The sequence below is a fragment of the Georgenia wangjunii genome (genome assembly GCF_036421975.1).
GTDB lineage: Bacteria > Actinomycetota > Actinomycetes > Actinomycetales > Actinomycetaceae > Georgenia_A > Georgenia_A wangjunii.
In genome coordinates this window covers 54857-111845 of the sequence record NZ_JAZGON010000007.1, presented here as the reverse complement: position 1 = coordinate 111845, position 56989 = coordinate 54857, and the positions used below count along the sequence as shown (strand labels likewise).

The 56989-nt window shown below is 75.0% G+C and carries 49 protein-coding genes and 1 tRNA gene (2 of these 50 cut by a window edge); 14 read left to right on the top strand and 36 right to left on the bottom strand.

From position 1 onward, the window contains the following. From gltB to hisI, 10 genes are all read right to left on the bottom strand, one after another. On the bottom strand, positions 1-2477 hold the 5' portion of the coding sequence (gene gltB / locus V2J63_RS11650; protein ID WP_331231209.1) for a glutamate synthase large subunit. It extends 2098 nt beyond the left edge of the window; only the first 2477 of its 4575 coding nucleotides appear in the window; its start codon is at positions 2475-2477; its stop codon lies off the left edge, out of view. A gap of 339 nt (positions 2478-2816) precedes the next feature. Further along, complete coding sequence (gene lgt, locus V2J63_RS11645) at positions 2817-3851, bottom strand: prolipoprotein diacylglyceryl transferase (protein ID WP_331231208.1); 1035 nt, start codon at positions 3849-3851, stop codon at positions 2817-2819. Positions 3852-3932: 81 nt separating this feature from the next. Then, a complete protein-coding gene (gene trpA, locus V2J63_RS11640) occupies positions 3933-4778 on the bottom strand; it encodes a tryptophan synthase subunit alpha (RefSeq protein WP_331231207.1) in 846 nt (281 codons plus the stop codon). 5 nt (positions 4779-4783) lie between these two features. Then, positions 4784-6106 carry a tryptophan synthase subunit beta gene (trpB, locus tag V2J63_RS11635; RefSeq protein ID WP_331231206.1) on the bottom strand — a complete coding sequence of 441 codons (1323 nt, stop codon included), beginning with the start codon at positions 6104-6106 and terminating at the stop codon, positions 4784-4786. Continuing rightward, the gene (gene trpC, locus V2J63_RS11630) at positions 6103-6918 is read right to left on the bottom strand and encodes an indole-3-glycerol phosphate synthase TrpC (protein WP_331231205.1); all 816 of its coding nucleotides are present in this window, start codon (positions 6916-6918) and stop codon (positions 6103-6105) included. The genes trpB and trpC overlap by 4 nt, the downstream gene beginning before the upstream one ends. A 140-nt stretch (positions 6919-7058) precedes the next feature. Next, positions 7059-7472 carry a hypothetical protein gene (locus V2J63_RS11625; RefSeq protein ID WP_331231204.1) on the bottom strand — a complete coding sequence of 138 codons (414 nt, stop codon included), beginning with the start codon at positions 7470-7472 and terminating at the stop codon, positions 7059-7061. Between the two features lie 43 nt (positions 7473-7515). After that, entirely contained in the window at positions 7516-7797 is a 282-nt protein-coding gene (locus V2J63_RS11620) for an HGxxPAAW family protein (protein ID WP_331231203.1), read from the bottom strand. A gap of 42 nt (positions 7798-7839) precedes the next feature. After that, on the bottom strand, positions 7840-8685 hold the full coding sequence (locus V2J63_RS11615) for a Trp biosynthesis-associated membrane protein (protein WP_331231202.1): 846 nt from the start codon (positions 8683-8685) through the stop codon (positions 7840-7842). Next, positions 8682-10289, bottom strand: coding sequence for an anthranilate synthase component I (locus V2J63_RS11610; RefSeq protein ID WP_331231265.1), 1608 nt, complete (start codon positions 10287-10289; stop codon positions 8682-8684). Before V2J63_RS11610 ends, V2J63_RS11615 begins: the two co-directional genes overlap by 4 nt. 14 nt (positions 10290-10303) lie before the next feature. Next, the gene (gene hisI / locus V2J63_RS11605; protein ID WP_331231201.1) at positions 10304-10699 is read right to left on the bottom strand and encodes a phosphoribosyl-AMP cyclohydrolase; all 396 of its coding nucleotides are present in this window, start codon (positions 10697-10699) and stop codon (positions 10304-10306) included. A gap of 89 nt (positions 10700-10788) precedes the next feature. Here hisI and V2J63_RS11600 point away from each other — a divergent pair, with 89 nt between their 5' ends. Continuing rightward, positions 10789-11088: a hypothetical protein gene (locus V2J63_RS11600; RefSeq protein ID WP_331231200.1), complete on the top strand. Its 300-nt coding sequence runs from the start codon at positions 10789-10791 to the stop codon at positions 11086-11088. 187 nt (positions 11089-11275) lie between these two features. Next, the gene (locus V2J63_RS11595; protein ID WP_331231199.1) at positions 11276-11506 is read left to right on the top strand and encodes a hypothetical protein; all 231 of its coding nucleotides are present in this window, start codon (positions 11276-11278) and stop codon (positions 11504-11506) included. Positions 11507-11558: 52 nt separating this feature from the next. Here V2J63_RS11595 and V2J63_RS11590 read toward each other — a convergent pair whose 3' ends face one another. From V2J63_RS11590 to hisF, 5 genes are all read right to left on the bottom strand, one after another. Further along, complete coding sequence (locus V2J63_RS11590) at positions 11559-13499, bottom strand: ABC transporter ATP-binding protein (protein WP_331231198.1); 1941 nt, start codon at positions 13497-13499, stop codon at positions 11559-11561. Continuing rightward, the gene (locus V2J63_RS11585) at positions 13496-15433 is read right to left on the bottom strand and encodes an ABC transporter ATP-binding protein (protein WP_331231197.1); all 1938 of its coding nucleotides are present in this window, start codon (positions 15431-15433) and stop codon (positions 13496-13498) included. Before V2J63_RS11585 ends, V2J63_RS11590 begins: the two co-directional genes overlap by 4 nt. Positions 15434-15572: 139 nt before the next feature. After that, a complete protein-coding gene (locus V2J63_RS11580; RefSeq protein WP_331231196.1) occupies positions 15573-16193 on the bottom strand; it encodes a DedA family protein in 621 nt (206 codons plus the stop codon). A gap of 86 nt (positions 16194-16279) precedes the next feature. Further along, entirely contained in the window at positions 16280-16930 is a 651-nt protein-coding gene (locus tag V2J63_RS11575) for a TIGR03085 family metal-binding protein (protein ID WP_331231195.1), read from the bottom strand. A gap of 84 nt (positions 16931-17014) precedes the next feature. After that, a complete protein-coding gene (hisF, locus tag V2J63_RS11570; protein WP_331231194.1) occupies positions 17015-17785 on the bottom strand; it encodes an imidazole glycerol phosphate synthase subunit HisF in 771 nt (256 codons plus the stop codon). Positions 17786-18170: 385 nt separating this feature from the next. On the opposite strand from hisF, the gene V2J63_RS11565 reads away from it, so the two are divergent. Then, positions 18171-18710 (top strand): nucleoside/nucleotide kinase family protein, encoded by a 540-nt coding sequence (locus V2J63_RS11565; protein WP_331231193.1) that lies wholly within the window; start codon positions 18171-18173, stop codon positions 18708-18710. Positions 18711-19029: 319 nt separating this feature from the next. On the opposite strand, the gene V2J63_RS11560 is transcribed toward V2J63_RS11565, so the two are convergent. The 7 genes from V2J63_RS11560 to V2J63_RS11530 all read right to left on the bottom strand — a co-directional run bounded on the left by V2J63_RS11560 (position 19030) and on the right by V2J63_RS11530 (position 27309). Further along, entirely contained in the window at positions 19030-19929 is a 900-nt protein-coding gene (locus V2J63_RS11560; protein ID WP_331231192.1) for an FKBP-type peptidyl-prolyl cis-trans isomerase, read from the bottom strand. Positions 19930-19953: 24 nt separating this feature from the next. Continuing rightward, entirely contained in the window at positions 19954-21327 is a 1374-nt protein-coding gene (pafA, locus tag V2J63_RS11555) for a Pup--protein ligase (protein WP_331231191.1), read from the bottom strand. Beyond that, positions 21324-21518 carry a ubiquitin-like protein Pup gene (locus V2J63_RS11550; protein ID WP_331231190.1) on the bottom strand — a complete coding sequence of 65 codons (195 nt, stop codon included), beginning with the start codon at positions 21516-21518 and terminating at the stop codon, positions 21324-21326. The genes pafA and V2J63_RS11550 overlap by 4 nt, the downstream gene beginning before the upstream one ends. 28 nt (positions 21519-21546) lie before the next feature. Next, positions 21547-23142: a depupylase/deamidase Dop gene (dop, locus tag V2J63_RS11545; RefSeq protein ID WP_331231189.1), complete on the bottom strand. Its 1596-nt coding sequence runs from the start codon at positions 23140-23142 to the stop codon at positions 21547-21549. Between the two features lie 34 nt (positions 23143-23176). Further along, positions 23177-24808, bottom strand: coding sequence for a proteasome ATPase (arc, locus tag V2J63_RS11540; protein WP_331231264.1), 1632 nt, complete (start codon positions 24806-24808; stop codon positions 23177-23179). Between the two features lie 102 nt (positions 24809-24910). Continuing rightward, positions 24911-26128 carry a tRNA (adenine-N1)-methyltransferase gene (locus tag V2J63_RS11535; protein WP_434056319.1) on the bottom strand — a complete coding sequence of 406 codons (1218 nt, stop codon included), beginning with the start codon at positions 26126-26128 and terminating at the stop codon, positions 24911-24913. Between the two features lie 11 nt (positions 26129-26139). Continuing rightward, positions 26140-27309, bottom strand: coding sequence for a site-2 protease family protein (locus V2J63_RS11530; protein WP_331231188.1), 1170 nt, complete (start codon positions 27307-27309; stop codon positions 26140-26142). 183 nt (positions 27310-27492) lie between these two features. On the opposite strand from V2J63_RS11530, the gene V2J63_RS11525 reads away from it, so the two are divergent. Together V2J63_RS11525 and V2J63_RS11520 are read left to right on the top strand one after the other, a co-directional pair. Next, on the top strand, positions 27493-28359 hold the full coding sequence (locus V2J63_RS11525; RefSeq protein ID WP_331231187.1) for a RecB family exonuclease: 867 nt from the start codon (positions 27493-27495) through the stop codon (positions 28357-28359). A 28-nt stretch (positions 28360-28387) separates the two neighbouring features. Then, positions 28388-29284 (top strand): hypothetical protein, encoded by an 897-nt coding sequence (locus V2J63_RS11520; RefSeq protein WP_331231186.1) that lies wholly within the window; start codon positions 28388-28390, stop codon positions 29282-29284. A 4-nt stretch (positions 29285-29288) separates the two neighbouring features. Here the strand turns inward: V2J63_RS11520 and V2J63_RS11515 are convergent, their stop codons facing one another. Beyond that, positions 29289-30008, bottom strand: coding sequence for an HAD family hydrolase (locus tag V2J63_RS11515; protein WP_331231185.1), 720 nt, complete (start codon positions 30006-30008; stop codon positions 29289-29291). A gap of 58 nt (positions 30009-30066) precedes the next feature. Here V2J63_RS11515 and V2J63_RS11510 point away from each other — a divergent pair, with 58 nt between their 5' ends. After that, positions 30067-30978, top strand: coding sequence for a PAC2 family protein (locus V2J63_RS11510; protein ID WP_331231184.1), 912 nt, complete (start codon positions 30067-30069; stop codon positions 30976-30978). A gap of 137 nt (positions 30979-31115) precedes the next feature. On the opposite strand, the gene mshC is transcribed toward V2J63_RS11510, so the two are convergent. The 4 genes from mshC to V2J63_RS11490 all read right to left on the bottom strand — a co-directional run bounded on the left by mshC (position 31116) and on the right by V2J63_RS11490 (position 34807). Then, the gene (gene mshC, locus V2J63_RS11505; protein ID WP_331231183.1) at positions 31116-32384 is read right to left on the bottom strand and encodes a cysteine--1-D-myo-inosityl 2-amino-2-deoxy-alpha-D-glucopyranoside ligase; all 1269 of its coding nucleotides are present in this window, start codon (positions 32382-32384) and stop codon (positions 31116-31118) included. Between the two features lie 77 nt (positions 32385-32461). Beyond that, positions 32462-33295 carry a VOC family protein gene (locus tag V2J63_RS11500; RefSeq protein WP_331231262.1) on the bottom strand — a complete coding sequence of 278 codons (834 nt, stop codon included), beginning with the start codon at positions 33293-33295 and terminating at the stop codon, positions 32462-32464. Positions 33296-33563: 268 nt separating this feature from the next. Continuing rightward, positions 33564-33752, bottom strand: coding sequence for a DUF5302 domain-containing protein (locus V2J63_RS11495; RefSeq protein WP_331231182.1), 189 nt, complete (start codon positions 33750-33752; stop codon positions 33564-33566). Positions 33753-33949: 197 nt separating this feature from the next. Then, the gene (locus V2J63_RS11490) at positions 33950-34807 is read right to left on the bottom strand and encodes an undecaprenyl-diphosphate phosphatase (protein ID WP_331231181.1); all 858 of its coding nucleotides are present in this window, start codon (positions 34805-34807) and stop codon (positions 33950-33952) included. Between the two features lie 91 nt (positions 34808-34898). Here V2J63_RS11490 and V2J63_RS11485 point away from each other — a divergent pair, with 91 nt between their 5' ends. After that, entirely contained in the window at positions 34899-35864 is a 966-nt protein-coding gene (locus V2J63_RS11485) for an aldo/keto reductase (protein WP_331231180.1), read from the top strand. 46 nt (positions 35865-35910) lie between these two features. Here V2J63_RS11485 and V2J63_RS11480 read toward each other — a convergent pair whose 3' ends face one another. Continuing rightward, a complete protein-coding gene (locus tag V2J63_RS11480; protein ID WP_331231179.1) occupies positions 35911-36207 on the bottom strand; it encodes a DNA primase in 297 nt (98 codons plus the stop codon). Positions 36208-36290: 83 nt separating this feature from the next. Here V2J63_RS11480 and V2J63_RS11475 point away from each other — a divergent pair, with 83 nt between their 5' ends. Then, entirely contained in the window at positions 36291-36512 is a 222-nt protein-coding gene (locus V2J63_RS11475; protein ID WP_331231178.1) for a DUF5703 family protein, read from the top strand. A 52-nt stretch (positions 36513-36564) separates the two neighbouring features. Here V2J63_RS11475 and V2J63_RS11470 read toward each other — a convergent pair whose 3' ends face one another. The 3 genes from V2J63_RS11470 to V2J63_RS11460 are packed head-to-tail and all read right to left on the bottom strand — an operon-like array spanning position 36565 to position 41114. Beyond that, positions 36565-37893 (bottom strand): M20/M25/M40 family metallo-hydrolase, encoded by a 1329-nt coding sequence (locus V2J63_RS11470; protein WP_331231177.1) that lies wholly within the window; start codon positions 37891-37893, stop codon positions 36565-36567. Between the two features lie 40 nt (positions 37894-37933). Further along, positions 37934-40033 (bottom strand): M3 family metallopeptidase, encoded by a 2100-nt coding sequence (locus V2J63_RS11465; protein WP_331231176.1) that lies wholly within the window; start codon positions 40031-40033, stop codon positions 37934-37936. Then, positions 40023-41114 (bottom strand): bifunctional GNAT family N-acetyltransferase/nucleoside triphosphate pyrophosphohydrolase family protein, encoded by a 1092-nt coding sequence (locus tag V2J63_RS11460; protein ID WP_331231175.1) that lies wholly within the window; start codon positions 41112-41114, stop codon positions 40023-40025. Before V2J63_RS11460 ends, V2J63_RS11465 begins: the two co-directional genes overlap by 11 nt. A gap of 59 nt (positions 41115-41173) precedes the next feature. Here V2J63_RS11460 and V2J63_RS11455 point away from each other — a divergent pair, with 59 nt between their 5' ends. From V2J63_RS11455 to V2J63_RS11445, 3 genes are read left to right on the top strand one after another with little or no spacing between them, the layout of a single operon-like run. Then, positions 41174-42034, top strand: a complete 861-nt coding sequence (locus tag V2J63_RS11455; protein ID WP_331231174.1) for an SDR family oxidoreductase — start codon at positions 41174-41176, stop codon at positions 42032-42034. 2 nt (positions 42035-42036) lie between these two features. Further along, positions 42037-43209, top strand: coding sequence for a PQQ-dependent sugar dehydrogenase (locus tag V2J63_RS11450; RefSeq protein WP_331231173.1), 1173 nt, complete (start codon positions 42037-42039; stop codon positions 43207-43209). A 48-nt stretch (positions 43210-43257) separates the two neighbouring features. After that, positions 43258-44835 carry a cation:proton antiporter gene (locus tag V2J63_RS11445; RefSeq protein ID WP_331231172.1) on the top strand — a complete coding sequence of 526 codons (1578 nt, stop codon included), beginning with the start codon at positions 43258-43260 and terminating at the stop codon, positions 44833-44835. A gap of 196 nt (positions 44836-45031) precedes the next feature. Here the strand turns inward: V2J63_RS11445 and V2J63_RS11440 are convergent. Together V2J63_RS11440 and V2J63_RS11435 are read right to left on the bottom strand one after the other, a co-directional pair. Continuing rightward, positions 45032-45116, bottom strand: a tRNA-Leu gene (locus V2J63_RS11440). Between the two features lie 108 nt (positions 45117-45224). Then, positions 45225-46127, bottom strand: coding sequence for a D-hexose-6-phosphate mutarotase (locus tag V2J63_RS11435; protein WP_331231171.1), 903 nt, complete (start codon positions 46125-46127; stop codon positions 45225-45227). 67 nt (positions 46128-46194) lie between these two features. Here V2J63_RS11435 and V2J63_RS11430 point away from each other — a divergent pair, with 67 nt between their 5' ends. Together V2J63_RS11430 and V2J63_RS11425 are read left to right on the top strand one after the other, a co-directional pair. Continuing rightward, positions 46195-47172: an aminoglycoside phosphotransferase family protein gene (locus tag V2J63_RS11430; protein ID WP_331231170.1), complete on the top strand. Its 978-nt coding sequence runs from the start codon at positions 46195-46197 to the stop codon at positions 47170-47172. A gap of 130 nt (positions 47173-47302) precedes the next feature. Next, positions 47303-48649: an AI-2E family transporter gene (locus V2J63_RS11425; protein WP_331231169.1), complete on the top strand. Its 1347-nt coding sequence runs from the start codon at positions 47303-47305 to the stop codon at positions 48647-48649. 186 nt (positions 48650-48835) lie between these two features. Here V2J63_RS11425 and V2J63_RS11420 read toward each other — a convergent pair whose 3' ends face one another. Next, entirely contained in the window at positions 48836-52180 is a 3345-nt protein-coding gene (locus V2J63_RS11420) for an error-prone DNA polymerase (RefSeq protein ID WP_331231168.1), read from the bottom strand. A gap of 253 nt (positions 52181-52433) precedes the next feature. Here V2J63_RS11420 and V2J63_RS11415 point away from each other — a divergent pair, with 253 nt between their 5' ends. Next, positions 52434-54662 (top strand): LTA synthase family protein, encoded by a 2229-nt coding sequence (locus tag V2J63_RS11415; RefSeq protein WP_331231167.1) that lies wholly within the window; start codon positions 52434-52436, stop codon positions 54660-54662. Between the two features lie 112 nt (positions 54663-54774). On the opposite strand, the gene V2J63_RS11410 is transcribed toward V2J63_RS11415, so the two are convergent. Continuing rightward, on the bottom strand, positions 54775-56361 hold the full coding sequence (locus V2J63_RS11410) for a Y-family DNA polymerase (protein ID WP_331231166.1): 1587 nt from the start codon (positions 56359-56361) through the stop codon (positions 54775-54777). A 1-nt stretch (position 56362) separates the two neighbouring features. Beyond that, positions 56363-56989 carry the 3' portion of a DnaE2-dependent mutagenesis accessory factor ImuA' gene (imuA', locus tag V2J63_RS11405; RefSeq protein ID WP_331231165.1) on the bottom strand. Its footprint extends 477 nt past the window's final position, so the window shows 627 of its 1104 coding nt (coding positions 478-1104); the start codon falls outside the window, past its right edge; it ends in the stop codon at positions 56363-56365.

Sequence of the window (56989 nt, the reverse complement as noted above, 5' to 3'; positions counted from 1 at the left end):
AGCCGGAAGATCGTGTCCGGGTCGAACAGGTGCGGCTCGCCCTCGCGGCGCCACTGGTACTCCCCGCCGATGCGCAGGGTCCGGTGGGCCGGGGAGATGCCCGACGGCGGGTAGGCCGTCGCGTGGCGCGCGGCCACCTCGGCCGCGATGACGTCGAGGCCGACGCCGCCGAGCGGCGAGGCCGTGCCGGTGAAGTACTGGTTGATGAGCGGCTCGGACAGGCCGAGCGCCTGGAACACCTGCGCGCCGCGGTAGGAAGCGACGGTCGAGATGCCCATCTTGCTCATGACCTTGAGGACGCCCTTGCCGAGCGCCTTGATGACGTTGGCGACGGCCTGCTCGGGCGTGAGGCCCTCGATGATCCCGGCGTCGACGAGCTCCTCGGCGCTCTCCATGGCGAGGTAGGGGTTGACCGCTGCCGCGCCGTAGCCGATGAGGAGGGCGACGTGATGGACCTCGCGCACGTCCCCGGCCTCGACGAGGAGGCTGACCTTCGTGCGGGTGCGGCGGCGCAGCGTGTGGTGGTGCACCGCGGAGGTGAGCAGGAGCGAGGGGATGGGTCCGAGCTCCGCCGTCGCGTCCCGGTCGGACAGGACGATGAAGCTCACCCCGCGCTCGATGGCCTCGTCCACCTCGGTGAAGATCTCCTCGAGGCGAGCCTCGAGCGCCTCTCCCCCGCCGGAGACGCGGTAGAGGCCGGAGATGACGACGGACGAGAAGCCGTTGCCGGTGCGACGCGCGCGGCCGATGTTGACGATCTTGGCGAGCTGGTCGTTGTCGATCGTCGGGAACGGCACGTGGAGCTTGTGGGTGTGCTCCGGCCCGTCGTGGAGGAGGTTGGGCTCGGGGCCGATCGCGCCGGCGAGCGAGGTGACGAGCTCCTCGCGGATCGCGTCGAGGGGCGGGTTCGTCACCTGGGCGAAGAGCTGGATGAAGTAGTCGAAGAGCAGCCGCGGCCGCTCGGACAGGACGGCCACCGGGGTGTCCGTGCCCATCGAGCCGAGCGCCTCGGCGCCGGAGCGCGCCATCGGCGCGAGGATGATGTTGAGCTCCTCGTCGGTGTAGCCGAACATCTGCTGCCGGCGGGCGACGGAGGCGCGGGAGTGCGCGACGTGCTCGCGCTCGGGCAGGTCCTCGAGCCGGACGGTGTGCTCGTCGAGCCACTCCCGGTACGGGTGCAGCGCGGCGAGCTCGGCCTTGACCTCCTCGTCGCTGACGACGCGGCCCTGGGCCGTGTCGACGAGGAACATCTTGCCGGGCTCGAGGCGGCCCTTGCTCGCCACGCGGGCGGGGTCGATGTCGAGGACACCGGTCTCGGAGGCGAGGACGACGAGGCCGTCGTCGGTCACCCAGTAGCGCCCGGGGCGCAGCCCGTTGCGGTCGAGGACCGCGCCGATGACGGTGCCGTCGGTGAACGTCATGGCCGCCGGGCCGTCCCACGGCTCGACGAGGGTGGAGGTGTACTCGTAGAAGGCGCGGCGGTCCGCGTCCATCTCGGTGTGGTTCTGCCACGCCTCGGGGATCATCATGAGGACGGCGTGGGGCAGGGAGCGGCCGCCGAGGTGGAGGAGCTCGAGGACCTCGTCGAACGTGGCCGAGTCGCTCGCGCCGGGGGTGCACACGGGCAGGAGCGCGTCGAGGTCACCGAGGAGCTCGGAGGACAGGTTGCCCTCGCGCGCGCTCATCCAGTTCCGGTTGCCGCGCACGGTGTTGATCTCACCGTTGTGGGCGACCATCCGGAACGGCTGGGCGAGCGGCCACGACGGGAACGTGTTCGTCGAGAAGCGGGAGTGGACGAGCGCGATCTCGCTCGCCATCCGCTCGTCGGACAGGTCCGGGAAGAACGGCTGGAGCTGCGTCGTCGTGAGCATGCCCTTGTAGACGAGCGTGCGCGCGGAGAGCGAGGCCATGTACACGCCGTACTCGTGCTCGACGCGCTTGCGCAGGCGGTAGGCGAGGCGGTCGAGCTCGATCCCGCTGCGCGTGCCCGCGGCGTCGGCGACGAAGAGCTGGCGGAACGTCGGCATCGAGGCGCGGGCCATCGGCCCGACGAGTCCCGCGTCGACGGCGACGTCGCGCCACAGGAGGACGTCGAGCTCCTCCTCGCGGGCGATCCGCTCGATCCCGTCGACGGCGCGCGCGAGCTCGCCGTCCGCGGTGCCGGCGCCGGGCAGGAAGACGAGCCCGACGGCGTAGGAGCCGGCGGGGGGCAGGTCGACGCCGGCCTCGGCGCGCAGGAACGCGTCCGGGACCTGGAGGAGGATGCCCGCGCCGTCGCCCGTGTTCTCCTCGGCGCCGACGGCGCCGCGGTGGTCGAGGTTCGCCAGGGCCGTGAGCCCGGCGTCCACGATGTCCCGCCCGGGCGTGCCGCGGAGCGTCGCGACGAAGGCGACGCCGCAGGCGTCGTGCTCGTTGGCCGGGTCGTACAGACCCGTCCGCTCCGGTCCGGTCTGGGGTGCCGGGTGGTGCGCGTTCATCGGCGTACCCGTCCTCACTGCGGACGCCCTGGAGCGCCCAGCATCGTTATCAGTGCTTCGATGGGACGTCGTTGGCCCGGTGCGCGGAAACTTTACGCCCTCTGTACCCGCTGGTTGCTCGACTGCCCCCGAGTGGTGACCCTGTCTTACTTTCTGGACATCGCCGCCACAGAGAGTGGACGCCGGTATGGCGGGACGTCGCCGCCCACGTCGCTGCGACACCGAAGGCCGGCGTGACCCAGATCTCAAGCGTCGTGCCCCGCCCGGTGCGCCGTCAACGCCTTGGGTGGGGGGATCGCGGAGCGGCACACCGCGGCCCTGCGCCGGCCGCCGTGAGACCTAGCGGTCGCCGCCGGCTGCGGTCTCGCCGCGGTCGCTCGACGAGCCGACCGGCTCGTCGGCGGGGGCGCTGGGGTCCTCATCGGCGGTCGCCGTCGTGGTTGTGTCGCCGTCCGCTGTCGACGCCACGACGTCGTCGGCCGACGTCGTGCCGTCGACGCCGGCGGTTGTGCCCTCGCCGTCGGCGCCCGCCTCGGGCTCGCGGCCCGGGAGCCACACGGTCTCCGGGACGTCGCGGGTGCTGCGGCCGATGCGGACGAAGATCGACAGGGCGAGGAGGAAGACGATGATCGACGTCCACACGTTGAGGCGCAGCCCGAGCACGAGCTCGGCCTCGTCGATGCGGAGGTACTCGATCCACACGCGGCCGGTCGTGTAGAGCATGACGTAGAGCCAGAAGACGCGGCCGTGCCGGAGGTTGAACCGGCGGGCGGCCCAGATGAGGACGGCCGCCGCGGCGAAGTTCCACAGGAGCTCGTAGAGGAACGTCGGGTGGAACAGGGTTCCGGACTCGTAGCCCGGGCGCAGGTACCGGTCGTCGATCTCGAGGCCCCACGGCAGCGTCGTCGGCGCACCGTAGAGCTCCTGGTTGAAGTAGTTGCCGATGCGCCCGATCCCCTGGGCGACGAGCAGGCCCGGGGCGAGGGCGTCGGCGAAGGGAGCGAGGCGCAGGCCGCGGCGACGCAGCGCGATCCACGCACCGAGGCCGCCGAGCGGGATCGCGCCCCAGATCCCGAGGCCGCCGTTCCACACCTCGATGACGCGGCTCGGGTCCCCGTTCGGGCCGAAGTACGCGTCCGGGGAGGAGAGGACGTGGTAGATCCGCCCGCCGATGATGCCGAACGGCACCATCCAGATCGCGACGTCGAGCGCCGTCTCCTCCGGTCCGCCCTTCGCGCGGTAGCGGCGGTCGAGGATCCACCACGCCGCCAGGATGCCGATACCGATGGCGATCGCGTACGCGCGGATCGGCAGGGGGCCCAGGTACCACACCGACTCGGCGGGGCTGGGGATGGAGAAGGCGACGCTCAGCATGCTCCGAAGCGTAACGGCCGGCGCGGTGCGCCCGGCGGCCAGTCCGACGCGGCGCCGCCGTCAGGCGCGGTGCCCGTGCCGTCAGGCGCCGTGCGTCCCGGCGGCCAGCTCGGCGGCGAGAGAGCCGAGGTCGCGCAGCGCGGCCGTCGTGTCGCCGTCGGCGCGCTGGAGCGTGCGGACGAGCGCGGAGCCGACGATGACCCCGTCGGAGTACTCGGCGATCTCGGCGGCCTGCTCGCGCGTCGAGACACCGAGCCCGACGCACACGCGCTCCGCCCCGGCCTCCCGCGTACGGGCGACAAGGTCGCGCGCGTGGTCGTCGACGCTCGCGCGCACGCCGGTCACGCCCATCGTCGAGGCGGCGTAGACGAAGCCGCGGGTCTGCGCGGCGGTCATGGCGAGCCGCTCCGGCGTCGAGCTGGGGGCGACGAGGAAGATCCGCTCGAGGCCGTGGGCCTCGGAGGCGGCGATCCACTCCCCCGCCTCGTCCGGGATGAGGTCGGGGGTGATGAGCCCGGCGCCGCCCGCCGACGCGAGGTCGCGCGCGAAGCGGTCGACCCCGTAGCGGTGCACGGGGTTCCAGTAGGTCATGATGACGACGGCGGCGCCGGTCTCGGCGACCCGCTCGACGGCGCGGAGCACGTCGGTCGTGCGCGTGCCCCCGTCGAGGGCGGCCTGGGCCGCGGCCTGGATGACCGGGCCGTCCATGCCCGGGTCGGAGTAGGGCAGCCCGAGCTCGACGATGTCGACGCCCGCCTCGACGATCGTGCGCGCCGCCTGGACCGAGGTCTCGAGGCCGGGGAACCCGACGGGGAGGTACCCGACGAGGGCGGCGCCTCCGCGGGCGCGCGCGTCGTCGATCGCCGCGGCCGTCGTTCGCGTGCCCGCGGTGGGCCCGGCGGCGGGCGTCCCGCTGTTCGTCGTCATGCTGCTCACTTCTCCACGCTTCCCGTGGCGCTGTAGTCGGCGCCGTCGACGGAGCCGGTCTTCGCGTCGTCCTCCGGGCTCGGGGAGGCCTCGGGGACGTCGACGTCGTGCTCGTCGGCGTCGAGGAGCTCGAACCAGGCCGCCGCGGTCTCGACGTCCTTGTCCCCGCGCCCCGAGAGGTTGACGAGGATCGTCGGCGCGGGCTCGCCCGCCTCCTTGGCCTCGCGGCCGAGGCGCAGGGCGCCGGCGAGGGCGTGCGCGCTCTCGATGGCGGGGATGATGCCCTCGGTCCGGCACAGGAGACGGAACGCGTCCATGGCCTCGGCGTCGGTGACCGACCAGTACTCGGCGCGTCCGATGCTCGCGAGCCACGAGTGCTCCGGACCGACGCCCGGGTAGTCGAGCCCGGCGGAGATCGAGTGCGACTCGCGGGTCTGGCCGTCCTCGTCCTGGAGGAGGAAGGAACGCGCGCCGTGGAGGACGCCGGGCTCCCCGCCCGTGATGGAGGAGGCGTGCCGGCCCGTGTCGACTCCGTCGCCGCCGGCCTCGAGGCCGATGAGCCGGACGCCCTCGTCGTCGAGGAAGGCGTTGAAGATGCCGATGGCGTTGGAGCCGCCGCCCACGCAGGCGCAGACGACGTCGGGCAGTGCCCCCGTGAGGTCGAGCACCTGGGCGCGCGCCTCCTCGCCGATGATCTTCTGCAGGTCGCGGACGAGCGCCGGGAACGGGTGCGGGCCGGCGGCGGTGCCGAAGAGGTAGTTCGTCGTCTCGACGTTGGCGACCCAGTCGCGGAACGCCTCGTTGATGGCGTCCTTGAGCGTGCGCGACCCGGTCTCGACCGGGATGACCTCGGCTCCGAGGAGGCGCATCCGCGCGACGTTGAGGGCCTGGCGGCGCACGTCCTCCGCGCCCATGTAGACGGTGCACTCGAGCCCGAGGAGCGCGGCCGCCGTCGCCGTCGCGACGCCGTGCTGGCCCGCGCCGGTCTCGGCGATGACGCGCTTCTTGCCGACGGCGCGGGTGAGGAGCACCTGGCCGAGCACGTTGTTGATCTTGTGGGACCCGGTGTGGTTGAGGTCCTCCCGCTTGAGGATGACGCGCGCTCCCCCGGCGTGCGCGGCGAAGCGCGGCACCTCCGTGATGATGCTCGGGCGCCCCGTGTACGTGCGGTGGAGCTCGTCGAGCTCAGCCTGGAACGCCGGGTCTGCCTTGAGGGTCTCCCACGCCGCGGTGAGGTCGTCGAGCGCGGCGACGAGCGCCTCGGGCACGAACCGCCCGCCGAACTCCCCGAAGTAGGGTCCCTCCGCCCCGGCGAGCGCCCCGCTCACGGGCGGACCGCGCGCAGCGCCGGGTGCGACCCCGCCGCGGCCATGTCGGCGACGGCCCGGCGCGGGTTCCCCTGCGTGACGAGGGCCTCGCCGACGAGGACGACGTCGGCGCCGGCCCGGGCGTAGTCGAGGACGTCGTGCGGGCCGCGCACGCCGGACTCGGCGACCTTGAGGACGCCGGACGGGATGACGCCGACGACGTCGGCGAAGACGTTCCGGTCGACGGCGAGGGTGTGGAGGTTGCGGGCGTTGACGCCGATGATGCGGGCGCCGGCGTCGACGGCGCGCTTGGCCTCCTCACGGTCGTGCACCTCGACGAGGGCGGTCATGCCCAGGGAGTGCACACGCTCGACGAGCGAGGTGAGGACCGTCTGCTCGAGCGCCGCGACGATGAGCAGGACGAGGTCCGCGCCGTGCGCCCGGGCCTCCCACACCTGGTAGGGCGTGACGATGAAGTCCTTGCGCAGGACCGGGACGTCGACGGCGGCGCGCACCGCCGTGAGGTCCTCGAGGCTGCCGCCGAAGCGCCGGCGCTCGGTGAGGACGCTGATGGCGCTCGCGCCACCGGCCTCGTAGTCGCTCGCCAGACCGGCGGGGTCGGCGATGTCGGCCAGGGCGCCCTTGCTCGGGCTCGAGCGCTTGACCTCGGCGATGATGGTCACGGCGTCGGCCCCGCCACGGAGCGCGGAGACGGCGTCCTTGGCCTGGGTCCCGCGGGCCACCCGCTCCTTGAGCTCGGCCAGCGGCACGTGCTCCTCGCGAACGGCCAGGTCCTCACGGACACCGGCGATGATCTCTTCAAGGACCGTCACACCATGCTCCCCTCGCTGCCTGACACGGTCATCGTACGGGCGTGAGGCAGAGCACCGGACCGCCGTCCGGCTGGCGGGCCGACCCAGGTCCGGCAGCGTCGCCGAACGGACCGGTGGCCGCCCGTCCGGGCGGCGTGGCCTCAGCCGAGCTCGGTCAGGTCGATCGCGCCCGTCTGGACGAGGACGGCGCCCCAGATGGCGGCGACGTAGAGGACGAGTGCGACCCCGCCGAGGAGGAGCCCGCAGAACGCCTGCGCCCGGGTGGTGGAGAGCCCCGCGCTCGCCGCCCGTACGCCCTTGATCCCGAGGACGATGCTCGCGATGCACACCATGGTGCCGAGGGTGAGCGCGATGATCGGCGGGAACACGAGCAGGACGATCGAGGCGATGCCGAGGATGAGGGCCCACGTGCCGAGCTTGTTCTTCTCGGTCGAGCGGTCCACCTGCTCGTCGTCGTAGCGGGCGACCATCCCGGCCTCACGCCCCGCGCGCGCCTGCTCGGCGCCGTAGGAGGGCGCGGAGGTGGGGGCGTCGCCGTCGGTGCTCTTCGGCATGGTCACTCCAGACTCGCGCCGGTCACCCGGCGCACGTGGTGGTTCAGGCGTACCAGTCGTCAGAGCCGCTGCGGCGTCCGCCGGACTGGGTGGGCTGGCCCATCCCCATCCCCCGCATGACGAGGCTCGCGACGAGGGCGATGACGACGACGGCGGAGCCGGCAGCGACGACCCACATCTCCCACATCATGAGGCCGAGGCCGACGACGACGAGGCCGAGGCAGACGCCCCACACGAGCGCCCAGGAGGCGGTCGTCTTCCCGTGGTTGCCGGCGGGAGAGCCCGTGGGGAGCTCGTACGTGCGGTTCGTGCCCTGCTCAGCCATGTCCGTCTCTTTCGCCGACGCCTCGTGGATGCTGGGGGCAGCCTATCGGGCGTCAGAGGCGGAAGGGTCCTCGCCGCGTCCGAGCGCGTCCCAGTCGTCCATGGCGCGCAGCCGCGCGCTCCCCGGTGCGTCCGGCGTCTCGCCGGTGGCCGCCGATCCGGGCGCCGGCGCGGCGGCGGGTGCCGCGCCGGGACCGACGGGGCGAGCGCCGTCGGCGGACCTGCCGAAGCCGGCGTCGTCGTCGGACCCGCCCGTGCCGGCGCCCTCGTCGGGCACGCCCGGACGTGCACCGGCGGCCGGTGCACCCCGGTCGGCGCCGGCCCCGGGCACGAGCGGGCGATCGCCGTCGTCGCCGGGGGGCGTGGCGCGCGAGCCGGCCGCGGGAGCCGTGACCCCGGCCGGCGCCCCGGCGCGCTCGAAGCGACGGCCGCCCGCGCGCCACGAGCGCGCGGCGACGGCGACGACGATGCCCGCGGCCGCGACGAGCGCGCCGACGACGGCCGCCGCGTACGGCGCGAGGGTCACCGTCACCTCGCCGGTGACCTGCCGCACGCCGCTCACCTCGGCCGCCGTGCTCAGCGCGACCGGGTCCGGGTCGGCGATGAAGCCGACCGCGGAGACGACGACGAGCGCGCCGATGCCGACGAGGGCGAGGCCGCCGAGGGTGGCGGCCGCGCGCCCCCCGATGGCGACGGCGAGGGCGGCCGCGAGGACGGCGAGCGACGCGGCGCTGACGGCCGGGACCGCGTCCGTGCCGGGGACGGTGATGTCGACGAGCTCGAGGACCGTCGGGACGGTGGCCCGCAGCCACGTCGTCGCGGACAGGGCGAAGCCGGCGCCCCCGAGGACGAGCACCGCCAGGACGAGCCGCCCGCGAGGCACGTTCACGCCGGGTCTCCCCCGGCCTGGCCCCTCGCTGCCTCGGCCGCGGCGTCGACCGCCACGGCCCCGCCCTCGTCTCCCCCGGCGGGCCGGAGGTTCGCGGCGCGCTGGACCGCCCGGACGGCGGCGGCGGCCTTGTTCCGCGACTCCTCGTACTCGAGCGTCGGCACGGAGTCGGCGACGATGCCGCCGCCCGCCTGGACGCTCGCGACGCCGTCGCGGATGAACGCCGTGCGGATGGCGATGGCCATGTCCGCGTTCCCGGCGAAGTCGAAGTACCCGACCGTCCCGCCGTAGATCCCCCGGCGCGCCGGCTCGAGGTCGTCGATGAGCTCGATCGCGCGGGGCTTGGGAGCCCCGGACAGCGTGCCGGCCGGGAAGGTCGCGACGAGGCAGTCGAGGGCGCTGGCGCCCTCGCGCAGCCGGCCGGTCACCGTCGAGGAGATGTGCATGATGTGGCTGAAGCGCTTGATCTCCATGAGCTCGATGACCTCGACGGTCTCGGGGTCGCAGACCTTGACGAGGTCGTTGCGCGCGAGGTCGACGAGCATGATGTGCTCCGAGCGCTCCTTGGGGTCCGCGAGCAGCTCCTCGGCGAGGGTGCGGTCCTCCTCCGGGGTGGCACCCCGCGGGCGGGACCCGGCGATGGGGAACGTCACGACCGTGCCGGCGTCGGCCTTGACGAGGGTCTCCGGGCTCGAGCCGACGACGGCGAACGTCCCGCGGTCGCCGTCGGTGTCCGCGTCGGGCAGCTGGAGGTAGTACATGTACGGGCTCGGGTTGATCGTCCGCAGGACGCGGTAGACGTCGAGCGGCTCCGCGGGGCAGTCGATGTCGAGGCGCTGGGACAGGACGAGCTGGAACACCTCGCCGTCGCGGATGGCCGCCTTCGCGGCGCGGACGCCGTTCTCGAAGTCCTCCTGCGAGGTCCGGAAGCGCAGCTCGGCCTCGGCAGCGCCGGCCACCTGGACGGCGGCGTGCGAGCGGGACGGCGCGAGGAGCGTGGCCTCCATCGCGTCGAGGCGGGCCACGGCGTCGGCGTAGGCGTCGTCGACGCGCTCGTCGGTGTCGTCGAAGTTGATGGCGTTGGCGATGAGCCACACGGAGCCGTCGGCGTGGTCGACGGCGGCGAGGTCGCTCGCGAGGCACAGGGCGACCTCCGGGGCGTCGAGCTCGGCGGGGGCGTTGGCCCGCAGGCGCGGCTCCCACTGGCGCAGGACGTCCCACCCGAGAGCACCGACGAGGCCGCCGGTGAGCGGCGGGAGCCCGGGCAGCGCCGGGGTGTGGAGGGCGGCGAGGGTCCGCTCGAGGACGTCGAGCACCGCGCCCTCGCGCGGGATCCCCACGGGGACGTCGCCGGTCCAGCGCGCACGCCCGCCGCGGGAGACGAGCGTCGCGCGCGAGTGGACGCCGACGAAGGACCACCGCGCCCACGCGCCGTGCTCGGCGGACTCGAGGATGAACGTGCCCGGGCGGCCCCCCGCGAGCTGGCGGTACAGGCCGACGGGCGTGACGTCGTCGGCGAGGAGCCGGCGCACGACGGGGACGACCCGTCGGTCGGCCGCGGAGGCGCGGAACTCGGGCAGGCTCGGCCACGTCTCGCCCCACATGGGCGGCTGCGGGCTCACAGGACCTCCTCCGGCTTGTCCCCGACGACGGCGCCGAGGTCCCCGCCGGCCTCGAAGCACGTGCGCGTGCCGGTGTGGCACGCGGCGCCGACCTGGTGCACCCGCACGAGGACGGCGTCGCCGTCGCAGTCGAGCTCGACCGAGCGGACGTGCTGGGTGTGCCCGGACGTGTCGCCCTTGCGCCAGTACTCCTGGCGCGAGCGGGACCAGAACGTCACGCGCCCGGTCGTCAGGGTGCGGGAGAGAGCCTCGTCGTCCATCCAACCGACCATGAGGACGTCCTTGGTCCGGTCCTCCTGGACGACGGCGCACACGAGCCCGTGCGCGTCGCGCCGGAGCCGTGCGGCGATCGCCGGGTCGAGGGAGCTGCTCGGAACGGTTGCGTCGGCCACGCGCCGATCTTGCCAGACCCGGCCCGGCGCGCGGTCGGCGGTAGTCCCTTCGGCCCTCTCGCGGCACCGGCGGGACGACTCGTCCCGCGGTGTGGGACGCCGGTGGGGGGCGGTCTCGGTCGCCGTCCGGACGTGGCGGGCGCTGCACCTTCGACGCGCTGGAGACGCACGCGACGGGCACGATCGACCTGCGCGGCTTCGCCGGCACCGCCGACGTCTCGCCGCACTTCCAGGAGCTCACCCTCACCCTCGCGCTGACGACCGACGTTCCCGAGGCCGAGCTCGACGAGCTCAAGGCACGTGTCCTGCGGCGCTGCCCGCTCGTCAACCTCATCAAGGACGCCGGCGTGGCGATCCGCGACGTCTGGGTGGTCCGCCCTACGGCCTGACGGTGCTCGGGCGCGCCGGCCTGCCGGGGGCCCGTCCGTGCCCGCGGGCCGCCGGCGCGCACACAGTGAGAATCGTCATGCGCCGCCTACGAAAACCCGGTTCCCGCCTCGCTGCGGACCGCCGTCCGTGGCGACCGCCGAACGCCCCGGGGTTCCAACGCTTGCCCAGGGGGCGCATGATGGGGGTATGGCCACCAGACCCGCAGGCTCCCGCCCGTACCTGCCCAACAGTCCGTTCAACGCTGGGCGCCAGGTGCCCCCGGCCGAGCCGATCCCGGTCGGAGCGCACATCTCGCACGACCGTCACGGCCTCGGCAAGGTCGTCGCCCTCGACGGCGACGCGTCGATCATCGTCGACTTCGGCAACGGCGACGCCCGTCGCGTCCCGCTCAACAGCCCCCGCATCGAGCGTCTCTGAGCGACCGCTCGACCCGGGTCAGCGCCGACCCGGTACCGCGCGCGCCCGAGTGCTAGCGCGTCTGGCTGACCCAGCTCTCGTGCATCCGGGCGTAGACCCCGCCGCGGCCGACGAGCTCGGCGTGCGGGCCGACCTCGACGACGTGCCCGGCGTCGACGACGACGACGAGGTCCGCCGCCTCCGCCGTCGAGAGCCGGTGCGCGATCGCCACGGACGTGCGCCCGGCGGCGAGCTGCTCGAGCGCGCCGGCGATGCGGGTCTCCGTCGACGGGTCCACCGCCGAGGTCGCCTCGTCGAGGACGAGGAGGTCGGCATCGGCGAGGTAGGCGCGGGCGATGGCGACGAGCTGGCGCTCGCCGGCGGAGAGTGACTCCCCGCGCTGCCCGACGCGCGTGCCGATCCCGTCGGGGAGCCCGGCGAGCCAGTCGTCGAGCCCGAGGGCGTCGACGGCGCGGGAGACGTCGTCGGCCGAGCGCGGCACGCGCCCGTAGGCCATGTTCTCCGCGATCGTGCCGTCGAAGAGGAAACCCTCCTGCGGCACCATGACCACCCGGCTGCGTAGCGTCGCCAGGGGCAGCTCGCGCAGGTCGACGCCGTCGAGCAGCACTCGGCCGGCCGTGGGGTCCATGAGGCGCGCGAGGAGCTTGGCGAGCGTCGTCTTGCCCGAGCCCGTCTCCCCGACGACGGCGACCGACGTACCGGCCTCGATCGTCAGGTCGACGCCGTGGAGCACCTCCGGCCCGGAGGGGTAGCCGAACCGGACGCCGTCGAAGTCGACCCGCGCCGCCCGGGGGGAGCGCCGGCGTGCGTCGTCGGCGCGCGGCACGGTCCCGCCCGCGGCCGGTCCCGCGACCGCCGCCGCACCAGCGCCCGTCGCCACGGCCCCGGTGCCCGCCGCCGCACCAGCGCCCGCCCACGCACCGCCGTCGGCGTTGCTCGCGCGGGTCTCGCCGGTGCCGTCCGTGCCCGCGGGCACGTCGGGGTCCGTGACGTCGAGCGGCGTCTCGAGGACGGCGATGACGCGCCGCCACCCGGCGACGGCGTTCTGGAGCTCGTTGAGCATCTCGGTCGCGTTCTGGACGGGACCGGTGAACATCTGGACGAGGAAGAGGAACGCCAGCAGCCGGCCCACGGTCAGCTGGCCGTCGAGGCCGAGGAACGTGCCGACGACGACGGTCGCCGCCAGCGCGACGCCGGACAGCAGCATGCCGGTGGAGAACGCCACGGCGGTGAACGTCTGCGCCTTGACGGCGGCGTCGCGGTGCTCGCGCACGGAGGCGTCGACGCGCCGCTGCGTCCGTCCGGCCGCCCCGTACGCACGGATCGTCTCCGCGCCCACGACCGACTCCGAGATCGCGCCGAGCATGGCGCCGACGCGCTCGCGCACGAGCCCGTAGGCCCTGCTGATGACCCGCTGCGCCCGCGGTGCGAGGACGAACATCGGCGCGAAGCACGCCCACACGACGGCGGTGAGGATCGGGGAGTACACGAGCATCGCGACGGTGGCCACGAGCAGCTGGCCGACGTTGAGGATGAGCTGGAGGCCGCCGAACTGGACGAAGCGGGAGATCGTGTCGACGTCACTCGTCACCCGCGAGACGAGCGAGCCGCTGCGCTCCGCGGACTGGGTGAGGACCGAGAGGTCGTGGACGTGGCGGAACGTCCGCACCCGGAGCTGGGCGAGGCCCCGCTCGCTCGTGCGGAACAGCCGGAGGTTGACGACGCCGGTGGCGATCCCCGCGAGGACGACGACGCCGACCCCCGCGAGCGCCGTCCACGCGACGGCGGCGACGTCGGGCCCGCCCGGCGCGAGGATGGCGTTGTCGGTGACGAGCTGGATGGCGACGGGCACGACGACGCGCCCGGCGGTGGCGACGAGAGCGAGGACGAGCGTCCAGCCGATGCCCTCGAGCATGGCCGGCGAGAGCTGGAGCCCGCGCCGGACGGTGGCCATGACCCCGAGCTCGCTCGCGGAGGAGATCTGGGTGCTCATCGCTGCTCGGCCTCCTCGGCGCGGGCGGCGTCCCGCTCGGCGGTGCGCCGCGCGTACGCGGTCGCGAGATCGACGTAACCGGCGTCCCGGGACATGAGCTCCTCGTGGGTGCCGACGTCGACGACGCGCCCCCGGTCGAGGTGGACCACCTCGTCGGCGAGGGCGATCGTCGCCGTCCGGTAGGCGACGAGGAGGACGGTGACGGCGCCGCCCGCCCCCGTCGTCGCGCCCAGCCCGGCGAGGATCTGCTGCTCGACGACGGGGTCGACGGCGCTCGTCGCGTCGTCGAGCATGAGCAGCCGCGGGCGGCGCACGAGCGCGCGGGCGATGGCGAGGCGCTGGCGCTGACCGCCCGAGAGGGTCGTCCCGCGCTCCCCCACGCGCGTGTCGAGGCCGGCCGGCAGCGCGCGGACGAAGTCGGCGGCGCGGGCGGTCGTCAGCGCCTCCCACACGGCGTCGTCGTCGATGGAGCCGTCGTCGTCGAGCGCGATGTTGCCGCGGATCGTGTCGTCGAAGATGAACGTCGACTGCCCGACGAGCGCGACGGTGCCGGTGCGGGTCGCGCTCGTGAGCTCCCGGGCGTCGACGCCGTCGAGGAGCACGCGCCCGGACGTCGGGTCGAGGAGTCGTGCGACGACGTTCGTCAGGGTCGTCTTGCCCGCACCCGTCGGCCCGACGAGGGCGACGGTGCGCCCGGCCGGCAGGCGCATCGACACGTCCCGCAGGAGCGCCACCGTGCCGGGGTGCTCGCCGGCGGCGGCGGGCGGGCCGTCCTCGTCGGCGTCGGGCACCAGTCGTGCCGGGACCTCGAGCGTGACGCCCTCGACGCGGACGTCGAGCCCGCCGGTGCCGGTGAGGGTGCGGTCCCCCTCGGGCATCGCCCCGGTCGCGTCGACGACCCGCGCGATGCGCTCGTGCCCGACGAGCGAGCGCGGCAGCTCAGCGAGGACGAATCCGATCGCGCGCACGGGGAACGTCATGATCGTCAGGAGGTAGGAGATCATGACGACGTCGCCGGTGTCGGCGGCCCCGCGCTGCACCTGCCACGCGCCGACGGCGATGACCGCGAGCGTGGCGAGCGAGGGCAGGAACTCGATGATCGGGTCGAACACCGAGCGGACCTTGCCCATGGCGACGTTGGCGTGGAGGAGCCGCTCGGTCACCTCGTCGAAGCGCCGCTCCTCCCTGTCCTCGGTACCGAGGGACTTGACGAGGAGGGCGGCCTCGAAGGACTCGTGGGCGACGTCGGCCACCTCGGCGCGCAGCCGCTGCGAGGCACCGACGCGCGGCGCCATGGCCCGACGGAAGATCGCGTTGGCGACGATGACGACCGGCAGGACGCTCACCCCGACGAGCCCCATGACGACGTCGGCGGCGAGCATGGCGGTGGCGGCGACGACGAGCATGACGGCGACGCCCAGCGCGAACGGCAGCGGCATGAAGACGCCGGAGGCGGCCTCGGCGTCCGCGTTCGCGTTGGACAGGAGCCGGCCCGCGGGGTGGCGGCGGTGCCAACTGACGGGCAGGCGCAGGTACTGGCGGGTGACGCGCAGCCGGTGGGCGGCCTGGATCTCGAAGACGGCGGCGCCGGCCCAGACGCGGCGCCCGGCGACGGCGACGGCGGTGATGAGCCCGACGAGGAAGAGTCCCGCGGCGGCCCACCAGATGTGCGCGACGGGGACGTCCTCGCCGCTGAGCGCGGGGGTGACGACGCGGTCGGTGACCTCGCCGAGGAGGAGGCCGGAGCCCACCGTGCCGAGGCCGTAGACGACGGAGCTGACGACGGCGAGCGCCGAGCTGCGCGGCGAGTCCTTCATCCCCCGGGCGACGAGGGCGCCGGAGCGGCGCAACGTGCCCCCGGGCAGGGTGTACGGGCGCGGGCCGGGGCCGGGTTCGGGACGAGGACGCCGCCGGGCGGGGGCTGCAGCGGGCACGGCGGTGCGCTCCTTCGTGGTGAGGGGAGCCCGGCGGGACCGGGCAATCGATGGTGCCACATCTGGGAGCCCGCACCAGCGGGCGCGGTCACGCGGCGGGCGCAGTCACACAGCGGGCGCCGTCACACAGCGGGCGCGGTCACGCGGCGGGCACGAGCGCGTGCGAGCGGCGCCGGCGGCGGAGCACGACCGCGACGGCGACCCCGGCGCCGACCGCGGCGAGACCCCACCACCCGGCCGTCCCGAGAAGCCCGGCGACGCGTGGCAGGGCCGTCCCGGCGACCGCACCCGCGCCGACCCACAGCGCGGCCCACAGCGAGGCCCCCACCACGGAGGCCGGGAGGAACCGGCCGTACCCGAGCCCCGAGGCGCCGGCCGCGGCCGGCACGAGCGTCCGCACGACCGGCAGGAGGCGGCTGACGACGACCGCCCACGGTCCGCGCCGTCGTAGCGCGTCCATGGCACGGTCCCAGTGCTCGGTGCCGACGCGGCGCACCGGGCGGGAGGTCCGCAGGCGGTGCCCGTGCCGGCGGCCGATGAGGTAGCCGACGTGGTCACCGGCGCTCGCCCCGACGGCGACGACGGCGCCCGCGAGCAGGACCTGCTGCGGCCCCTCCGCCGCGGCGCCGACGAGCAGGACGACCGTCTCGCCCGGGACGAGCATCCCGGCGCCGAGCGCCGACTCGGCGAAGGCGAGGAGCCCGGCCACGAGGAGCAGGCCGGGGCCGAACTGGGGCAGGAGGGCAAGGAGGTCGTCCACCGTCCCAGCCAACGCCGGGCGCGGCACCCGGGCTATGGGGTATCGCCCTGATCGGACCCCGGTCCGTGCTCGGGGTGCCGGTCGGCTCAGGCGGCGGAGTCGCCCTCGAAGGTCGCGCGGAAGCGCTCGACGACGTCGGGCAGGCCGTCGAACTCGACCTCGGCCACCTCGGTGCGCCCCATGAGGTAGAGGGCGAGCTCGACCGGGTCACCGGTGAGCGCGACGGCGTCGGGGCGCCGGCGCACGACGGCGCGGGGGCCACCCGGCACGACGAGGACGACCCCGACCGGGCTGCGCCGCGCGGCGAGCTTTGCCATGGGAGTGAGGTGGCGCCACACCTCGCGCACGACCGGCGCCTCGAGCACGCGGGGCTCCGCCGGGGTGTCCCCGGCGCGCCGCACGTCCTCGTGGTGGACGACGTACTCGACGAGGTTGGCGCGGTCGCCCATCCAGCCGACGGGGCTGAGGCGCCCCGGCCCGGCGGCGAACCGCTCGAGCAGCGCGGCGTACCCCTCGGGGGTGGCGGCGCTCTCGGCGGTGGCGCCGAGGACCGGCTCCTGGCCGGGCTCCCGGCGGGAGGCGCCGTCGACGACCATGGCCCACGGGCGCTGCTCGCGCAGGACGAGGTGGGCGAGCAGGTGCCGCGAGCGCCACCCCTCGCACAGCGTCGGGGCGTCCGGGCCCACCTCGCGGAAGGTCTCGACGACCTCCAGGCGTTCTGCCTCGCTCCAGGACACGGGGTCCTCCCTCTCCTCGCCGACGAGGTCACACCGTGCCACACCCGGGGGCGCCGGCGCGCGGCCGGATGACGCGCGGCCCGCTCAGCGCACCGGGATGCCGGCGGCGCGCATGTCCGCCTTGACCTCACCGATCGTCAGCGTGCCGAAGTGGAAGACGCTCGCCGCGAGGACGGCGTTCGCCCCCGCCTGCGCCGCCTGGGTGAAGTGGGCCGGCTCCCCCGCGCCGCCGGAGGCGATGAGCGGGACGCGGACCTCGCGCCGGACGTCGGCGAGCATCGCGAGGTCGAAGCCGCTCGTCGTGCCGTCGGCGTCGATGGAGTTGAGGAGGATCTCCCCGACCCCGCGCTCGGCGGCCTGGACGGCCCACGCGACGGCATCGATGCCCGTGCCGCGGCGCCCGCCGTGCGTCGTCACCTCGTAGCCCGAGGGCGTCTTGGTGCCCGGGAGGGTGCGCCGGGCGTCGACCGAGAGGACGAGCACCTGGTTGCCGAAGCGCTGGGTGATCTCGTCGATGAGCTCGGGCCGGGCGACGGCCGCGGTGTTGACGCCGACCTTGTCCGCACCGGCGCGCAGGAGCGTGTCGACGTCGGCCACGGAGCGCACCCCGCCACCGACGGTGAGGGGGACGAAGACCTGCTCGGCGGTGCGGGCGACGACGTCGAGCGTCGTCGCGCGGCCGTCCGTCGAGGCCGAGACGTCGAGGAACGTGATCTCGTCGGCGCCCTCGGCGTCGTAGCGGCGCGCGAGCTCGACGGGGTCGCCCGCGTCGCGGAGGTCGGCGAACTTCACGCCCTTGACCACGCGCCCGCCGTCGACGTCCAGGCACGGGATGACCCGTACGGCCACGCTCATCTCAGACCGCCTCTCGTTCATGCGTCCGTCCGATGATCTCATCGTCACGCCTGCCCCCCGGCGGCCGCTGCCCGGTCCGCACCTCGGGCGCCGGCGGGCGCCGCCCCGTCCCGCTGGGGCTGCGGCGGGCGCCGCCCCGTCCCCTCGGGCCTGCGACCAGCCGTGCGCCTCGACACGCTCTGTGCCCCTGGTAGACCACAGGCACGGAGCGTGTCGAGGCGCACGAAGCGGCGGCCCCCGGCGCACGGAGCGGCGGACCGCCGGCCCGCCCGAGCTGCGCTACGGCCCGCGCGCCCGAGCGGCGGGACCACCGGGGCGCCGGAACAGCGGGACCGGAGGTGCACGGGACCACCGGGGCGCCGGCGCGGCGGGTAACGTGCGGCGGGTGGAGACCGTCGAGCGCGTCCTGGCGCTGCTCCGGTCCCTCCCCGACGACGGCGGGCGGCCTCTCGTCCTCGGGATCGACGGCCGCTCGGGTGCGGGCAAGACCGACCTCGCCGCCGCGCTCGTCCGAGCCGTCCCGCAGGCGCGCGTCCTCGCGCTCGAGGACGCCTACCGCGGCTGGGACGGGCTGCGCGCCGGGGTCGAGGCGGTCGCCGACGGCGTGCTCGCGCCCCTGCGCCGCGGCGAGCCCGGCCGCTACCGCCGTTACGACTGGCACGCGGGCGTCCTCGGCGAGGAGGTCGTCGTGCCCGTGCCACCGCTCCTCGTCCTCGAGGGCTGCGGGGCCGGGGCGGCGCCCTGCGCGCCCTACCTCGACGCCCTCGTGTGGGTGGAGGCCCCCGCGGACCTGCGTCGCCGGCGGGTTGGCGGGCGGGACGGGTACGACTGGTCCGCCCACTGGGAGACGTGGGCGCGCCAGGAGGAGGAGCTCCTCGCCGAGCGCGACGCCCGCACCGCGGCCGATCTCGTCGTCCCGACCTGACCCGGCCGCAGGCCTCCGGTCCCCGGCCCCGGTCCGCGCCTCGTGCGTCCCGGCACACCTCAGCAGCGCGCGCCCGGCCGCACGGCCTCAGCTACGCGGCCCGGTCCGCGGCCCCGTGCGCCCCGGCACGCCTCAGCAGCGCGCGCCCGGCCGCACGGCCTCAGCTACGCGGCCCCGGTCCGTGGCCCCGTGCGCCCCGGGACGCCTCGACGGCGCGCTCCGGTGCGCCAGCCGTCCGGCGCCACCACGCGCAGCGCCGCCGTGGCGGCGGCGCGCATGCGATCGGCTCAGGCGGCCGGCTCAGGCGGCTGGCGTTCGCTCAGTCCGTCCGGGCCGGGCTCGGGACGACGACCTCGCCGTCCTCGCCGGACGTCGCGAGGATGTCGACGACGAGCACGAGGGTCTGCGTGCCGGCCGCGAGCGCGGGCGGGACGACGAGGAGCACCTGCGAGCCGACGGCCTGGTCGACGAGCCCGTCCCGCAGCCCGGGGAACGTCTCGGCGATGGGGATCGTGCGCGGCACCTTGCCGTCCGCCCACGTGGAGTCGTAGACCTCTCCGCCGGGCCAGGCGACGGCGTGGTACTGCACGGTGACGTCCTGGCCGGGGCGTACCTGCGGCCCGGTCCCACGGATGAGGGTGGCCACCTCGAGGGTGGGCGGCGGGTCGGCGTCGGGGATCGCGATGGTGGGGGCACCCGTGGCGTCGAGCTCGACGGTGGGCAGGTCCTCGCGCGGCTCGACGGGCTCCCCTGCGGCGCGGGTGTTGAGGACGTCGATGACGAGCACGAGCATCCGCTCGCTCCCGTCGGCGCTGACGGGCTGGGTGAGGAGGAGGCGGCTCGCCTCCCGCGCGCCGAGCAGGACCGGGTAGAGGTCCTCGCCGACGTCCTCGGGGGTGAGCAGGAGGGTGCGCGCCTCCCCGGCGCCGCGGTCGGCGAGCACCTCGCCGTCGGTGCCGTCGAAGGCGGTGAGCGCGAGGAGCGCCGGCTCGTCGGCCGCGAGCTCGCGGCCCTCGCCCTCGATGATCGTCTCGACCTCGGCCTCCTCGAGCGGGAGCGGGGCCTCGAAGGAGACGACGGGAGCCCGGCCGAACTCGCCGGAGACGGTCACGGGGGGCAGCGTCTCCTCGGGGGCCGACCCCTCGTCGGCCGGGGCGCAGGCGACGAGTCCGAGCGTGAGCGCCAGGGCGCCGATGAGGAGGGTGAATGTTGCACGCACGTCTCGCACTCTACGCATCCGGCGTCAGTCGCCCATCGCTGCGATGAGCCGGTCGACCCGCTCGTCCGCGCTGGCGAACGGGTCCTTGCACAGCACGGTCCGCTGCGAGGCGTCGTTGAGCTTGAGGTGGACCCAGTCGACCGTGTGGTCGCGGCGCCGGTCCTGGGCGGCGGCGACGAAGTCCCCGCGGAGCTTGGCGCGGGTCGTCTGCGGCGGCACCGTGACGGCCGCCGTCACCTCCTCGGGGGTCGCCACCCGGGCGAGGAGCCCGCGCTCGGCCATCGTCGTCGCGAGCCCGTGCGTGGGCGAGATGTCGTGATAGGCGAGGACGAGGCGGCTCACGCGGGGGTCGTGGAGACCGAGGCCGTGCGCGTCGCGGTACCGGTCGAGCAGGCGCTTCTTGACGGCCCAGTCGAGCTCGGTGTCGATGAGCGTGTGGTCGCCGGTGCGCAGGGCGCGCAGCCCGCGCTCCCACAGCTCGAGCACCCTCTCCTGCGTGGCGTCGAGGTCGAGGTCGGCGACGTAGGCCTGGACGCGCTCGAGGTAGGACTCCTGCATCTCGAGCGCGCTCATGCGCCGCCCGGAGGCGAGCTCGAGCGGCGTCGTCGCCGTGAGGTCGCGGGAGACGTCGCGGATGGAGCGCATCGGGTCGGCGAGGAGGAGGTCCTCGGCATGGGCGCCGGACTCGAGGAGGCCGAGAAGAAGGTCGGTCATGCCGAGCTTGAGCAGCGTCGTCGTCTCCGCCACGGAGGAGTCGCCGGCGATGACGTGGAGGCGCCGGTAGAGGTCGGCGTCGGCGTGCGGCTCGTCACGGGAGTTGATGATGGGGCGGGAGCGCGTCGTCGCCGAGCTCATCGCCTCCCACAGGTGCTCGGCGCGCGTGGAGAAGCAGTACGACGTGCCGCCCGGCGTCGTCCGCACCGCGCCCGCCCCGGTGAGGATCTGCCGGGTGACGAAGAACGGCACGAGCTCGGCGACCGTGCGCTGGAAGTCCCCGCGGCGGCGCAGGAGGTAGTTCTCGTGGCAGCCGAAGGAGTTGCCCGCGGAGTCGACGTTGTTCTTGAGGAGGTGGACGGTGCCGCCCTGGCCGTCGGCGGCGAGCCGTTCCGTCGCCTCCTCGGCGAGCTCGGTGAGGATCCGCTCGCCGGCGCGGTCCTGGATGACGACCTCGCGCACGTCGTCGCACTCGGCCGTCGCGTACTCCGGGTGGGAGCCGACGTCGAGGTAGAGCCGGGCGCCGTTGCGCAGGAAGACGTTCGAGGAGCGGCCCCACTCGACGACCTTGCGGAAGAGGTAGCGCGCCGCCTCGTCGGCGCTGACCCGGGCGTGACCCTCGCTCGGGGAGACGGTGATGCCGTACTCGGTCTCGATGCCGACGATGCGCCGCGCGGGCCTCACTGCCCGCCCTTCTGCACGAACCCGCGCACGAAGCTCTCCGCGTTCGTCTCCAGGACGCTGTCGATGTCGGCGAGGAGGGCGTCGACGTCGTGCTCGCGCCCCTGGGCCGCGGCCGCTCCGGGCAGCGGTGCCGGCGGCGCGGTCGGCTCCTCGTCCTCGCGCCGGACCCTGCGCTGCTGCTCCTGTGCCATGACTGCCTCCTCGTTGCCTGCGACGATCCTAGTTCCGCTGCCCCGGCGCTCCAGCGCCCGTGAGCGCGGCGCGCAGGGCGGCGACGTCGGCGCTCGCGTCGAGGACGCCGCCGATCGCCGCGCGGGTCCCGTACGCCGGGTCGGGCATGGGCACGCGCGTGAGCGTCGGCGCGCCCGGGACGTCGAGCACGACCGAGGACCAGCCCGCGGCGGCGACCCCCGTGCCGTAGCGGCGGATCGATTCCCCGCGCAGCCAGGCGCGGGTGTCCTCCGGCGGCGCGGCCACGCACGCGGCGACGTCGTCGTCGGGAACGAGGCGCTCGACGGCACCCGCCGCGACGAGCCGGGCGTAGACGCTGTGCTCGGGGCGCACGTCCGACCACTGGAGGTCGAGCGCGGCGAGGCGCGGGTGGTCCCATGCGATGCCGTCCCGGCGGCGCATCCCCTCGAGGAGGCGCAGCTTGGCCACCCACTCGACCTCGGCCGCGCACGAGGCGGGGTCGCTCGCGAGGCGGGTGAGGACGGAGCCCCACCGGTCGAGGACGGCGCGCGTCTCGGCGTCGACGTCCCCGGCCGCCTCGAGCGCCGCGGTGACGACCTCGAGGTAGATGCCCTGGATCTGCAGGGCGGTCAGCTCCCGCCCGTCGGCGAGGGTGAGGGTGCGTGTGAGGCTCGGGTCGTGGCTGACGGCGTGGACCTCGCCCACGGGGTCGGCGAGCGCGAGGGTGTCGAGCGCGAGCGGCACCTGGCCCTGCTCGAGGAGCCACAGGACGAGCGCGGTGGTCCCCACCTTGAGGAACGTGGAGACCTCGAGGAGGTTGGCGTCCCCGGCGATGACGTGGAGGCGCCGGTAGCGCGCGGCGTCGGCGTGCGGCTCGTCGCGGGTGTTGACGATCGGCCGGTTGAACGTCGTCTCGAGACCCACCTCGGCCTCGAGGTAGTCGGCGCGCTGGGAGATCTGGAAGCCGGGCCGCTCGCTGCGCTGGCCGAGGCCGACGCGGCCGGCGCCGCAGAAGACCTGCCGGGTGACGAGGAACGGCGTGAGGTAGCGGACCACGTCCCCGAACGGCACGTCACGGTCCATGAGGTAGTTCTCGTGGGTGCCGTAGGACTGGCCCTTGCCGTCGACGTTGTTCTTGTACAGCGCGACGTCGGGCATCGCCGGCTCGGCCGCGAGCGCGCGGGCGGCGGTGCGCATGACCTCCTCGCCGGCGCGGTCCCAGCGCACGACGTCGAGGGGGCCGCGCACCTCGGGGCTCGAGTACTCCGGGTGGGCGTGGTCGACGTAGAGCCGTGCACCGTTGGTGAGGACGACGTTCGAGGCGCCCACCCGCTCGCGGGGGTCCGGGCGCCGGCGCTCGAGGGGGCCCAGGGGCGCGAGCCGTTCCGCGACGGAGTCGGTGAGCTGGCTCGGGTCCGCGGCGGCGCGGTCGAGGCGGAAGCCGCGGGCGTCGGCGAGGGGGTCCTCCCCCTCGTAGTCCCAGCGGGCGGTCTGCCCGGCGGGCCGGGTCGCGGCGTAGGCGGCGACGACGTGCGCGGAGAGCGCCATGGGGTTGGCGCCGGGGTCGCCGGGGGCGAAGACCCCGTACTCGGTCTCGATGCCCATCGTGCGGCGCACGCTCATGCTCGCCCTTCCCTCCCTCGCTCCCCCGCCGGCCCTACAGGTAGTGCGCGTCGGCCGTCTCGACGGCGCGGGGCTCCTCGCCCGGCCCGCGCGCGGAGCCGAGGGTGCGCAGGAAGACGATGCGCTCGCCCTTCTTGCCCGCGACGCGCGCCCAGTCGTCGGGGTTCGTCGTGCTCGGCAGGTCCTCGTTCTCACGGATCTCGGCGGCGCACGCGGCGAGGAGGTGCTCGGTCCGCAGGCCGCGCACGCCGGTGGCGATGAGGTCCTTGATGGCGGCCTTCTTCGCCCGGTCGACGATGTTCTCCATCATCGCGCCCGAGGCGAAGTCCTTGACGTAGAGGACCTCCTTGTCGCCGCCGGCGTAGGTGACCTCGAGGAACTCGTTCTCCGGCCCCGTGGCGTACAGGCGCGCCACGACGCGCCCGGTCATGGCGGCCACCGCCGCCTCGGCGTCCCCGCCGTGGGCGGCGAGCTCGTCCGGATGGATGGGCAGGTCCGCGGTGAGGTACTTGGCGACGATCTCCTCGGCGCCGGCCGCGTCCGGGCGCTCGATCTTGATCTTCACGTCGAGGCGGCCGGGCCGCAGGATGGCCGGGTCGATCATGTCCTCGCGGTTGGAGGCCCCGATGACGATGACGTTGTCGAGCCGCTCGACGCCGTCGATCTCGCTGAGGAGCTGGGGGACGACCGTGGTCTCGACGTCGCTCGACAGCCCGGTCCCGCGCGTGCGGAAGAGGGAGTCCATCTCGTCGAAGAAGACGACGACGGGGATGCCCTGGGAGGCCTTCTCGCGCGCCCGGGCGAAGATGACGCGGATCTGCCGCTCGGTCTCCCCGACGTACTTGTTGAGGAGCTCGGGGCCCTTGATGTTGAGGAAGTAGCTGCGCGCCCGCCCGGCGGGCACGTCCTCGCCCGCGGCGGAGATGGCCAACGACGTCGCGACCGCCTTGGCGATGAGCGTCTTGCCGCACCCGGGAGGGCCGTAGAGCAGGACGCCCTTGGGCGGCTTGAGGCCGTGCTCGCGGTAGAGCTCGGGGTGGAGGAAGGGCAGCTCGACGGCGTCGCGGATCTGCTCGATCTGGGGGCCGAGGCCGCCGATGTCGGCGTAGGCGACGTCTGGCACCTCCTCGAGGAGGAGCTCGGCCACCTCCGCCCGCTCGACCTGCTCGAAGGCGAAACCGGTGCGCAGGTCCGCCATGAGGGTGTCCCCCACCCGGACGGGGGCCTGGGTGAGCGGGCCGGCGAGGCGCAGGACGCGCTCGTCGTCGGAGCGGGCGACGACGAGGACGCGGTCGTCGTCGACGACCTCCTTGACGGCGACGAGCTCGCCCGTGCGCTCGTAGCCGGCGCCGCGCACGAGGACGAGCGCCTCGTTGAGGTGGACCTCCTGGCCCGGGCGCAGCGCCCCGAGCGGCACCGACGGCGCGACGGCGACGCGGAGCTTGCGCCCGGTGTGGAGCACGTCCGCCTCGCGCTCGCCGGGGTGGGCGGCGAGGAAGAGGGCGTAGCTGCTCGGGGGGCGGGTCATCGCCTCGAGCTGCTCCTGCATCTTGACGAGCTCCGCCTTGGCGGCGCTCAGGGCCGTCGCGAGCCGCTCGTTCTTCGCGGCGAGGCTGATCGCCTGCTGCTCGAGCTCACGCGCGCGGTCCTGCGCGTAGGCGCCCATCCCTGGCTCGGCCATGTCGGCCCCTTCCCTCGCTCACGACTGCGCACCACGGTAGGTCAACGCACCCACCGCGTGCCCGGGCCGTCCGCCATGAGGCCGGTCTCAGGCCTGCGTGCCCTCGCTCGCGCCGCCGTCGACGTCGGAGGCGCCGTCGGGGGTGACGTCGCCGCCGTCCCGGGCCGCGCCACGGTCGGCGGCGCCGGGGTTCGCCGGGGCGTCGGGCTGCGCACCGCCGTCAGGCGTGGCGGGCGCCCCGCCGTCGGGCGCGGGCAGCGCTGCGCCGTCGCGCTCGGCGAGGCCCCCGCCGTCGGGCAGGGTACGGATGACGTCGCGGCGCACGCGGCGGATCTTCTTGTCCGAGACGGCGCGCTCGCCGAGGTCCTCGGGCGTCCAGTCGTCGGTGTCGGGGTAGGCGCCCTTGGCCGGGCGCCGGCGCCGCAGCGGGGGCAGGACGCCGGTGGCCATGCGCCGGGTCGTGACGAGGAAGCCGGTGTGGCCGACCATCCGGTGGTCCGGGCGCACGGCGAGGCCCTCGAGGTGCCACGTGCGCATCATCGTCTCCCACGCGCGCGGCTCGGTGAACGCGCCGCTGTCCTTGGCGTCCTCGACGAACCGGGAGAGCTGGGTGGTCGTGGCGACGTAGACGATGAGGACGCCGCCGGGGGCGAGGGCCTCGGCGACGGCGTCGATGTTCTCCCACGGCGCGAGCATGTCGAGGACGACGCGGTCGACGCTGCCGGGGGCGACGGCGGTGGGCAGGACGTCGGCGAGGTCACCGACCTCGACGCGCCACGCCGGGTGCTCCCCGCCGAACCACGCCTGCACGTTGGCGCGGGCGATGTCGGCGAACTCCGCGCGCCGCTCGACGGAGATGAGCTCGCCGGCGGGACCGATGGCCTGGAGCAGCGACATGCTCAGCGCCCCGGAGCCGACGCCCGCCTCGACGACGCGCGCGCCGGGGAAGATGTCGCCCTGCCCGACGATCTGGGCGGCGTCCTTGGGGTAGATGACCTGGGCGCCGCGCGGCATCGACAGGACGTGGTCGGCCAGCAGCGGCCGCAGGGCGAGGAACTCGACGCCGGCGTTCGTCGCGACGACGCTGCCCTCGGGGGCGCCGACGAGGTCGTCGTGGCGGAAGTACCCGCGGTGGGTCTGGAACGTGGCGCCCGGGGTGAGGCGGATCGTGTGGAGGCGGCCCTTGGGATCCGTCAGCTGGACCCGCTCGCCCACCCGGAGGGGTCCGCGCCTGCGCGCCGGCCCCAGGGGCGGGTCGGTGTGCTCGGGCGTGGGGACGGTCTGGCCGTCGTCGGGTGAGGTCACGGGCGGGAAGTCTACGGCGCGCGGCGCGGGGCCCGGCCGGCGAGGGCCCGCTCGAGGCGCGCGACGGGCAGGACGCTCACGGTGCGCCGCTCGCCGTCGAGGAGGACGACGACGCGCGAGGAGCGGGCCGCGTGCGCCGCGGCGCCGGCCGCCCGAGGGCCGACGAGCGTCGTGAGGACGGCCTCCGGCGGGACGGCGGTCGCGACGGCGGTGAGCGGCGTCGTCGAGCGCGCTGCGGCCGGCACACGGCCCGCGGCGGCGGGGTCGACGAGGGCGCTCACCCGCCCGTCGGCGTCGACGAGGAGGACGGGGACCTCGGTGCGGCCGGCGAGGAGCGCGTCGAGGGCGGCGAGCGGCTCGTCGGCGCGGACGGTGAGCGCCGGGTCGGCGAGCGTGCGCAGGTCGAGGCCGGCGGCGTGACGCAGGGCACGGGCCGTGACGATCGTCTGGCCGGCGGCCGACCACAGGTAGGCGCCGAGGAGCGCGACCCAGATGACCGTCGTCAGCGTGGGGCTCGTCCCGGCGAGCAGCGGGCGCAGGACGAAGACGACGACGAGCCCGACGACGACCGCCCGCCCGCCCCACCCGGCCGCGATCGTGCCGCGCAGGCGGTCCCCCGTGACCTTCCACACGAGGGCCTCGAGGACGCGCCCGCCGTCGAGCGGCAGGCCCGGGAGGAGGTTGAAGACGGCGACCACGGCGTTGGACAGCGTGGCGGCCTGGAGGAGGAGCGACCCGAGCGGGGCGGGGTCGAGCACGCCGAGCAGCCACCACGCGGCGAGCGCGAGGACGGCGTTGGCGGCGGGCCCGGCGACGGAGACGAGCGCCGACGCACCGGGGCTGCGCAGCTCGCGGCTGAACTGGGTGTGCCCGCCCCACAGGGTGAGGACGTACTCGGCCGGCGGGGCACCGACGGCCCGCCCGGTGACCCCGTGGGCGACCTCGTGGGCGAGGACGGAGACGACGAGCATGAGCGGCACCACCGCGACGGCGGCGACGAGGGCGACGGGGCCCAGACCCGGGGCGACGATCGCGACGGTCGGGTAGAAGATCACGCCGAGGACGACCGCGATGATGATCCACGACGGCGCGAGGAAGAGGGGCGTGCCGCCGAGCCGCCCGAGGTACCAGCCGGAGGGCGCGCGCGACCCCCAGCGCGGGGACGGTCCAGAGGGGCTCACCCGGGCAGCGTACGTGGCGCGGCTGGGCGGACGCCGGGGTGGTGGCGCCGCGGCACCCAGGCGCCCCTCGGGGGCTTGCGCGCGCGGCTGGAGCGCCGGCGGCGGGGCGCAGGGCGGCGCGGCCGTCCACACCCGGGCGCCGCCTCCCCGGCCGTGTCGGTGGTCGCGCCTAGAGTGGCTCCCATGTCCGAGACCGAACCCGCCGAGCGCCGCCGGGCCGCGCTCTCGCCGTCCCGGGCCAAGGACTTCCAGCAGTGCCCGCTCCTCTTCCGGTTCCGGGCCGTCGACCGCCTGCCCGAGCCGCCGAGCCCGGCCGCCGCCCGCGGCACCCTCGTCCACACCGTCCTCGAGCGCCTCTTCGACCTGCCCGCGGCCGGCCGGGAGCCGGCCGCCGCGCTGCAGCTCCTCGAGCCCGCGTGGCGCGAGATGCAGGAGGAGCGTCCCGAGGTCCTCGCGATGTTCGCCACCCCCGAGGAGGCGACCGTCTGGCTCGAGCAGGCGCGCACCCTGCTCGGGACGTACTTCACGGTCGAGAACCCGCAGCGTCTCGAGCCCGCCGAGCGCGAGCTGCGTGTCGAGACCGAGCTCGCGTCCGGGGTGCTCCTGCGCGGGTTCGTCGACCGGCTCGACGTCGCGCCGAACGGCGCGGTGCGGGTCGTCGACTACAAGACGGGCCGCTCACCGAAGCCCCAGTACTCGGGCGAGGCCCTGTTCCAGATGCGCTTCTACGGCCTCATGCTGTGGCGGATGAACGGCACGCCGCCGCGCCGCCTCCAGCTCGTCTACCTCTCCGACGGCCGGGTCCTCACCCTCGACCCGACCGAGGAGGACCTCCTCGCGACGGAGCGGCAGATCGAGTCGATCTGGGAGGGGATCACGCGGGCGGCGCGCGCCGGCCACTTCACCCCGCGCCGGTCGCGGCTGTGCGACTGGTGCAGCTTCCAGTCGCTGTGCCCCGAGTTCGGCGGGACTCCCCCGCCGCTGCCGGCCGACGGCGTCGCCCACCTGCTCGGCGCCGAGGCGCCGGTCGCGGTCCCCGCCGCGGTCTGAGCGGCGCGCGCCGAAGGACGGGAGAAACATGTCCACGCTGCTCCTCTTCCTCGCGATGAGCGGCGGCGTGCTCGTCCCCGTCCTCTCCGTCGTCGTGGCGATCACGGTGCTCGTCCCGGTGCTGAGGGACCGCACCTCCCCGCCGGCACCGCACGAGTCCGCCGCCGGCGCCGGCATCAGACGGCACGCCGCGCTGACGGCGGCGTCCGGCTGGGCCGCCGCCTCCCTCGCGTTCGGCGCTGCCTTCACCGCGGGCGGAGCAGCCTCGCTCGACGAGGTCCTCGCCGTCCTCGGGTTCCTTGCCCCGTCCGCCGCCGTCCTCGTCCTGCTCGTCGTCCAGGTCGTCGGAGAGCTGACGTGGCCGCGGGCTCCCGGCCCGCTCGACCGTGCGCCCGGAGACGCCGCTCGCACCGCCCCGCGCGCGGTGCGGCTGCTCATGTGGCTGTGGGTGTCCCTGCTCGCCGTGGCCGTGCTCGCCTTCGGGGCGGTCAGCGACGACGGCCGAACGGTGTCCGTGACGACCGTCCAGCCCAACGGTGCACCCATGACGTACGGCGTGGGACCGTTCCCCGGGTGGGCCTACGGTCCGGCGCTGCTGACCGGGTCGGTCCTGGTGGTCCTCCTCGCCGAGTGCACCCTCCAGCTCGTCACCCGGCGCCGCGCGGTGACCGGTGCGGCCGGTGACCGTGCGCTCCGCGTCGCGAGCGCACGGCGCGCCGTGCACAGCGCCCACCTGTCCGTCGCGGTGACCCTGGCTGGCGTGCTGCTCTACGCGGGGAACGCGATCGGCGAGGTGCGAGACGCGCGAGCAGGTGCCCTCGTCACGGGCCTCGCCGCCGTCGTGGCCGTCGTCGCCGTTGCCGCCGCCGCGGCGTCCGTCACCCGGCGGAGCAGGAGACCGCTCGCCGCGCGCACCGCGGCCTGACGGCTCAGACGCGCTCGAGGACCTCGCCGGCGTGCGCGCGGCACAGGTCCGCGACGGTGAGCCCGGTGACGTCGCGCACGCGGCTGCGGCCCGGGGCGGGCGGGATCTCGACCATGAGCGGCACGGCGACCGTCGTCACGCCCGCCGCCTCGGCCGACGCCACCCCCGGAACGGAGTCCTCGAGCGCGACGCAGCGTGCCGCGTCCACGCCGAGGCGTGCTGCGGCGAGGAGGTACGGCTCCGGGTCCGGCTTTCCCCGGCTCACCTCGTCGCCCGAGACGACGACGTCGAACGTGCCGGCGGGCAGGTGCGCGAGGACGGCCTCGGAGAGGAGGGAGTAGGACATCGTCACGAGCGCGCACGGGATGCCCGCCGCCCGCGCCGCCGCGAGCAGCTCCCGCGAGCCCGCCCGCCACGGCGGCCCGTCGACGCGCACCCGCTCGGCGACCCGGCCGACGAGCGTGTCGGCGATCTCCTCGTTGGTGCCCCGGATCCCGGCCTGCTCGCGCAGGATCGACGCGGAGTCGGTGAGCGGGCGCCCGATGAGCTGGAGCGCCTGCTCGTGGGTCCAGCTCCCGCCGTGCTCGGCGGCGAGGGCGATCTCGGCACCGATCCAGTACGGCTCCGTGTCGACGAGGGTGCCGTCCATGTCCCACAGGATCGCTGCGGGGAGGTCGACGTCGGCGGTGCGGGCGGGGGCGGCGGAGAGCTGTTCGTGAGGCATCCGGCCGAGTCTAGGTCGCGCCGCGCCGCGCTGCCGCCCCCGCGCATAGGGTGGGGCCATGACCGACTCGGACCACTCGTCGCCGCTCGGGAGCCCGCAGCAGGACCCCGACATCGCGGGCCCGGCGCCCGCCATCCTGCTCGCCGCCTTCGAGGGCTGGAACGACGCAGGAGGCGCAGCGAGCCAGGCCGTGGCCATGATCGCCGAGGCCTGGGACGCGACGGTCATCCACGAGCTCGACCCCCAGGAGTTCCACGACTTCCAGGTCAACCGCCCCATCGTGGGCCGGGACGACGACGGCAACCGCGTTCTCACGTGGCCGTCGACGACGATCTCCGTGGCCCGCACACCCGTCGCCGGGCGCACGCTCCTCCTCGTCCAGGGCATCGAGCCCTCGTTCCGCTGGCTCGACTACTGCGAGGAGATCCTCGACGTCGCGCAGACGTGGGAGGTGGGCAGCGTCGTCGCCGTCGGTGCGCTCCTCGCCGACGTCCCGCACACCCGGCCCATCCCGAGCCAGGTGACGAGCGACGACCCGCGCGTGCAGGCGCTCATCGGCGCCGGAGACTCCGAGTACGAGGGCCCGTCCGGGATCGTCGGTGTGCTCGCGCACCTCGCGCAGGACCGTGACCTCCACGCGATGACGCTGTGGGCGGCGGTGCCGCACTACGTCGCGCAGCCGCCCTCCCCCAAGGCCACCCTCGCGCTCCTCACCGCGCTCGAGGAGCTCATCGGCGAGCCCGCCCCGCTCGGCGACCTCGCCGAGGACGCCCGCGCGTGGCAGGCCGGCGTCGACGAGCTCGCGGAGCAGGACCCCGAGGTGGCGGAGTACGTGCGCCAGCTCGAGGAGGTCAAGGACACCGCCGAGCTCCCCGAGGCGAGTGGCGAGGCGATCGCCCGCGAGTTCGAGCGCTACCTGCGCCGTCGCGACCGCGGCTCCGGCCCGACGGCCGGCGGCAAGCAGACCTAGCCGGTCCGCGCGCGGCCGGGCGTCAGGTCCGCGCGCCGCCGGGCCTCAGACACACGCGCTGCGCCGCGTCAGGCGCGCGAGTCGCCGGGCCTCAGACACACGCGCTGCGCCGCGTCAGGCGCGCGCAACGGTCCGCGTCAGAGCGCGATGCCGAGCAGTGCGTCGACGGCCCGGGTCGCGAGCTCCGGCCCCTCGGGCGCGGCGTCACCGGCGCCGGCGAGCGCCTCGTCGACCCAGGCGTCCACGGCGGCGATCGCGGCCGGGGAGTCGAGGTCGTCGGCGAGCGCGGCCCGCACCTTGGCGAGGAGCGCGTCCGCCGCGGGCCCGCTGTCCGCGCCCATCGCGCGCCGCCACCGGGCGAGGCGCGCGGCGGCGTCGTCGAGCATGGCGTCGGCGAACTCCCAGTCGGCCCGGTAGTGGTGGCGGAGGAGGACGAGGCGGATCGCCATGGGGTCGACGCCGCCCTCGACGAGGCGGGAGACGAGGACGAGGTTGCCGAGCGACTTGCTCATCTTCTCGCCCTCGTAACCGACCATCCCGCCGTGGGAGAAGTGACGCATAGGGGTGTCGGTGCCGGTGAGGACGCGCAGGTGGGACTCGCTCATCTCGTGGTGGGGGAAGACGAGGTCGCTGCCACCGCCCTGCACCTCGATGGGCACGCCGAGGTGCTCCGCGGCGATGCACGAGCACTCGATGTGCCAGCCGGGGCGTCCGCTGCCGAGGTCGCCTCCGTCCCACTCGGGCTCCCCCGGGCGTCCGCGCAGCCACAGGAGCGGGTCGAGGGGGTGCCGCTTGCCGGGGCGGTCGGGGTCCCCGCCGCGCTCCGCGAAGAACGTCATCATGTCCGCCTCGCTCAGGCCGGAGCTGCTCCCGAAGCGGGTGTCGGCGGCCAGGTCGGCGTAGACGTCACCCTGGGCGACGTCGGGGTCGCCGAGCTCCGCCGGGACGGGCACCCGGTACGCGGCGCCCTCGGCGAGCATCCGGCTCACGGCGTCGACGACGAGCGGGATCGACTCGACGGCGCCGACGTAGCGCTGCGGGGGCACGACGCGCAGGGCCGCCATGTCGGTGAAGAACAGGTCGGTCTGGTCGCGTGCGAGGTCGCGCCAGTCCACGCCCGTCGCGGTCGCCCGCTCGAGGAGCGGGTCGTCGACGTCGGTGACGTTCTGGACGTAACGCACCTCACGGCCGGCGTCGCGCCAGGCCCGCACGAGGAGGTCGAACCCGACGTACGTGCTCGCGTGCCCGAGGTGGGTGGAGTCGTACGGGGTGATGCCGCACACGTAGAGGCTCGCCGGCCCTGCCTCGTCCGTGGGGACGACGGCACCCAGGGCCGAGTCGTAGAGGTGCACACGGTCACCGGCGCCCGGGAGAGAAGGGATCGGCGGGGCTGACCAGGGCTGCACGCCGGGCAGCCTAACCCGGCGCCGCCCCGCTCCCCCACCGGGGCCGGGAGCCGGACGGTCTGCGCCGTCGCGCAGCATCAGGCGGCGGGCGTCGTCACGCGGACGAGGTTGCGCCACGGGTCCTCGACCTCGAGGCTCGCGCCGTCGTCGCGGACGTCGAGGCCGCGGGAGCGCAGCCGGGAGCGCAGGGCGGTGACGTCGTCGGCGCCCGGCAGGACGATGTCGACCCGGCCGAGGCCGAGCGCGGGCACGCGCGGGCCGGCACCGGCGCTGTTCCACGTGTTCATCGCCATGTGGTGGTGGTAGCCGCCGGCGGAGACGAAGAGCGCCCCGCGCATCTCGATCGTCGCCTCGAACCCGAGGGTGTCGACGTAGAACTCGCGAGCGACCGCCGTGTCGCCCACCTGGAGGTGGACGTGCCCGACGGTGGCGCCGGCCGCGGACGGCGCGCCCTCGCGCGCGGCGTCCGTCAGGTGCCGCGCGAGGAAGTCGTTCGGGTCGAGGGCCAACGTGTCCATGTGCAGCTGGCCACTGCTCCACGTCCACTCCTCGCGGGGGCGGTCGACGTAGAGCTCGATGCCGTTGCCCTCGGGGTCGGTGAAGTAGAAGGCCTCGGAGACGAGGTGGTCGGCGCTGCCGACGAAGGCGCTCGGCGCGTACCGGACGGCGGAGAGCACGGCAGCGGCGAGCGCGGCGTGGTCAGCGAAGAGGATCGCCGTGTGGAAGAGCCCGGCGCTGCGGCGGCTGCCGGACGGGAGCGTGGGGTCGTGGCGCAGGACGACGAGCGGGGAGGTCCCCCGGCCGAGGGTGACCTCGTTGCCGACGGCGCGCAGGACGGTAAGCCCGAGGGCGTCGCGGTAGTAGGCGGTGAGCCCGTCGAGGTCACCGACGAGGAGGGTGACAGCCCCCATGGCCGTGCCGGGGGCGAGGACGTCGAGGTCGGACTCGGCGCGGGTGCGGGCAGACCGGGCGGTCGGCAGGCTCACGGGATCTCCAGGCGGTCGGTGCGGGCAGTTGAAGTGTCAACAACCGACCGCCCGGAGACATTCCCGTGCCGTGCGCCACGCCCGCCCTCGGGCTCCGGGCCAGCGCCGATGCGGGGCGCGGGTGCGGGGCGCGGGCGCGGGGGCGGGCGCGAGCCGGAACGGCTCGGCCCGGGGCGATCAGGCGGCCGTCAGGTCACCCGGACTTGCGGCGAAACATGCGCTTCGTCGCGGCCGTCCCGACCTCCGACCCGTGCACGCTGCCGGTGTTCTTGCGGCCCTCAGCCGTGCGGTGCTCGACGGCGCGCTTGCGGTCGAGGGCCGCACGCATCTTCTCCTTGGCGTCCGCGACAGCCTCGGTCGGTTCTGGTGTCTCGTCCTGCATGGGTGCACCTCGCTGGTCTACGGCTCGGCCGGACTCTCCGACGCCCCCACCTTGCCGGTCCGCGCACCTCTCGCGCCAGCCCATATCCGTCTCGCCCCCCTCCCCCTCTCGTGATCATGCCGATGTGCCCGGCACGTCGGCATGATCACGAGAAAGGGGGGTGGGGGTGAGGCGGGGCAAGGGGCGGGGCGGGGTCGTTACACCGGGGAGCCGGCGAGGGGGCTCAGCGTGCCCGTGGCGAGGAGGACGACGACGAGCGCCGCGAGCGCGAGCCGGTACCAGACGAACGGCCAGTACGAGCGCGTCGAGATGAGCTTGAGGAAGCCGATGATGACGACGAAGCCGACGACGAAGGCGACGACGGTCGCGAGGAGCGTCGCGCCGCCCGAGGGTGCGCCCGCCGCGGGCTCGGCGGTGAAGAGCTGGAAGAAGCCGGAGCCGACGACCGCGGGGATCGCGAGGAGGAAGGAGTAGCGCGCCGCCGCCTCGCGGGTGTACCCGAGGAGCATCCCGGCGGTGATCGTCCCGCCGGAGCGGGAGACGCCGGGGATGAGCGCCATGGCCTGGGCGAACCCGAAGATGACGCCGTCGCGCCACGTCATCGACCCGAGCTCCTTCGTCTTCGCGCCGCGGTGGTCCGCCCAGCCGAGGAGGAGGCCGAAGGCAGCGAGCATCGCGGCGGTGATCGCCAGGTGCCGCAGGGAGGTCTCGATGGCGTCCTGGAAGAGGAGGCCGAGGACGACGATGGGGATGGAGCCGATGATGACGAGCCAGCCGAGGCGGACGTCAGGGTCCGTGCGCGGCACCGTCCCGCGCCACGGGCCGAACGGCAGCGCCCCGAACCACGCCCGGAGGATCCGCGCGATGTCACGCCGGAAGTAGACGACGACGGCGGCCTCGGTGCCGAGCTGGGTGATGGCGGTGAACGCCGCCCCGGGGTCGGCACCGCCCGGGAGCAGCTCCCCGACGATGCGCAGGTGCGCGCTCGAGGAGATGGGCAAGAACTCGGTAAGGCCCTGGACGAGCCCGAGGATGATCGCTTCCCACCATGTCACGGTCGACAACTGTAGGCGCCTGCACGTCCGGGCCAGGTCAGCGGATCCCGACGGCGCGGGTGAGGCCACTCACGCCGGTACCGTGGCGGCCATGGAGCAGCGCAGGGTCGGACGCACCGGTCTGGAGGTCTCGGCCCTCGGCCTAGGGACGATGACGTGGGGCCGGGACACCGACGAGCACGAGGCGGCCGACCAGCTCGAGGTCTTCCTCGAGGCGGGAGGCACGCTCCTCGACACCGCCGCCTCCTACGGCGACGGCGCCGCCGAGGAGGTGCTCGGGGGCCTCCTCGCCGAGACCGTCGACCGGGCCGACGTCGTCCTGTGCTCGAAGGCGGGCGTGCGCCGCCGCGCCCGCGGCTCCGCCGTCGACGCCTCGCGCGGCAACCTCCTCGGCACCCTCGACGCCACGCTCGCGCGGCTCGGCACCGACCACCTCGACCTGTGGCTCGTCCAGGCCCCCGACGCCGGGACGCCGCTGGCCGAGACGATGTCCGCGCTCGTCCACGCCGTGCGCTCGGGCCGGACGCGCTACGTCGGCCTGTCCAACCACCCCGCGTGGTCGAGCGCGCACGCCGCGACGACGCTCGCCACGGACGGGACGGGCCTGGCCGCCGTCGAGCTCGAGTACTCCCTGCTCGAGCGGGGCATCGAGCGGGAGGTCCTGCCGGCCGCCGCGGCGCTCGGCTTCGGCGTCCTCGCCTGGTCACCCCTCGGGCGCGGTGTCCTCACGGGCAAGTACCGGCGCTCCGTGCCGGCGGACTCCCGGGCCGCCTCCCCGCACCTGCGCGGGTTCGTCGAGCCCTACCTCACCGACCGTTCGCACGGCGTCGTCGAGGCGGTCGTCACCGCCGCCGAGGGGCTCGGGCGCTCACCGCTGGAGGTGGCGCTCGCGTGGGCCCGGGACGCGCCCGGCATCGCCGCGGCCGTCGTCGGCGCCCGCACCGCCGCGCAGCTGCGGGGGGCCCTGGGCGCGGCGGACCTCGTGCTCCCCCCGACGATCCGCGCCGCGCTGTCCGACGTCACGGCGCCACCGCTCGGCTACCCCGAGCGGCGCTGAGCACCACGGGCGGGCCGTCCAGCGTCGCGGGCGGGCCGGCCAGCGGTCAGAGCGCCGCGGTGTCGTCGTCGTCGGTGTCGTCGTCGAGGTCCTCGAGCACCTCGAGGTCGTCATCGTCGTCGTCGTAGTCGTCATCGTCGTCGTCGCCGTACGCCTCGAGCGGCACGCCGACGCCGGAGTACCGGTAGAGGGCGTCGTCGTAGGTGAAGAACGCGTCCTCGACGGCGTTGGCCGCTGCCTCCACGGTGGGGGCGTCGGGGTCCTGGGACTCTCGGGCCGCCTCGTGGTGAGCCTCGAGCGCGGCGATGAATCGGTCGAGCGCGGCGCGCGGGTCGGTAGCCATGGTGAGACCGTACCCTGGCGCATGACGATGGAACACCCGCTGACCGGCGGCCCGCACCGAAGGAGAGACCTGCACTGAGCGCGATGTGGTACGACCCCGAGCCGACGTCCGCCCGCGGCGCCGCCCAGTACGAGTTCCGGGTGCTCACGCTCCCCCGCGAGACGAGCCGCAGCGACGTCCGCCGGCTCCTCACGGAGCAGGCGGAGTACGGACGCTGGGAGCTGGCCCGCACCCGGCTCTACATGGGTGGTTCGCGCAAGGTGTGGCTGCGCCGCAAGATCATCAAGGTGCGCAGCACGCTCTGACCCTCGCCGGGGCGCGGGGCACCTGCTGGCGGGCGCCCGCCGGCGCCGCACCTCAGCAGGTCCGCAGGAGCCGTTCGAGGACGCGGGTGCCGAAGCGCAGCGCGTCGACCGGCACCCGCTCGTCGACGCCGTGGAACATCCCCGCGAAGTCGAGGTCGGCAGGCAGGCGCAGCGGCGCGAACCCGTACCCGGTGATGCCGAGGCGCGCGAGCGACTTGTTGTCGGTGCCGCCGGAGAGCATGTACGGCAGGACGACGGCCCCCGGGTCCTCGACGGTGATCGCGTCGACCATGGCGTCGACGAGTCCGCCGGTGAAGGGGACCTCGAGCGCGATGTCGCGGTGGATGTCCTCGACGCGCACGCCCGGGCCGGCGAGCTCGGCGAGCGTGGCCATGACCGCCTCCTCCTCCCCGGGCAGGAACCGCACGTCGACGGACCCCTCCGCGCCGCCGGGGATGACGTTCGCCTTGTACCCGGCGCTCAGCTGGGTGGGGTTCGAGCCCGTGCGCAGCGTCGCGCCGACGAACTTGCCGGCCGGGCCGAGGGCCCGCACGAGGTCCGCGGCGCCGTCGGGGTCCTCGGGGTCGAAACGCGCACCGGTGAGGTCGGCGACGCCCTCGAGGAGCTGGCGCACGGTCGGGGTGAGGTTGTGCGGCCAGCGGTGCGAGCCGATCCGCGCGACCGCGCCGGCGAGGCGCGTGACGGCGTTGTCCTCGTTGACCTGGGAGCCGTGCCCGGCCGTGCCCTCGGCGACGAGGCGCAGCCAGGCGAGCCCCTTCTCCGCCGTCTGGAGGAGGTAGGCGCGCCGGCCCGCAACCTCGACGGAGAACCCGCCGACCTCGCTGATCGCCTCGGTGGCACCGGCGAAGAGCTCGGGCCGGTGCTCGACGGCCCAGCGGGCGCCGAACACCCCGCCCGCCTCCTCGTCGGCGAAGAAGGCGACGACGACGTCGCGCGGGGGTCGCCACCCGGTGCGCCCCATGTCGCGCACGACCGCGAGGATCATCGCGACCATGTCCTTCATGTCGACGGCGCCGCGGCCCCAGATCATCCCGTCGCGCTCCTCGGCGGCGAACGGGTCGACGGTCCAGTCCGCGGCCCGGGCGGGGACGACGTCGGTGTGCCCGTGGAGCACGAGCGCCCCGCGGGTGCGGTCGGTGCCGGGGATCCGCAGGACGACGGAGGCGCGCCCGGGCGCCGACTCGAACAGCTCGGGCTCCCAGCCGACCTCGCGCAGGAGCGCGCACACGTACTCCGCCGCGGCGCGCTCCCCCGGCCCTGACCCGTCGCCGTAGTTCGAGGTGTCGATGCGGATGAGGTCGCGGCAGATGGCCGCGACCTCGTCCTCGGGCGTGACGGGCGGGACGGGTGCGCTGCTCATGCGAACGAGACTATCCAGCCCGCCGTGCCCGTCGGGACGCTCACGTCACGAGGCCGCGGCGGACGAGGAGCGGCTCGATGGCGGAGTCGCGCCCGCGCAGATCCCGGAAGAAGGACAGCGGGTCCGCCGTGTGGCCGCGCGCGAGGAGGGTGCGGCGGAACCGCTCGCCGGCCTCACGGTTGAGGCCGCCGTCGGCGTCGCGGGAGGCCTCGGTGGTGAACCACTCCACCGTGTCCGCGTCGAGGACCTCGCTCCAGATGTAGGAGTAGTAGCCCGCGTCGTAGCCGCCGCCGAACGTGTGGTTGAAGTACGTCGAGCGGTAGCGCGGCGGGACGAGCGGGAGGTCGAGCCCCGCGCGCTGCAGCGCGGCGGCCTCGTACGCCTCGACGCCCGCGGGGTCCTGCGGCAGGTCCTCGGGCCCGACCTGGTGCCACGCCTGGTCGAGGAGCGCCGCGCCGAGGTACTCGGCCGTGGCGAAGCCCTCGCCGTACTGGCTCGAGCCGAGCAGCGTCTCGCGCACGTCGGCGGACAGCGGCTCGCCGGTGGCGTGGTGGCGGGCGAAGTGCTCGAGGACGGTGGGGTCGAGCGCCCACATCTCGTTGACCTGCGAGGGGTACTCGACGAAGTCGCGCGGCACGTTCGTCCCGGACTGGGAGGGGTAGTGCACGTCCGAGAACAGCCCGTGCAGGGCGTGGCCGAACTCGTGGAAGGCGGTGATGACCTCGTCCCACGTCAGCAGCGTCGGCTCCTCCGCCGGGGGCCGGGTGATGTTGAGGTTGTTGAGGACGACCGGCGCGCGCCCGAGGAGGTGGGACTGGTCGACGAGGTTGTTCATCCACGCGCCGCCACGCTTGCCCTCGCGGGCGTAGTAGTCCCCGACGAAGAGCCCGAGGGGCGTGCCGTCGGACTCGTGGACCTCCCACACCCGCACGCCGTCGGCGTACCCGGCGAGGTCCTCGCGCTCGGCGAACGTGAGGCCGTAGAGCTGCGTCGCGGCGTAGAAGACGCCGTCGTGGATGACACGGTCGAGCTCGAGGTAGGGGCGCAGGACGGAGTCGTCGAGGCTGAAGCGCTCCTGGCGGACCTTCTCGGCGAGGATCGACCAGTCCGACGCCGCGAGGGGCGCCTCGGGCTGGGCGGCCGCGAGCTCCTCGGCCTCGGCGCGGGCGTTGCGGGCCGCGGGCGGCGCGAGCTGGGCGAGCATGGCGTTGACGGCCTCCGTCGTGCCGGCGGTCGCGTCCTCGGCCACGTACGCCGCGTGGTGCGCGTAGCCGAGCAGCTGGGCCCGCTCGGCGCGCAGGCGGGCGATCTCGAGCAGCGTGGCGCGGGTGTCGGAGGCAGCGTCCACCCCGGTGCCGCGGGTGAGGGAGGCCGTGAGCAGCCGCTCGCGCAGGCCACGGTCGCTCGCCTGGGCGAGCAGCGCCTGCTGGCTGGGAAGCTGGAGGGTGATGAGGTAGCCGTCGCGGCCGCGGTCGGCGGCGCTCTGGGCGAGGGCGGCGACGGTGCCCTCGTCGAGGCCGGCGAGCTCAGCCCGGTCCGTCACGTGGACGGCGCCGGCGTCCATGCCGGCGACGACGCGCTGGGAGAACTCGGTCTCGAGCGTCGTCAGGCGGGCGTTGAACGCGCGCAGACGCTCCTGCTCCGCGTCGCCGAGCCGCACGCCGGCACGGACGAAGTCCTTCGTGTACGTGCGCAGCAGCCACGCCGTCTCCTCGTCGACGTCGGCGTCGGTGAGCGCCTCGAGGCGGGCGAAGATGCGACGGTCGAGGTAGAGCGCGTCGCGGTGGGCGGCGAGGCGGGGCGCGAGCTCGGCCTCGAGCGCGCGGAGCTCGTCGTCCCCGCACGAGCTGACGAGCGTGAAGAAGACCGTCAGCACCCGGCCGAGGAGGTCGCCCGAGCGCTCGAGCGCCTCGAGGGTGTTGACGACGTCGGCGGGCGCCGGGTCCGTCGCGATCGCCTCCCACTCGGCGCGCTGGGCGGTCATCCCCGCCTCGGCGGCGGGCCGGACGTGCTCCGTGCGGATCGCCCCGAAGTCGGGGAGCGCGAAGGGGAGGGCGGATGGCGCGGCGAACGGGTTGGCCGGGTCGAGCTGGGGGGCCGGCGTCGTGGGCGCGGGCGTGGCGGCGTCGTCAGTAGGCATGGTCCCCATTGTGCCGCGCGAGCACCCCGGCGATGTCGGGCGGGGTGTAGCGCGGGCCCTTGAGCACCTTGCCGTCGCCGCGGAGGACCGGGCGGCCGTCCGCACCCACCTTGGACAGGTTGGAGGCGTGGATCTCGGCCAGGACCGCGGGCAGGGGGATCCCGCACTCCTGGGCCATGCCGTAGACGACGTAGACGAGGTCGCCGAGGGCGTCCGCCGTCGCGACCGTGTCGCGGGTGCCGTCGTCGGCCGCGACCGCGCGCGTGAAGGCCGACTCGATCTCACGGGCCGCGGCCGGGCCGTAGACGGCCGCGACGAGCTCGGCGAGCTCCTCGACGACGAGCGCCATGCGCAGGTGGACGCGCTCACGGTCGACGCGCGCCGCGTCCGTGGCGACCGGCACGTCGTACGTGCGGTGGAACTCCGCGACGAGGACGTCCGGGTCGACGAAGCCCGCCGGGCGGCGCCGGGCGTCAGCGGCTCCGGCAGGGTCGGCCCTGGCCACGTCAGGCCCGTCCCACGGCAGCGCGGGGCGGCGGTCGTCGGTGCGCAGGAGCGTGCCGATCCACTCGTCGACCCGCCGGCCCCGCTGGAGCCCGAGCCCGCGCACCGTCCCCTCCCGCCGGAAGCCGTGCCGCCAGACCACGCGCCACGACGGCCAGTTCCCGACGAAGGCGCGCCACTGGACGCGCTCGAGACCGAGCCGGTCGAAGCCGGCGTCGAGGGCGAGGCCGACGGCGCGGTGCATGACGCCGCGCCCGCGTGCCTCCGGCCCGAGCCAGTAGCCGATGTCGGCGCTGCCGTCGCCGACGCCGTCGAGCCCGACCATGCCGACGAGCCGCCACCCGCCGTCGTCCTCCGCCACCCGGACGGCCCACGTGGGGGACCCGCGCTCCCACGACGCGGGGACGGCCGCGCAGACGAACTGCTCGCCGTGGGCGCGCGCGTAGGGCGCCGGCACGGTCGTCCAGCGCGCGACGTCCTCGTCCTGGCACAGCTCGGTGACGCGGTCGACGTCGTCGGCGGTGGGCGCGGAGAGGAGGATTCCGCCGTCGGGCGAGCGGAGCGCGAACGGTTCCATGCGCCGGGAGGTTACCGCCACCAGATGCGTGCGGGCAGGTGCTCGCCCACCCTGGAGGCATGAACCCGGATACAGAGTCCATCAAGAACCTGCCCGAGCAGTCCCAGCAGTGGCCGGGCCGTACCGACGACCTCACGCCCGTCCCCGACCACGGCGAGACGAGCTACACCGGCCGCGGGCGCCTCGAGGGCAAGCGCGCGCTCATCACCGGCGGTGACTCCGGGATCGGCCGCGCGACGGCGATCGCCTTCGCCAAGGAGGGCGCCGACGTCGCCATCGCCTACCTGCCGGAGGAGCAGGAGGATGCCGAGGAGACGAAGCGCCAGGTCGAGGCCGCCGGACGGCGCTGCGTCCTCGCCCCGACCGACCAGCGCACCGAGGAGGCCAACGTCGAGCTCGCCCGGCAGGCGGTCGAGGGGCTCGGCGGGGTGGACGTCCTCGTCAACAACGCCGGCTACCAGATGGCGCAGGACTCGCTCGCGGACATCTCCGACGAGCAGCTGCGCCGCACGTACGAGACGAACATCTTCTCCATGTTCTACCTGACCAAGGCGCTGCTGCCGCACCTGAAGGAGGGCGCGAGCGTCATCAACTGCGCGTCGATCCAGGCGTTCCAGCCCTCGGAGACGCTCCTCGACTACGCGTCGACGAAGGCCGCCATCAACAACTTCACCGTCAACCTCGCCGCGGACCTCGGCCCCAAGGGCATCCGCGTCAACGCGGTCGCCCCGGGCCCGATCTGGACGCCGCTGCAGCCGTCGACCAAGCCGAGCGTCGCCGACTTTGGGATGAACGCCCCGCTCGGGCGGCCCGGGCAGCCGATCGAGGTGGCGACGGCGTTCGTCTACCTCGCGAGCGACGAGGCCAGCTACGTCTCGGGCACCGTGCTCGGCGTCACCGGCGGCAAGCCGGTCTTCTGACGATGCGCGCGGCCGGGGTGGCCGGGGTGGTGGGCCTCGCGCTCACCCTGGCCGCGTGCGCGGGACCCGAGCCCCACGACGGCGCATCTGCCTCGCCGTCGGGGCCGCCCGCCTCGACCGGCCCGGCGACGGGCGCACCGGTCACGCCGTCGGACGCGGCGCCGTCGGACACCGGCACGGCGAGCCCGGTCGCGCCCCGACCGCCGGAGGTCGTGGCGAGCGGGCTCGAGGTCCCGTGGGGCCTGGCCTTCCTCCCCGACGGGTCGGCGCTCGTCACCCTGCGGGACTCCGCCGAGGTCGTCCGGGTCCGGCGGGGCGAGGACCCGGCCGTGGTCGGCACCGTCCCCGGTGTCGTCGCCGGCAACGAGGCCGGGCTGCTCGGGATCGCGGTCTCCCCCGACGCCGGGACGGACGACGACGTCGCCGTCTTCGTCTACCTCACCGCCGCGCAGGACAACCGCGTCCTGCGGATGACGCTCTCCGGGGACACGCTCACGCCCGACGAGGTGGTGCTCGCGGGGATCCCCCGCGAGAGCTATCACGACGGCGGGCGCATCGCCTTCGGCCCCGACGGCCACCTCTACGTCGCCACCGGCGACGCCGGGATCCCCGGCGCCGCCCAGGACCCGGGTTCCCTCGCGGGCAAGATCCTGCGGATGACCGCCGACGGCGAGCCGGCGCCCGGCAACCCCACCGACGGCTCCCTCGTGCTCTCGCTCGGGCACCGCAACGTCCAGGGCCTCGGCTGGGACCCGGCAGGGCGGCTGTTCGCCAGCGAGTTCGGGCAGAACACGTGGGACGAGCTCAACCTCATCACCCCCGGCGGCAACTACGGGTGGCCGGTGGTCGAGGGCATCGGCGGGGGCGGGGACTTCGTCGAGCCGCTCGCCCAGTGGGACCCGGCCGACGCCTCGCCGAGCGGCCTCGCCGTCACCGACGACGCCGTCTACCTCGCCGCCCTGCGCGGGGAGTCGCTGTGGCGGGTCCCGCTGCTCCCCGACGGTGCGACGGGGGAGCCCGAGCGGCTCCTCGAGGGTGAGTACGGGCGGCTGCGGACCGTCGCGGTGGGCCCGGACGGCGACCTGTGGGTGCTGACGAGCAACACCTTCCGCGGGCAGCCGCGCGACGGGGACGACAAGGTCATCGTCCTCGACGAGGACTGGCTGACCGGCTGACCGGCTGGCTGACCGGCCGAGGGGCGCACCGTCCATATGCTCTGACCCGTGGACCTTCTCGTGCTGGTCATCGTGCTCATGCTCGGCTCCATCCTCCTCGTCGGCATCGGGGAGAAGGTGCGGCTGCCGTGGCCGGCGCTCATGGTCCTCATGGCGACGCTCGTCGGGCTCGTCCCGGCCTGGCGCGAGGTCAGCGTCGACCCGCACCTCATCCTCCCGCTCTTCCTGCCGCCGCTGCTCTACGCCACGGCCCAGCGCACGTCCTGGGCGTTGCTCAGGGGGCGGTGGCGCGCCGTCGTCGGGCTGGCGTTCCTCCTCACGGCGGTGACGATCTCCGCCGTCGCCGGCACGGTGGCCGCGGTGGTCCCCGGCGTCACGCTCGCGGCCGCGATCGCCATCGGTGCGGCCGTCGCCCCGCCGGACCCCGTCGCGGTCGAGGCGATCGCCGGGCCGGTCGGCATCCCGCGGCGGCTCACGACGACCCTGCAGAGCGAGGGGCTGTTCAACGACGCCGTCGCGATCGTCGTCTTCACGGCCGCCATCGCCTCGACGCAGTCGGGCCGTCCCTTCGGGATCGACGTGCTGGGCGAGTTCGCCGTCGGGCTCGTCCTGGCGGTCGCCCTCGGCCTCGCGGCGGCCCTCGCCGCGGGCTGGCTCGCCGACCGGGTCGCCGACGTGGCCGGACGGAACGCGATCACGCTCGTCCTGCCGTTCGCCGTCTACATCGCCGCCGAGCAGCTCCACGCCTCCGGCGTCGTGGCGGTCGTCGTCGCGGCCGTCCAGACGGCGAGCACGCGCGGGAGCGACGCGGTCGAGGACCGGCTCGCGGGGCGGGCCTTCTGGGACGTCATCGAGCTGCTCGTCACCGGCGTCGCCTTCGGCCTCGTCGGCGTGGAGGTCTACCAGGTCGTCGCCGGGGCGGGGGCGGACCTCGGCCGCATGGTGGGGCACGCGGCCCTCGTCTGCGGCGTCGTCGTCGGCGTGCGGGCACTTTGGCTTTTCCTTCTCCTCGCCCTCAACCGGCGCACGAAGGACCCCTGGGTGGCCCCACGGACGTGGCAGGAGTCGCTCATCCTCACGTGGGGCGGCATGCGGGGCCTGGCGACGCTCGCGCTCGCGCTCGCGATCCCCGCCGTCGCCACGGACGGGCAGCCGCTCGCAGCCCGCTCGGAGCTCCTCGTCATCGCCGCCGCCGTCGTCCTCGTCACGCTCGTCGCGCCCGCGCTCACGCTGCCGACCCTCGTCAAGGTCCTGGGCGTGAGCGGCGCGCACGAGGCGGAGCAGCGAGCGGAACGCGAGCTGGTCGCCCGGGCGCGGCAGGCGGCCGTCGCCCACGTCCGCGAGCGGACCCGTTCCGCCGACCTCCCCCCGGAGGTCATGGAGCGGCTCGAGCAGCTCCTCGGCCGCCTCGACGAGGCGGTGGCGGGCGAGCTCCCGGCTGAGTACGCCGAGCGCGTCCGGGCGTTCCGCCGGCACCGGGCCATCGCGGCGGAGCTCCAGGGCGATGCCTTCCGGGCGGCCCGGGACGAGGTCCTGCGTGCTCGCAACGAGCCGGGGATCGACCCCGAGGTCGCGGACCGGGTCCTCCGCGAGCTCGACCTGCGCAGCCGCCGCCGACCGGCGTGACCGCGGACGGACGGTCGGCCCCGTCGGCGCGGGCGTCCCGCTGCCCCCGGCGCACGAGGCCGGCGGCCCGGCGCACGAGGCCGGCAGCGCCGTCGACGGGTATCCCGCGGCGCGAGATACCCGCCGGCGCCGCCGCAGCACGCGAAAGGCCCCTGACCGGCGGGTCAGGGGCCTTTCGTGTCGCTGTCTCAACGAGTGTCCGAGGGGGGACTTGAACCCCCACGCCCTATACGGGCACTAGCACCTCAAGCTAGCGCGTCTGCCATTTCCGCCACTCGGACGAGTGGCCGCCAGGACCCTTTCGGGCCTCGCGACGACCGCAAAGATAGCACGGGTGCCGGGGCGTTCTCGAACCCGCTCAAGGGGTGCGGGGACGCTCTCGGACCCGCTCAGCGGGCGCCGTCGAGGTCCTCGACGCTGAGCTCGACGGTCATCGTGTGGCTCTCGCCGGGAGCGAGCTCGACCGCGTCATCCCACACATTCCCAGTCTCCGCGCAGATCATGGCGGGCCACTCGTCGTCGCCGAAGTCCGCCATGGCGGCCGCGTTCGCGGCGCCCGGGTTCCACACGATGGTCGACCGCGAGCGCCGCTTCGTGTTGCGGATCACACGGCCGTGGCCGGGGTCGGTGAGGACGAGGTCCGACTCGGAGCCGGGGTAGACCCGGTCGGCGAACCCCTCGAGCCGGACGGGCGCCTCCTCCCGCCGGGTCTCCCCCTCGACGGTGTCGACGTACTCGGCGCCCTCGAGGCCCCCCAGGGTGGCCTCGGCGAGGTCGCTCACGGCGAAGTACGTGTGCAGCGCCTCCTCGAACGTGAACGGCTCACCGCCGGTGTTGCGGACCTCGAGGGCGAGGCTGAGCACCTGGCCCACGCTCACGCGGTACGTCGCCTCGAACGGGTGCGCCCACGCCGAGGCGCGCGTCGCCTCGTCGTCCGTGAGCCGGAGGACGACGGTGACGGCGTCCCCCTCCTCCGTCACCGCGACGAGGCTCCACGGCAGCGTCCGGGCGAACCCGTGCTGAGGCGTGCGGTCCTTGTCCCTGCCCTTGCCGAACCACGGGAAGCAGATCGGCACGCCGCCACGGACCGGGACGCCCGGCTCGAAGGCGGCCTCGGTGCTCGTGAACAGCACGGGCTGCGCCCCGCGCGGCGCCCACGCGGTGACGTGGGCGCCCTGGAGGACGATCTCCGCGGTCGAGGCCGGCGTCTCGACGACGAGGCGGTCGAGCGCGCCGGGGACGAGCCGGACGCTGGGCGGAAGCTCAGCGGGGGGAAGGTCGGTCGTTGCCATGTGCCGAACGTAGCGGCATCACCCGCGGGCGGCCTGCGACCGACGGCCGGGCGCCTAGCCTGGAGCCGTGCCGAGCCGACGCCCCCCCGCCCTCACCGTCCCCGACGCCCTGCGTGACAACGTCACCGCGCTCGAGGGCGGGCCCGACTGGCTCGCCGGACTGCCGGACCGGGTGGCTCGCGCCCGCGAGCGCTGGCACCTGCGGCTGGCGGAGCCGTTCACGGCCGGCACGACGGCGTGGACGGCGCCCGGCACCGGGGCGCGCGGGGCCGACGTCGTCCTCAAGGTCCTCTTCCCCCACCAGGAGGCCCGGTGGGAGGGGGCCGCGCTCGTGCACTGGGTCGACGCCGGTGCCGTCGAGCTCCTCGACCACGACGCCGCCGACTGGGCGCTCCTCCTGCGCCGCCTGCGGCCAGGGCACGGCCTCGAGGATGACCACGAGCTCGCCGAGCTGGCCCCCACCCGCCGGGTCGCCGTCGGCGCCGAGCTCCTCGCCCGCCTCCACACGGCGGGCGTCCCTGCCGGCACCGGCATCCCGGCCCTCGCCGACGAGGCGCAGGGGTTGGCGGACCTCATCGAGACCCGCGCCGGTGAGCACGCAGGCTGGCTCGAGGCCGACCGTGGCCTGCTCGCCGAGGCCGCGGCGCTGTGGCGGGACCTGCCTGGATCGGCACCCGGCGTCACCGTCGTCCACGGTGACCTCAACCCCGGCAACGTCCTCGCTCACGACGACGCCCGCGGCCTGCGCCGCTGGGTGGCGATCGACCCGAAGCCGCTCGTGGGCGACGCCGCCTACGACCCGTGGCCGCTGCTCACCCAGGTCGGTGACCCGTTCCGGGAGGAGGACGCCGTCGGGGCGCTCCGGGGCCGCACCCGGCTCCTTGCCTCAACCGTCGGGCTCGAGCCGTCCCGCATCGCCGCGTGGGCCGCGGCGCGGACGGTCGAGGGCGCGCTGTGGCGGGCGGCGACGCACGGGCGCCCGCAGCGCACCCGGGTGCGGGCCGAGCTGGACCAGGCGCGGGCCTGGGCGCGCCTCATGGGCTGAGTGCTTCCCCCGTGCAGCAAGCCGGCCGGCTCTGCGGCGCGCCCCGGTGCTGCCGGGCCGGGAACGGACCGGTGGTGCAGACTGGCAGCGATCATTGACCGGTGGCGGCGCGAGGAGGACGAGGGCAGCGATGAGGCTCTTTGGCAGGGTGCGTCGTCGTGCGTCGTCGGACCAGGGGTCGGGAGGCTCGTCGGACGCCCTGCGCAGCGGTGCCGCCCCCCTGGTCACGCGCAAGGGCCCGGCCCGTCCGACCGCCTCTCCCCGCCCCCACTACGCGGGGCGGCTCTCGGTCCGCCGCCTGCCCGAGCGCACGATGCGCGCCGACCGCGACAACGACGGTGTCCCCCGCTGGGTGCGCAAGTACGGGCTCAGCGCGTGGTTCGTCATCGGCATGGTCATCGTCATCGCCATGGTCGTCTTCGCGACGTCACGCATCCAGGTCGTCTTCATCGCGGTCTTCCTCGCGGCGGTCGTGACGTCGGTGCTCTACCCGATCGTCTCCGGGCTCGCCCAGTACATGCCCAGACCCTTGGCCACGGCCATCACCCTGCTCGGCTCCTTCGGGATCGTGGCGGGGATCCTCACGTACGTCGTCACCTCGGTGACGGGCCAGTGGGAGGACCTGGCGAACCAGTTCGGGGACGGCATCGACACGATCCTCGACTTCCTCGAGTCGGGACCGTTGCCGATCCACTTCACCCAGGCCGAGATCATCGACTGGATCAACGGGCTCGTCGCCCAGGGGCAGGAGTACATCCAGGAGAACGCGGGCGACCTCGCCGGGCAGGTGCTGAGCAACGCCGGCGCCGTGGCGATCGCCTTCACGGTCCTGGCCCTCAGCCTCTTCGTCACGGTCTTCTTCCTCAGCAGCGGCGGCACGATGTGGCGCTGGTTCCTCAACCAGCTCCCGGCGCGCTCGCGCGGCAAGGTCGACGTCGCCGCCGGGGCCGGCTGGTACACGTTCTCCGGCTACGCGCGCGGGACGATGATCGTCGCGCTCGCCGACGGCGTGCTCGCGTTCGTCCTCCTCATCATCGTCGGGGTGCCCCTCGCGGCCCCGCTCGCCGTCCTCGTCTTCATCGGCGCGTTCATCCCGCTCATCGGCGCCCCGGCGGCCATGATCATCGCGGCGGTCGTCGCGCTGGCGGCCGAGGGCTTCGTCGCCGCGCTGGTCGTCACGATCGGCATCGCGCTCATCGGTCAGATCGAGGGGCACCTGCTCCAGCCGCTCGTCATGGGCCGGCAGGTCTCGCTCCACCCGGTCGTCGTCGCCCTGGGCGTGACGGCGGGGACGTTCCTCGCGGGCCTCCTCGGCGCCGTCGTCGCCATCCCGCTCCTCGCGGTCATCTGGGCCGTGTGGTCCTCCCTGCACGAGCCGGACCCGCCGATGGAGGACCCCGAGGAGCCTGGGGACACCCGCGAGGAGCCGACGGACGAGGCCGATACCGCCGAGGGCAAAGCCTCCGCGCGCGCCTGAGCCCAAGGCAGGGTGCCGCGCCGGCCTGAGCAGCCACAGGCAGGGTGCCGCGCCGGCCTGAGCAGCCACAGGCAGGGTGCCGCGCCGGCCTGAGCAGCCACGGGCAGGACGCCGCGCCCGCCTAGCCTCCGCCGGCGCTCTCGGCCGCGGCCCGCACGCCGTCGTCCATGCCTCGCGGGCGCGGCCTCAGCGGAAGTCGCGCGAGGTGGCCTGGACCCGCAGCGGCAGGTTCTCGAGGTGCTCGGCGACGAGGTTGGTGACGCCGTCGGCCCGCTCGAGGCTGCCGCGGACGATGAGCGCCGCGCTCGTGCGGGCGGGACGGCGGTACCTGCTCCACAGTCCCGGGCTGCACACGACGTTGAGCAGGCCGGTCTCGTCCTCGAGCGACAGGAAGGTCACTCCCCCGGCCGTGCCGGGGCGCTGGCGGTGGGTGATGACGCCGGCGACGCGCACGCGCACGCCCGGCTCGCACCGGGCGAGGTCTCCGATGGCGACCACCCCGGTGGCGTCCAGCTGCGGGCGCAGGAACTGGGTGGGGAAGCTGTCCGGGGAGACCCCGGTGGCCCACACGTCCGCGACCGCGACCTCGACGTCCTCCATCCCGGGCAGGACGGGTGCCTCGTACCCGACCGCGGTCCCGGCGAGCACCCCGTGCTCCCCGGCGAGGGTCCCGGCCGCCCAGAGGGCAGCGCGCCGCCCGAGGCCGAAGGAGTCGAGCGCCCCGGCCGTGGCCAGGGCCTCGAGCTGCGCCGCGGTGAGCCGTACCCGCCGGGCCAGGTCGGCGAGGTCGGCGAAGGGGCCGCCGCGCTCGCGCTCGGCGACGATCCGCTCGGCGGTCTTCTCCCCGAGCCCGCGCACGGGCGCGAGGCCCAGCCGGACGGCGAGGTCCGGGTGAGGGTGGACGAGGCGGCCGCCGTCGTGGCCGGCCGCCGGCGGCGTGCCCACCGAACCCGATGCGCCGGCAGACCCCGTCGCGTCGACGGACCCCGCTGCCGTCGACGCAGCGGCAGCGCCGGCCACCGGCTCGACGCTCGCCTGCGCCGCCGAGACCTGGACGTCCGCGCGCAGCACCTGCACGCCGTGCCGGCGCGCGTCGGCGACGAGGGACTGCGGGGAGTAGAAGCCCATGGGTTGGGCCGCGAGGAGGGCGGCGTAGAAGGCCTCGGGGTGGTGGACCTTGAGCCACGCGCTGGCGTAGACGAGGTAGGCGAAGGAGAACGCGTGGGACTCGGGGAAGCCGAAGTCGGCGAACGCCTTGAGCTTGTCGTAGATCTTCTCGGCGACGTCACCGGCGATCCCGTTGCCCGCCATGCCCGCGAGGAGCCGGGCGTGCAGGGCCTCCATCCGCTCGGTCGAGCGTTTGGAGCCCATGGCCTTGCGGAGCTGGTCCGCCTCAGCCGGGCTGAAGTCCGCGACGTCGATGGCGATCTGCATGAGCTGTTCCTGGAAGAGCGGCACGCCGAGGGTCTTGGACAGCGCCGGCTCGAGCAGCGGGTGGAGGTAGGTGACCTTCTCCCGCCCCCGGCGCCGGTTGATGTAGGGGTTGACCGAGTCGCCCTGGATGGGGCCGGGACGGATGAGGGCGACCTCGACGACGATGTCGTAGAACTCGCGGGGACGCAGGCGCGGCAGCGTCGCCATCTGGGCGCGGGACTCCACCTGGAACAGGCCGACGGTGTCCGCGGCGCAGAGGAGGTCGTAGACCGCTGGGTCCTCCTGCGGCAGGGAGTGTAGCCCCAGCTCGTCGGCCCCCGTGCGCCCCTGCGCCGCGTTGATCGTGTCGAAGGCGATGCGCAGGGCCGTGAGCATCCCCAACCCGAGGAGGTCGAACTTGACGAGGCCGGCGTCGGCGCAGTCGTCCTTGTCCCACTGCAGGACGGTGCGTCCCGGCATCGTCGCCCACTCCACCGGGCACACCTCGATGACGGGGCGGTCGCACAGCACCATGCCGCCGGAGTGGATGCCGAGGTGCCGCGGCAGGCGCAGCATCTGCTCGGCGACGTCGAGCACCACCTCGGGGATGCCGCTCACGTCGTCGGCGGGGGCCGGTGCCCGGCCGTCGCGGGTGCGCTGCTCCCCGGAGTCGCCGTCGTCGGCCGAGCGCAGGCTCCTCCACCGCTCGATGCTCTTGCTCCACGCGTCCTGCTGGCCGACGTCGTACCCGAGCGCGCGGGCGGCGTCACGCACGGCCGAGCGCGGCCGGTAGGAGATGACGTTGGCGACCTGCGCGGCGTGGGTGCGCCCGTAGCGGGAGTAGACGAACTGGATGACCTCCTCGCGCCGGCCGGACTCGATGTCGAGGTCGATGTCCGGAGGGCCGGAGCGCCCGGGTGAGAGGAAGCGCTCGAACAGGAGGCTGTGCTGGACCGCGTCGACGGCCGTGATGCCCAGCGCGAAGCACACGGCCGAGTTGGCCGCCGACCCGCGCCCCTGGCACAGGATGTGCTGGGCCCGGCAGAACTCGACGATCTCGTGGACGATGAGGAAGTAGCCGGGGAAGTTGAGGGCGACGATGACCTCGAGCTCGTGCTCGATCATCGCGTAGGCGCCGGGGACGCGCTCGGCCTCCGGCGGCCCGTAGCGCTCGCGCGCGCACCGGTAGGTGAGCTCACGCAGCCACGTGGCCTCGGTGTGCCCGGGCGGGACGGGGTGCGGGGGCAGGTTGGGCGCGACGAGCGCGAGGTCGAAGGTGCACTCGGCGGCGAGCTCCGCGGCCGTCGTCACGGCGGCCGGGTGACGGTGGTGCAGCCGGAGCATCTCCTCGGCCGAGCGCAGGTGGGCCGGGTAGGGCGGGAGCCAGCCGTCGATCTCCTCGAGGGTGGCGCGGGCGCGCGTCGCGGCGAGGACGTCGGCGAGCGGCTGGTCAGCTGGGCGCGCGACGTGGACCCCGCCGGTGGCCACGAGCGGGAGGCGTGCCTCGGCCGCGAGCGCCGCCAGGGCCGCGGCCTGGACGTCCTCCCCCGCCCGCCCCTGGCGGATGACCTCGACCGCGACGTTGTCCCGGCCGAACAGCGCGACGAGCGCGTCGAGCTCGGCGCGGGCACGGTCCCCGTCGCCGGCCGCGAGCGCCCGCGGCACCGCCCCCTTGCGGCAGCCGGTGAGGACGAGCCACTCGCCCTGCGCCTGGGCGGCGAGCTCCTCGAGGCGGTAGTCCGCGCGGCCCTTCTCTCCGGTGGCGAGGTGGGCGGTGGCAATGGCACGCGAGAGCCGGTGGTAGCCCTCGCTGCCGCGGGCGAGCACGACGAGGTGGGTGCCGTCCGGATCGAGGTGGCCGACCTCCCCCGCGCTCGACCGGCCCGCGGCGCGCCCGGTGCCGCCGAGGTTGAGCTCGGCGCCGATGACGGTGGGCAGCCCCAGGGCGCGAGCGGTCTCGGCGAAGCGAACGACGCCGTAGAGGCCGTCGTGGTCGGTGAGCGCCAGCGCCTCGAGCCCCAGCGCGTGCGCCTCGAGCGCGAGCTCCTCCGGCTGGCTCGCGCCGTCGAGGAAGCTGAAGGCCGAGTGCGCGTGCAGCTCGGCGTACCGCGGACCCATCACCCACCCCCTTCGTACGTGTGTTCGATGGTACGTCGGGGCGGTGACATCCGCGCCCCTCCCCTCCCCTGGCGCAGCCGCCCGCAGGCCGTCCGGCCGGGCCCGCCCCGTCGGTTCGCCGCGAAGGCCGCGGAGGCCGCGAAGGCCGCGAAGGCCGCGAAGGCCGCGAAGGCCGCGAAGGATGATCGGATAGACTTGCTCGCCGCTGCGGCCACGGCCGCCCGCAGCAACCTCGACCCTGAACGGCACACACATGCGCAAGACAGTGACGGCGGCGACGAGCACCCCGGGTTCGGAGCGCGCCGGCTCCACGCCCGACGCTCCCGCGGCCGACCGCGCTGCCCGCGGCCCGGCCACCGACGTCGCGCCCACGGCCACGGCGCCCACGGATGCCGCACCCCCCGACGTGGCGCACACGGACGCGGACGCCACGACGTCCAGCACCACGGTCACCGACGTGCCCGCCCGCGACGCCGACGCCCCCGTCACCACTGCGGGGGCCACCGGCACCGCGAGCGCCGGCGCCACCGCGGAAGCCCGCACCGAGGGCACCGCCGACCCCGCGCCTGAGACCGCTGCGCCCACCGCCGGTGCGTCCGGCCCCGGCAACCCGTCGCTGCGCGCCCTGCGGTACGCCTTCCGTCACGTCGTCCTGCCGCTCGCCCTCACGGTGGTGCTCGCCGTCGTCCTCGCGCGCGGCATCGAGATGGTCCACGTCCAGACCGAGCCGTGGATGGAGCCGGACGAGCGCTGGGCCACCCTGCCGCCCCGCCTGTTCCTCATCGGCGCGTTCGTCGTCTGGCCCTTCGTGGCCCTCCTCCTGGCGGTGACCGGCTCGCTGTGGGCCACGGCCCTGCTCAGCCTCGCCGCCGGCGCCCTCATCGCCCTGTCCGACCACCAGAAGATGGCCGAGCGCGGTGAGCCGCTCTTCCCCTCGGACATCGAGTACCTCTCCCACCCCGGGCTCCTGCTCGCCACCGCCGGCATCAGCCCCGCCGTGGCGACCGGGGCGGTCCTCCTCCTCGTCGCCGCCCTCGCGCTCATCGCGGTGCTGTCGTGGCGGCGCCGGCACCGCCGCTCGCGGACCGAGCGCTGGGTGCGGTGGGGCGCGCGCGCCGTCTTCGCCGTCGCGGGGGTGGTCGGGATCGCCGTCGTCGGGGACTTCCACGAGCCGGGCAACCCGGTGCAGGAGGCCTACGACGAGATCCCCGTGACGTGGGCGCAGTGGAACCAGGTGCAGAACTACGCCCAGAACGGGTTCATCGCGGGCGCCCTCTACAACCTGCCCGGCGAGGCCATGGAGCGCCCGGAGGGGTACGGCGCAGAGCGGATGGCCGAGGTCGTCGCCACGTACTCCCAGGCCGCCGCCGAGGCCAACGCCACCCGGACCGCCGGCGCGCTCGAGGACACGAACGTCGTCGTCGTCCTCGGGGAGACCTTCACCGACCCCACCCGGCTCGCCGGCGTCGAGGTCGCCGAGGACCCCATCCCCTTCACGCGCTCGCTCATGGGCACCACCCCCTCCGGGACGATGCTCAGCTCGGGCTTCGGTGGTGGCACCGCCAACGTCGAGTTCGAGGTCCTCACCGGCATGGCCCTGGCGAACTTCCAGCCGCAGATGCACGCGCCGTACCCGATGCTCGTCCCCCACTACGACGCCTTCCCCACGCTCGTCGACCGGCTGGGCGCAGGGAAGTCCACCTTGGCGATCCACCCCTACGCACCGAGCTTCTACCGGCGCGACGTCGTCTACCCCATCCTCGGGTTCGAGCGGCAGACGTTCTGGGACACCATCGGCCACCGGGACAAGATCGAGAACGACACGCACATCTCGGACGCGGCCACGTACGCCGAGGTGGTCGACGAGCTGCGGGCCGCGGACGCCCCGCTCATCGTCAACGTCGTGACGATGCAGAACCACAGCCCCTACGCCGGCAACTTCTCCGACCCCATCGGCGTGAGCGGGGACGTCGGCTCCGGTGGCGCCGAGCAGGTGGGTCAGTACCTGCGCGGGCTCCGGCACAGTGACGACGCGATGGCTCAGCTCGTCTCCGACCTGGAGGCGTTGGACGAGCGGACGATCGTGCTGTTCTACGGCGACCACCTGCCGGCGATGTGGCCCGCCGCGGTACAGGACGCCAACACCCCCCAGGCGCTCCACGAGACCCCGTGGTTCGTGTGGGCGAACTTCGGCACGACGGACGTCGAGGCCCCTCCCGTGCTCGGCCCGAACCACCTCGTGGGCCAGCTGCTCGACGCCGCCGACGCCCCGCTCACCCCGTTCGACGCGCTCCTCGCGGAGCTGTCGCGCGAGGTGGCGGCGGACGAGGCGGGGACCATGCTCGACGCCCGGGGGCGCCCGACGACCGAGGCCGAGCTGTCCCCTCGCGCCCAGGAGCTCCTCGCTGACTACCGGCTCGTGCAGTACGACATGTCGGTGGGCCAGCGGCACAGCCTCGAGGCGATGACGACGGTCCCCTGAGCGCGCCGCGAGGGTGGCGTGAGCGTGCACGGGCACGGGCACCGATCGTCGGCGCCGGGCGGACGCGGCACCGGGCGCCGGTGACGCGCCTCGCGGGGCCGGCCCGACGCCGTCAGTCGTAGACACCCTCGACCCACCACGTGCCGTCGGCCAGGGCGAGGAGGAGGGCGGGCGCTCCCGCCACGCTCACCTGCAGCCAGGCCCGTCGCCTCCGGTCGGGCGACCACCACCGCTCGGCGACCGGCCACGGGCCGTCCCACCCCACGACCTCCCGCTCCCCCACGCGGGCCGGCGGCACGCTGAGCCTTCCCCGGGCGTCGACGCGCACCTCCCGGCCCGCGGCGTCGAGGACGACGACGGCGCACGGCTCGGCGGGGACCGTCGCCGGCGCGGGGGCGGGGATCTGACCGGGCCACGGGGCGTCGGGGCGGCGCAGCGGGGCGGCGTCGTCCCCCCACGCGACGAGCCGGACGCGGGACCGCGGGTCGCGCCCTCCCTGGAGGACGGGGACGAGCACGCCCTCCGCCCCGAGCAGGCCCTGCACGCGCAGCACCGCCCGTTCCGCCTGGACCTCGCCGCGCCCACGGCGCCCCCACAGCCCGTCGCTCACCGTGCCGGCCGGGCTGACCTCCTGGGCGGCGAGCTCGAGCCGGACGAGGGGCGCGCTCGGCGGGCGGGCACTGCGCCCGCTCAGCCACCCCTCGAGCTGCCAGCGCACCCGGTCGGTGAGCTCGACGGCGCTCGGGGCGCCGTCGAGCCGCCACGTCCGCACGAGCTCGCTGCCGTCCTCCGTGCGGGCGAGCACGCACAGCCGCCCGCACACCGCCCCGCGGCGCTGGAGGCGCTCGGCCAGCTCCTCCGCCAGCGCGCGCGCCGCGAAGGCGGCGACGTCGGCCCGCGCGGCCGGCGGGTCGAGGTCGGTGCGCACGACGACGTCCTGCTCGGGCCGGCGCACCACGGGGGGACGCAGGTCGCCCCCGCGGGCGAGCCGGTGGGCGAGGATCCCCAGGGTGCCGAAGCGGGCCGCGACGTCGCCGGCGGGCAGGGACGCGAGGGAGCCGAGCGAGCGCAGCCCGAGGCGCCGCAGGAGGTCGGTGAGGTCCGCCAGCTCCTCGCGCAGGCGGCGGGTCCCGGCCACGTAGTCGAGGACCCGCACGTCGTGGGGAGCGAGGAACGCGGCGGCGGCCTCGGCGCCCGGCGGGACGAGGACCGCGGCGCGGGCGGCGAGCACGGCGGTGAGGAGCCCGTCACCGATGCCCACCTGGCACTCTGCACCGCTGTCCTGGGCGACCGTCCCGACGAGCAGCTCGGCGAGCGCCTCCTCCGAGCCCACGTGCCGGCTCGGTCCGCGCGCGGCCATGAGGAGGACGCCGGGGCGTGCCACCTCCACCCCGGCCACGACCTCTTCCACGGCCTGGACCACCGGCTCGAAGGCGCGCGCGTCCCGCGCGTCGTCGACGGCGAGGAGCACGAGCTCGGGGCACGCGCCCTGGGCGCTGCGCCGCCGCATGCCGCGCCGGACCCCCTGGGCGCGCGCCTGGGCGGAGGCGACGACGACGCCGCGGCCGTCGTGGACGGCCACCGGCTCGTGGGCTCCGACCAGGCCCTCGGCCACGGCCGCGGCGACGGGCCAGTCCGGGACCCACAGCGCGACGCGGCGCAGGGTGCCGGGCAGCTCGAGGACGTCGGGCAGCACCACCTCACACCGCCCGGAGCTCGGGCACGAGGTCGGCACTCCCGCGGACCGCCCCGACCGGGCGCAGGCCCCCCACGGGCACGGACTCGAGGCCCCCGGCGCTCACGAGACCCCCGGCTGGCACGGCCTCGAGGCCGCCCACGCCGACGCTCACCCTCACCTGCCCGCCGCGGCCTCCTGCCCCCCGGCCGCGGACCCGGACCGCCACCTCCCGGCGACGTGGGGTCCCGAGCGCCACCTCGACACCACCCGCACCGGGGGCGGCGTGCCCGCCGCCCAGGACAGACCGGTCCCCCGCGCCCGGCAGGCGTCCCGCCTCGAGCACGTGCTCGGCCTCGAGGACGAGGTCGCTCCCCGGCCAGGGCCGGGTGCTGAGCAGGACGGCCTCGCGGGTACGCAGCCGTGAGACGAGGAGCCGGCGGTCCCGGTCGGTCAGCGCCCGGCAGTCGCCGACGACGAGGATGTCGAACCCGTCGACGAGCGCGCCGAGGACCGCCGGGGCGTCGGGCCCCGGGCGGGGCACCATGACGACGCGCTCGAGGGCGAGCCCGGCCTCGGCGGCCGCCTGCAGCCCGACGTCGGGCATGGCCGCGAGTGCGCTCCAGGCACCGTCCTGCGCCGCGGCGGCGGC

Coding starts and splice junctions, on each gene's coding strand:
- V2J63_RS11470 (WP_331231177.1), bottom strand. CDS start 37,893: ATGAGCAGCGCACCCGTCCCGCCCGTCACGCCCGAGGACGAGGTCGCG.
- V2J63_RS11590 (WP_331231198.1), bottom strand. CDS start 13,499: ATGAGCACCCAGATCTCCTCCGCGAGCGAGCTCGGGGTCATGGCCACC.
- V2J63_RS11475 (WP_331231178.1), top strand. CDS start 36,291: ATGTGGTACGACCCCGAGCCGACGTCCGCCCGCGGCGCCGCCCAGTAC.
- V2J63_RS11510 (WP_331231184.1), top strand. CDS start 30,067: ATGACCGACTCGGACCACTCGTCGCCGCTCGGGAGCCCGCAGCAGGAC.
- V2J63_RS11550 (WP_331231190.1), bottom strand. CDS start 21,518: ATGGCACAGGAGCAGCAGCGCAGGGTCCGGCGCGAGGACGAGGAGCCG.
- V2J63_RS11455 (WP_331231174.1), top strand. CDS start 41,174: ATGAACCCGGATACAGAGTCCATCAAGAACCTGCCCGAGCAGTCCCAG.
- V2J63_RS11485 (WP_331231180.1), top strand. CDS start 34,899: ATGGAGCAGCGCAGGGTCGGACGCACCGGTCTGGAGGTCTCGGCCCTC.
- V2J63_RS11515 (WP_331231185.1), bottom strand. CDS start 30,008: ATGCCTCACGAACAGCTCTCCGCCGCCCCCGCCCGCACCGCCGACGTC.
- V2J63_RS11480 (WP_331231179.1), bottom strand. CDS start 36,207: ATGGCTACCGACCCGCGCGCCGCGCTCGACCGATTCATCGCCGCGCTC.
- V2J63_RS11525 (WP_331231187.1), top strand. CDS start 27,493: ATGTCCGAGACCGAACCCGCCGAGCGCCGCCGGGCCGCGCTCTCGCCG.
- V2J63_RS11625 (WP_331231204.1), bottom strand. CDS start 7,472: ATGCCGAAGAGCACCGACGGCGACGCCCCCACCTCCGCGCCCTCCTAC.
- V2J63_RS11610 (WP_331231265.1), bottom strand. CDS start 10,289: ATGTGGGGCGAGACGTGGCCGAGCCTGCCCGAGTTCCGCGCCTCCGCG.
- dop (WP_331231189.1), bottom strand. CDS start 23,142: ATGAGCGTGCGCCGCACGATGGGCATCGAGACCGAGTACGGGGTCTTC.
- V2J63_RS11450 (WP_331231173.1), top strand. CDS start 42,037: ATGCGCGCGGCCGGGGTGGCCGGGGTGGTGGGCCTCGCGCTCACCCTG.
- V2J63_RS11460 (WP_331231175.1), bottom strand. CDS start 41,114: ATGGAACCGTTCGCGCTCCGCTCGCCCGACGGCGGAATCCTCCTCTCC.
- V2J63_RS11595 (WP_331231199.1), top strand. CDS start 11,276: ATGGCCACCAGACCCGCAGGCTCCCGCCCGTACCTGCCCAACAGTCCG.
- V2J63_RS11495 (WP_331231182.1), bottom strand. CDS start 33,752: ATGCAGGACGAGACACCAGAACCGACCGAGGCTGTCGCGGACGCCAAG.
- V2J63_RS11500 (WP_331231262.1), bottom strand. CDS start 33,295: ATGGGGGCTGTCACCCTCCTCGTCGGTGACCTCGACGGGCTCACCGCC.
- hisF (WP_331231194.1), bottom strand. CDS start 17,785: ATGAGCGTGGCCGTACGGGTCATCCCGTGCCTGGACGTCGACGGCGGG.
- trpA (WP_331231207.1), bottom strand. CDS start 4,778: ATGACGACGAACAGCGGGACGCCCGCCGCCGGGCCCACCGCGGGCACG.
- V2J63_RS11465 (WP_331231176.1), bottom strand. CDS start 40,033: ATGCCTACTGACGACGCCGCCACGCCCGCGCCCACGACGCCGGCCCCC.
- arc (WP_331231264.1), bottom strand. CDS start 24,808: ATGGGCGCCTACGCGCAGGACCGCGCGCGTGAGCTCGAGCAGCAGGCG.
- V2J63_RS11620 (WP_331231203.1), bottom strand. CDS start 7,797: ATGGCTGAGCAGGGCACGAACCGCACGTACGAGCTCCCCACGGGCTCT.
- V2J63_RS11520 (WP_331231186.1), top strand. CDS start 28,388: ATGTCCACGCTGCTCCTCTTCCTCGCGATGAGCGGCGGCGTGCTCGTC.
- V2J63_RS11425 (WP_331231169.1), top strand. CDS start 47,303: ATGAGGCTCTTTGGCAGGGTGCGTCGTCGTGCGTCGTCGGACCAGGGG.
- V2J63_RS11435 (WP_331231171.1), bottom strand. CDS start 46,127: ATGGCAACGACCGACCTTCCCCCCGCTGAGCTTCCGCCCAGCGTCCGG.
- V2J63_RS11415 (WP_331231167.1), top strand. CDS start 52,434: ATGCGCAAGACAGTGACGGCGGCGACGAGCACCCCGGGTTCGGAGCGC.
- lgt (WP_331231208.1), bottom strand. CDS start 3,851: ATGCTGAGCGTCGCCTTCTCCATCCCCAGCCCCGCCGAGTCGGTGTGG.
- V2J63_RS11420 (WP_331231168.1), bottom strand. CDS start 52,180: ATGGGTCCGCGGTACGCCGAGCTGCACGCGCACTCGGCCTTCAGCTTC.